At 37.5% G+C, this 57,671-nt stretch carries 67 protein-coding genes and 1 riboswitch; of the genes, 12 read left to right on the top strand and 55 right to left on the bottom strand.

All coding sequences use genetic code 11. The features are described from left to right. Positions 1-303 precede the first annotated feature (303 nt). The 3 genes from CRT24_RS06175 to CRT24_RS06165 form a co-directional block, all read right to left on the bottom strand. Positions 304-1,245, bottom strand: a complete 942-nt coding sequence (locus CRT24_RS06175) for a cell division protein ZapB (RefSeq protein WP_099370365.1) — start codon at positions 1,243-1,245, stop codon at positions 304-306. 109 nt (positions 1,246-1,354) lie between these two features. After that, a complete protein-coding gene (gene gmd, locus CRT24_RS06170; RefSeq protein WP_099370364.1) occupies positions 1,355-2,506 on the bottom strand; it encodes a GDP-mannose 4,6-dehydratase in 1,152 nt (383 codons plus the stop codon). A gap of 126 nt (positions 2,507-2,632) precedes the next feature. Next, positions 2,633-3,193 (bottom strand): lipocalin family protein, encoded by a 561-nt coding sequence (locus CRT24_RS06165; RefSeq protein WP_099370363.1) that lies wholly within the window; start codon positions 3,191-3,193, stop codon positions 2,633-2,635. A gap of 400 nt (positions 3,194-3,593) precedes the next feature. On the opposite strand from CRT24_RS06165, the gene CRT24_RS06155 reads away from it, so the two are divergent. From CRT24_RS06155 to CRT24_RS06140, 4 genes are all read left to right on the top strand, one after another. After that, a complete protein-coding gene (locus CRT24_RS06155; RefSeq protein ID WP_099370362.1) occupies positions 3,594-4,514 on the top strand; it encodes a lysylphosphatidylglycerol synthase transmembrane domain-containing protein in 921 nt (306 codons plus the stop codon). Further along, the gene (locus CRT24_RS06150; RefSeq protein WP_099370361.1) at positions 4,514-5,224 is read left to right on the top strand and encodes an SDR family oxidoreductase; all 711 of its coding nucleotides are present in this window, start codon (positions 4,514-4,516) and stop codon (positions 5,222-5,224) included. Before CRT24_RS06155 ends, CRT24_RS06150 begins: the two co-directional genes overlap by 1 nt. Positions 5,225-5,467: 243 nt before the next feature. Continuing rightward, on the top strand, positions 5,468-8,473 hold the full coding sequence (locus CRT24_RS06145) for a TonB-dependent receptor (RefSeq protein ID WP_099370360.1): 3,006 nt from the start codon (positions 5,468-5,470) through the stop codon (positions 8,471-8,473). Positions 8,474-8,491: 18 nt separating this feature from the next. Then, complete coding sequence (locus CRT24_RS06140) at positions 8,492-9,871, top strand: RagB/SusD family nutrient uptake outer membrane protein (RefSeq protein ID WP_099370359.1); 1,380 nt, start codon at positions 8,492-8,494, stop codon at positions 9,869-9,871. Between the two features lie 92 nt (positions 9,872-9,963). Here CRT24_RS06140 and CRT24_RS06135 read toward each other — a convergent pair whose 3' ends face one another. From CRT24_RS06135 to CRT24_RS06120, 4 genes are read right to left on the bottom strand one after another with little or no spacing between them, the layout of a single operon-like run. Beyond that, the gene (locus CRT24_RS06135; RefSeq protein ID WP_099370358.1) at positions 9,964-11,328 is read right to left on the bottom strand and encodes a S9 family peptidase; all 1,365 of its coding nucleotides are present in this window, start codon (positions 11,326-11,328) and stop codon (positions 9,964-9,966) included. 4 nt (positions 11,329-11,332) lie between these two features. Next, positions 11,333-11,932, bottom strand: coding sequence for a hypothetical protein (locus CRT24_RS06130; protein ID WP_099370357.1), 600 nt, complete (start codon positions 11,930-11,932; stop codon positions 11,333-11,335). After that, positions 11,922-12,386, bottom strand: a complete 465-nt coding sequence (locus CRT24_RS06125; protein ID WP_144034515.1) for a hypothetical protein — start codon at positions 12,384-12,386, stop codon at positions 11,922-11,924. The genes CRT24_RS06130 and CRT24_RS06125 overlap by 11 nt, the downstream gene beginning before the upstream one ends. A gap of 2 nt (positions 12,387-12,388) precedes the next feature. Next, on the bottom strand, positions 12,389-12,658 hold the full coding sequence (locus CRT24_RS06120) for a DUF2089 family protein (RefSeq protein WP_099370355.1): 270 nt from the start codon (positions 12,656-12,658) through the stop codon (positions 12,389-12,391). Between the two features lie 135 nt (positions 12,659-12,793). On the opposite strand from CRT24_RS06120, the gene CRT24_RS06115 reads away from it, so the two are divergent. Continuing rightward, positions 12,794-13,540 (top strand): 1-acyl-sn-glycerol-3-phosphate acyltransferase, encoded by a 747-nt coding sequence (locus tag CRT24_RS06115; protein WP_099370354.1) that lies wholly within the window; start codon positions 12,794-12,796, stop codon positions 13,538-13,540. A gap of 1 nt (position 13,541) precedes the next feature. Here the strand turns inward: CRT24_RS06115 and CRT24_RS06110 are convergent, their stop codons facing one another. Next, a complete protein-coding gene (locus CRT24_RS06110; protein WP_099370353.1) occupies positions 13,542-14,642 on the bottom strand; it encodes a glycosyltransferase in 1,101 nt (366 codons plus the stop codon). Between the two features lie 16 nt (positions 14,643-14,658). Continuing rightward, complete coding sequence (locus CRT24_RS06105; RefSeq protein WP_099370352.1) at positions 14,659-15,633, bottom strand: lysylphosphatidylglycerol synthase domain-containing protein; 975 nt, start codon at positions 15,631-15,633, stop codon at positions 14,659-14,661. A gap of 87 nt (positions 15,634-15,720) precedes the next feature. Between CRT24_RS06105 and ruvC the strand changes: the two genes are divergently transcribed. Beyond that, on the top strand, positions 15,721-16,284 hold the full coding sequence (ruvC, locus tag CRT24_RS06100) for a crossover junction endodeoxyribonuclease RuvC (RefSeq protein WP_093100364.1): 564 nt from the start codon (positions 15,721-15,723) through the stop codon (positions 16,282-16,284). On the opposite strand, the gene CRT24_RS06095 is transcribed toward ruvC, so the two are convergent. Then, positions 16,281-17,324, bottom strand: coding sequence for a hypothetical protein (locus CRT24_RS06095; protein WP_099370351.1), 1,044 nt, complete (start codon positions 17,322-17,324; stop codon positions 16,281-16,283). The two genes, ruvC and CRT24_RS06095, sit on opposite strands and share 4 nt — an antisense overlap. A gap of 379 nt (positions 17,325-17,703) precedes the next feature. On the opposite strand from CRT24_RS06095, the gene CRT24_RS06090 reads away from it, so the two are divergent. Then, entirely contained in the window at positions 17,704-18,174 is a 471-nt protein-coding gene (locus CRT24_RS06090) for an Lrp/AsnC ligand binding domain-containing protein (RefSeq protein WP_099370389.1), read from the top strand. A gap of 44 nt (positions 18,175-18,218) precedes the next feature. Here the strand turns inward: CRT24_RS06090 and CRT24_RS06085 are convergent, their stop codons facing one another. The 43 genes from CRT24_RS06085 to CRT24_RS05875 all read right to left on the bottom strand — a co-directional run bounded on the left by CRT24_RS06085 (position 18,219) and on the right by CRT24_RS05875 (position 48,707). After that, positions 18,219-19,283 (bottom strand): M20 family metallo-hydrolase, encoded by a 1,065-nt coding sequence (locus CRT24_RS06085; protein WP_099370350.1) that lies wholly within the window; start codon positions 19,281-19,283, stop codon positions 18,219-18,221. After that, positions 19,276-20,076 (bottom strand): pyrroline-5-carboxylate reductase, encoded by an 801-nt coding sequence (proC, locus tag CRT24_RS06080; protein ID WP_099370349.1) that lies wholly within the window; start codon positions 20,074-20,076, stop codon positions 19,276-19,278. The genes CRT24_RS06085 and proC overlap by 8 nt, the downstream gene beginning before the upstream one ends. 11 nt (positions 20,077-20,087) lie before the next feature. Beyond that, positions 20,088-20,876 carry an acetylglutamate kinase gene (argB, locus tag CRT24_RS06075; protein ID WP_099370348.1) on the bottom strand — a complete coding sequence of 263 codons (789 nt, stop codon included), beginning with the start codon at positions 20,874-20,876 and terminating at the stop codon, positions 20,088-20,090. A gap of 6 nt (positions 20,877-20,882) precedes the next feature. Next, positions 20,883-21,848, bottom strand: a complete 966-nt coding sequence (locus CRT24_RS06070; RefSeq protein ID WP_099370347.1) for an acetylornithine carbamoyltransferase — start codon at positions 21,846-21,848, stop codon at positions 20,883-20,885. A 17-nt stretch (positions 21,849-21,865) separates the two neighbouring features. Continuing rightward, positions 21,866-22,999, bottom strand: a complete 1,134-nt coding sequence (locus tag CRT24_RS06065; protein WP_099370346.1) for an aspartate aminotransferase family protein — start codon at positions 22,997-22,999, stop codon at positions 21,866-21,868. 135 nt (positions 23,000-23,134) lie between these two features. Beyond that, positions 23,135-23,866, bottom strand: a complete 732-nt coding sequence (gene rplQ / locus CRT24_RS21395) for a 50S ribosomal protein L17 (protein ID WP_099370345.1) — start codon at positions 23,864-23,866, stop codon at positions 23,135-23,137. Between the two features lie 94 nt (positions 23,867-23,960). Continuing rightward, positions 23,961-24,953: a DNA-directed RNA polymerase subunit alpha gene (locus CRT24_RS06055; RefSeq protein ID WP_093100377.1), complete on the bottom strand. Its 993-nt coding sequence runs from the start codon at positions 24,951-24,953 to the stop codon at positions 23,961-23,963. Positions 24,954-25,031: 78 nt separating this feature from the next. After that, positions 25,032-25,640, bottom strand: coding sequence for a 30S ribosomal protein S4 (gene rpsD / locus CRT24_RS06050; RefSeq protein WP_099370344.1), 609 nt, complete (start codon positions 25,638-25,640; stop codon positions 25,032-25,034). A gap of 67 nt (positions 25,641-25,707) precedes the next feature. Beyond that, positions 25,708-26,097 carry a 30S ribosomal protein S11 gene (gene rpsK / locus CRT24_RS06045; RefSeq protein WP_099370343.1) on the bottom strand — a complete coding sequence of 130 codons (390 nt, stop codon included), beginning with the start codon at positions 26,095-26,097 and terminating at the stop codon, positions 25,708-25,710. Between the two features lie 10 nt (positions 26,098-26,107). Then, positions 26,108-26,485 carry a 30S ribosomal protein S13 gene (rpsM, locus tag CRT24_RS06040; RefSeq protein ID WP_094257893.1) on the bottom strand — a complete coding sequence of 126 codons (378 nt, stop codon included), beginning with the start codon at positions 26,483-26,485 and terminating at the stop codon, positions 26,108-26,110. A gap of 27 nt (positions 26,486-26,512) precedes the next feature. After that, a complete protein-coding gene (ykgO, locus tag CRT24_RS06035; RefSeq protein ID WP_013665024.1) occupies positions 26,513-26,629 on the bottom strand; it encodes a type B 50S ribosomal protein L36 in 117 nt (38 codons plus the stop codon). A 42-nt stretch (positions 26,630-26,671) separates the two neighbouring features. Continuing rightward, positions 26,672-26,890, bottom strand: coding sequence for a translation initiation factor IF-1 (infA, locus tag CRT24_RS06030; RefSeq protein ID WP_021071231.1), 219 nt, complete (start codon positions 26,888-26,890; stop codon positions 26,672-26,674). Positions 26,891-26,964: 74 nt separating this feature from the next. Next, positions 26,965-27,747 carry a type I methionyl aminopeptidase gene (gene map / locus CRT24_RS06025; protein ID WP_099370342.1) on the bottom strand — a complete coding sequence of 261 codons (783 nt, stop codon included), beginning with the start codon at positions 27,745-27,747 and terminating at the stop codon, positions 26,965-26,967. 6 nt (positions 27,748-27,753) lie between these two features. Beyond that, complete coding sequence (gene secY, locus CRT24_RS06020; RefSeq protein ID WP_099370341.1) at positions 27,754-29,100, bottom strand: preprotein translocase subunit SecY; 1,347 nt, start codon at positions 29,098-29,100, stop codon at positions 27,754-27,756. Between the two features lie 6 nt (positions 29,101-29,106). Continuing rightward, a complete protein-coding gene (rplO, locus tag CRT24_RS06015; RefSeq protein WP_099370340.1) occupies positions 29,107-29,553 on the bottom strand; it encodes a 50S ribosomal protein L15 in 447 nt (148 codons plus the stop codon). Between the two features lie 110 nt (positions 29,554-29,663). Next, positions 29,664-29,843, bottom strand: a complete 180-nt coding sequence (gene rpmD / locus CRT24_RS06010; protein WP_021071227.1) for a 50S ribosomal protein L30 — start codon at positions 29,841-29,843, stop codon at positions 29,664-29,666. Positions 29,844-29,847: 4 nt separating this feature from the next. Beyond that, entirely contained in the window at positions 29,848-30,366 is a 519-nt protein-coding gene (gene rpsE, locus CRT24_RS06005; RefSeq protein WP_093100392.1) for a 30S ribosomal protein S5, read from the bottom strand. 13 nt (positions 30,367-30,379) lie between these two features. Next, on the bottom strand, positions 30,380-30,733 hold the full coding sequence (gene rplR / locus CRT24_RS06000; RefSeq protein ID WP_093100394.1) for a 50S ribosomal protein L18: 354 nt from the start codon (positions 30,731-30,733) through the stop codon (positions 30,380-30,382). 5 nt (positions 30,734-30,738) lie between these two features. Further along, on the bottom strand, positions 30,739-31,293 hold the full coding sequence (gene rplF, locus CRT24_RS05995; RefSeq protein WP_099370339.1) for a 50S ribosomal protein L6: 555 nt from the start codon (positions 31,291-31,293) through the stop codon (positions 30,739-30,741). A gap of 18 nt (positions 31,294-31,311) precedes the next feature. After that, positions 31,312-31,713: a 30S ribosomal protein S8 gene (gene rpsH, locus CRT24_RS05990; RefSeq protein ID WP_231596050.1), complete on the bottom strand. Its 402-nt coding sequence runs from the start codon at positions 31,711-31,713 to the stop codon at positions 31,312-31,314. 138 nt (positions 31,714-31,851) lie between these two features. Then, positions 31,852-32,121, bottom strand: coding sequence for a 30S ribosomal protein S14 (rpsN, locus tag CRT24_RS05985; protein ID WP_093100399.1), 270 nt, complete (start codon positions 32,119-32,121; stop codon positions 31,852-31,854). Next, the gene (rplE, locus tag CRT24_RS05980; RefSeq protein ID WP_099370338.1) at positions 32,114-32,683 is read right to left on the bottom strand and encodes a 50S ribosomal protein L5; all 570 of its coding nucleotides are present in this window, start codon (positions 32,681-32,683) and stop codon (positions 32,114-32,116) included. Before rplE ends, rpsN begins: the two co-directional genes overlap by 8 nt. Beyond that, positions 32,683-33,027, bottom strand: coding sequence for a 50S ribosomal protein L24 (rplX, locus tag CRT24_RS05975; RefSeq protein ID WP_099370337.1), 345 nt, complete (start codon positions 33,025-33,027; stop codon positions 32,683-32,685). Before rplX ends, rplE begins: the two co-directional genes overlap by 1 nt. 2 nt (positions 33,028-33,029) lie before the next feature. Next, a complete protein-coding gene (rplN, locus tag CRT24_RS05970; protein WP_037498951.1) occupies positions 33,030-33,398 on the bottom strand; it encodes a 50S ribosomal protein L14 in 369 nt (122 codons plus the stop codon). A gap of 1 nt (position 33,399) precedes the next feature. Beyond that, the gene (rpsQ, locus tag CRT24_RS05965; protein WP_099370336.1) at positions 33,400-33,654 is read right to left on the bottom strand and encodes a 30S ribosomal protein S17; all 255 of its coding nucleotides are present in this window, start codon (positions 33,652-33,654) and stop codon (positions 33,400-33,402) included. 13 nt (positions 33,655-33,667) lie between these two features. Continuing rightward, positions 33,668-33,886 carry a 50S ribosomal protein L29 gene (gene rpmC / locus CRT24_RS05960; RefSeq protein ID WP_099370335.1) on the bottom strand — a complete coding sequence of 73 codons (219 nt, stop codon included), beginning with the start codon at positions 33,884-33,886 and terminating at the stop codon, positions 33,668-33,670. Between the two features lie 91 nt (positions 33,887-33,977). Continuing rightward, positions 33,978-34,400 (bottom strand): 50S ribosomal protein L16, encoded by a 423-nt coding sequence (gene rplP, locus CRT24_RS05955; RefSeq protein WP_094257903.1) that lies wholly within the window; start codon positions 34,398-34,400, stop codon positions 33,978-33,980. Positions 34,401-34,451: 51 nt separating this feature from the next. Next, positions 34,452-35,237: a 30S ribosomal protein S3 gene (gene rpsC, locus CRT24_RS05950; protein WP_099370334.1), complete on the bottom strand. Its 786-nt coding sequence runs from the start codon at positions 35,235-35,237 to the stop codon at positions 34,452-34,454. Positions 35,238-35,248: 11 nt separating this feature from the next. Next, on the bottom strand, positions 35,249-35,680 hold the full coding sequence (gene rplV / locus CRT24_RS05945; protein ID WP_099370333.1) for a 50S ribosomal protein L22: 432 nt from the start codon (positions 35,678-35,680) through the stop codon (positions 35,249-35,251). Positions 35,681-35,686: 6 nt separating this feature from the next. After that, complete coding sequence (gene rpsS / locus CRT24_RS05940) at positions 35,687-35,953, bottom strand: 30S ribosomal protein S19 (protein WP_002997495.1); 267 nt, start codon at positions 35,951-35,953, stop codon at positions 35,687-35,689. Continuing rightward, positions 35,953-36,777, bottom strand: a complete 825-nt coding sequence (gene rplB, locus CRT24_RS05935; RefSeq protein ID WP_093100410.1) for a 50S ribosomal protein L2 — start codon at positions 36,775-36,777, stop codon at positions 35,953-35,955. The genes rpsS and rplB overlap by 1 nt, the downstream gene beginning before the upstream one ends. A 6-nt stretch (positions 36,778-36,783) precedes the next feature. Then, positions 36,784-37,074, bottom strand: a complete 291-nt coding sequence (rplW, locus tag CRT24_RS05930) for a 50S ribosomal protein L23 (protein ID WP_099370332.1) — start codon at positions 37,072-37,074, stop codon at positions 36,784-36,786. Position 37,075: 1 nt separating this feature from the next. Further along, the gene (gene rplD / locus CRT24_RS05925) at positions 37,076-37,705 is read right to left on the bottom strand and encodes a 50S ribosomal protein L4 (RefSeq protein ID WP_099370331.1); all 630 of its coding nucleotides are present in this window, start codon (positions 37,703-37,705) and stop codon (positions 37,076-37,078) included. Between the two features lie 5 nt (positions 37,706-37,710). Next, on the bottom strand, positions 37,711-38,328 hold the full coding sequence (gene rplC / locus CRT24_RS05920; protein WP_099370330.1) for a 50S ribosomal protein L3: 618 nt from the start codon (positions 38,326-38,328) through the stop codon (positions 37,711-37,713). 186 nt (positions 38,329-38,514) lie between these two features. Next, on the bottom strand, positions 38,515-39,747 hold the full coding sequence (locus tag CRT24_RS05915) for a glycoside hydrolase family 88 protein (RefSeq protein WP_099370329.1): 1,233 nt from the start codon (positions 39,745-39,747) through the stop codon (positions 38,515-38,517). Between the two features lie 138 nt (positions 39,748-39,885). Next, positions 39,886-40,245, bottom strand: coding sequence for a CoA-binding protein (locus CRT24_RS05910; RefSeq protein WP_099370328.1), 360 nt, complete (start codon positions 40,243-40,245; stop codon positions 39,886-39,888). 18 nt (positions 40,246-40,263) lie between these two features. Next, positions 40,264-41,466 carry a serine hydrolase gene (locus CRT24_RS05905; RefSeq protein WP_099370327.1) on the bottom strand — a complete coding sequence of 401 codons (1,203 nt, stop codon included), beginning with the start codon at positions 41,464-41,466 and terminating at the stop codon, positions 40,264-40,266. A gap of 287 nt (positions 41,467-41,753) precedes the next feature. Next, complete coding sequence (locus CRT24_RS05900) at positions 41,754-43,421, bottom strand: 2-oxo acid dehydrogenase subunit E2 (protein WP_099370326.1); 1,668 nt, start codon at positions 43,419-43,421, stop codon at positions 41,754-41,756. A gap of 42 nt (positions 43,422-43,463) precedes the next feature. Beyond that, a complete protein-coding gene (pdhA, locus tag CRT24_RS05895; RefSeq protein ID WP_099370325.1) occupies positions 43,464-44,459 on the bottom strand; it encodes a pyruvate dehydrogenase (acetyl-transferring) E1 component subunit alpha in 996 nt (331 codons plus the stop codon). 203 nt (positions 44,460-44,662) lie between these two features. After that, entirely contained in the window at positions 44,663-46,042 is a 1,380-nt protein-coding gene (gene hisS / locus CRT24_RS05890; protein WP_099370324.1) for a histidine--tRNA ligase, read from the bottom strand. A 328-nt stretch (positions 46,043-46,370) separates the two neighbouring features. Then, on the bottom strand, positions 46,371-47,108 hold the full coding sequence (gene rnc, locus CRT24_RS05885; protein ID WP_099370323.1) for a ribonuclease III: 738 nt from the start codon (positions 47,106-47,108) through the stop codon (positions 46,371-46,373). An 81-nt stretch (positions 47,109-47,189) separates the two neighbouring features. Then, positions 47,190-48,443 (bottom strand): beta-ketoacyl-ACP synthase II, encoded by a 1,254-nt coding sequence (gene fabF, locus CRT24_RS05880; RefSeq protein ID WP_099370322.1) that lies wholly within the window; start codon positions 48,441-48,443, stop codon positions 47,190-47,192. A 27-nt stretch (positions 48,444-48,470) separates the two neighbouring features. Beyond that, positions 48,471-48,707 (bottom strand): acyl carrier protein, encoded by a 237-nt coding sequence (locus CRT24_RS05875; protein WP_079643602.1) that lies wholly within the window; start codon positions 48,705-48,707, stop codon positions 48,471-48,473. 266 nt (positions 48,708-48,973) lie between these two features. On the opposite strand from CRT24_RS05875, the gene CRT24_RS05870 reads away from it, so the two are divergent. Both CRT24_RS05870 and pyk read left to right on the top strand, forming a co-directional pair. Next, positions 48,974-49,474 (top strand): IPExxxVDY family protein, encoded by a 501-nt coding sequence (locus tag CRT24_RS05870; protein WP_099370321.1) that lies wholly within the window; start codon positions 48,974-48,976, stop codon positions 49,472-49,474. A gap of 111 nt (positions 49,475-49,585) precedes the next feature. Next, a complete protein-coding gene (gene pyk / locus CRT24_RS05865; RefSeq protein ID WP_099370320.1) occupies positions 49,586-51,019 on the top strand; it encodes a pyruvate kinase in 1,434 nt (477 codons plus the stop codon). Between the two features lie 42 nt (positions 51,020-51,061). Here pyk and CRT24_RS05860 read toward each other — a convergent pair whose 3' ends face one another. Next, a complete protein-coding gene (locus CRT24_RS05860; RefSeq protein ID WP_099370319.1) occupies positions 51,062-51,475 on the bottom strand; it encodes a hypothetical protein in 414 nt (137 codons plus the stop codon). Between the two features lie 126 nt (positions 51,476-51,601). Here CRT24_RS05860 and CRT24_RS05855 point away from each other — a divergent pair, with 126 nt between their 5' ends. The 3 genes from CRT24_RS05855 (at position 51,602) to metE (ending at position 57,043) form a co-directional block, all read left to right on the top strand. Beyond that, entirely contained in the window at positions 51,602-53,473 is a 1,872-nt protein-coding gene (locus CRT24_RS05855; protein ID WP_099370318.1) for a sensor histidine kinase KdpD, read from the top strand. Positions 53,474-53,492: 19 nt separating this feature from the next. Next, positions 53,493-54,182, top strand: a complete 690-nt coding sequence (locus CRT24_RS05850; protein ID WP_093100433.1) for a response regulator transcription factor — start codon at positions 53,493-53,495, stop codon at positions 54,180-54,182. A 377-nt stretch (positions 54,183-54,559) separates the two neighbouring features. Next, a riboswitch (SAM riboswitch) is annotated at positions 54,560-54,659 on the top strand. A gap of 74 nt (positions 54,660-54,733) precedes the next feature. Then, positions 54,734-57,043, top strand: a complete 2,310-nt coding sequence (metE, locus tag CRT24_RS05845; protein ID WP_099370317.1) for a 5-methyltetrahydropteroyltriglutamate--homocysteine S-methyltransferase — start codon at positions 54,734-54,736, stop codon at positions 57,041-57,043. A 106-nt stretch (positions 57,044-57,149) separates the two neighbouring features. Here the strand turns inward: metE and CRT24_RS05840 are convergent. Further along, positions 57,150-57,671, bottom strand: a 522-nt coding sequence (locus tag CRT24_RS05840) for a transposase (RefSeq protein ID WP_180269073.1), incomplete at its 5' end; no start/stop codon positions are given.

Raw genomic sequence — 57,671 nt, 5'->3', positions numbered from 1 at the left:
AAAAACAATAGTGGTAGGTGCTTTCACCAACCACGGCGAATCACATCCAACACAACGCCATCAGCTTGGAATGTTTGTTTAACACGCTAAAATTAATGACATTGGTATATATGGGTATATTATCGGATGCCATTGAAATGTGTAAGGAATGCTCTTAGATCTTTTGCAAAGCATGCTCTTGATTGTGTCAATCTTACCTGGATCTAAAAATACTTTTAATAAATCATATTGTCCTTGAACTATGACAAAAAAAAGAGCTGGTACAATACCAGCTCCTTTTCATATGTTTAAAAAATAACCTTTCTATTTAAACACGACAGATGATCTACCCATAATGGCATCATCTGCGTACAATAATACGGTATATGCTCCCTTTTGGAATTTGTGGGTGTCATCCGACCACATGAATTGATATTCCTGTCCGTTATTATTGAACTCGATAGCTTCTTTAAAAGTGTATTGAAGCTTCTCACCATGCACTAAAAATAAATCTTCCGAATTAGCAATTAGATTTCCTTTAGGATTGATAATTCTTACGTAAACGTTCTTTTTTCCCATCGCAGCCAAAGGATTGTCTGCAATCGTAAAGTTGATCTGAAGTTTATCAATACGTTTTGCACGGTTTTCATTTTCCAATGACCCGTTTCTTTTTTCTTCGATTCCTACAATATGAACATTAGAAACCTTAACTGAGGATGCTTTGGCAATCTTATCGCTCAGAACATTGCGTTCATTCACCAAAGATGCTGTTTTCGCTTCATTTTCTTTGACCTTTTCATTAAGTTCATTATTGGTTTCAGCCAACAATTGATTCTTGATTTTCAAGGCTGTAAAATCGTCCTTCATTTTAGATACCTGATCCTTCAATTGAGAAACCTCTAATTTGGCAGCCTCAATTTGTGGACCGGATATTTCATTTTTTTCGAGCCCTTTTCGTAAATCCTCAATTTTCTGACGAGCGGATTGCTCGGCAGATACCAATGCTGCTGTACTAGAAATGCCTTCAGATTTTATATTATCTAATTCCGCCTCAATACGATCTATTTCTATCTGTAAATTTTCTTTCTGTAGGGTAACTGTATATAGTTTCTCGCCAGAGGACTTATATTTTACATAAAAATATATGTTTGTAGCAAGCAGGGCTGCAATTGCAATTACGAAAAAGTAGATCTTAGAATTATCCCGCTTAACGACCGGGGCCGCTTGCGCTTCTCTAGATTCTATCTTGTTTACGTCTGTTTTCATTTTCCACCATCTCCATTGAAATGAATAGCCGGTGATAGACTAAACATTTACAAAATGAATATTTAATAATTATTTAATTTTCGAAAGCAAATATTGTTCCAACTTCCTGTTATTCAAAATAATTTAGAATGTCAAAGCCACCTTTTTTAAGGTATTCTTCCCTCTTCATTAATTTCAGGTCAGATAGAACCATTTCATTAACCAACATTTCTAAGTTGTATTTGGGAATCCAACCTAGTTTTGAATTTGCTTTGCTAGGATCGCCTATCAATAGATCAACTTCCGTTGGTCTATAATAGCTTGGGTCCACTTTTACAATGGTTTGACCTAGCTTTATCTTATCGGGATCAAGTCCCAACTCTTTTACTCTTTCAATATCAACATCGATGATAACGCCCTTTTCAGCCTCCGCTTTCCCTGAAAACTCAACCGAAATACCTAGCTCTCCAAAAGCCATACGAACAAATTCACGAACTGTGGTCGTTACCCCAGTAGCTATGACAAAGTCCTCAGCCTTTTCTTGTTGCAATATTAACCACATAGCCTCCACATAATCCTTCGCATGCCCCCAATCACGCTGTGCTGACAAATTCCCTAAATAGAGCTTATCCTGTAAGCCCAACGCTATTTTAGCAGCAGCTCTCGTAATCTTACGAGTAACGAAAGTCTCCCCTCTAACTGGACTCTCATGGTTAAATAATATGCCGTTGCAAGCATACATATGATATGCTTCGCGATAATTCACCGTAATCCAATACCCATAAAGTTTTGCAACAGCATAAGGACTCCGAGGATAAAATGGAGTGGTTTCACTCTGTGGCACCTGTTGTACCAAGCCATATAGTTCTGATGTAGAAGCTTGATAGATTCTTGTATGCTCTGTTAACCCTAATAGTCTAACAGCTTCCAATATGCGTAATGTACCTAAACCATCAGCATTCGCAGTATATTCTGGAGTATCAAAACTTACTTTAACATGTGATTGAGCCGCAAGATTATAAATTTCGTGGGGTTTTGTTTCTTGGATAATACGAATGAGATTCGTGGAATCTGTTAAATCCCCATAATGTAGCACAAAATTGCGCCCCAATTCATGTGGATCTTGGTATAGGTGGTCTATACGGTCGGTATTGAACAATGAACTTCTTCTTTTCAACCCATGGACTATATATCCTTTTTTCAATAAAAATTCCGCTAAATATGCTCCATCCTGACCGGTTATCCCAGTAATAAGAGCAACTTTCTTGCTTTCCTGACTCATTCTAATTGTTATAACATGACAAATATAGAGATTTCAGACAAACGATTGAGAAAAACGTGCAGGAATCATCCACAAAAAAAGCCGTAGAAGATTCTACGGCTTAAATTCAAAAATTCTTCAGCTCAATTATTCTCCAGCTCTGCTGAACTTCAACACTAAGTTTCCTGTACCTTCATTCAATTCAACCGGCAAGCGCATCTCTAAGGAGTTTTCATCAGCATACGATAAATCTAAGCGGTATCCGCTAGTTACGTTCGATGCTTTGTCGCCAGCGTAGATTTTCTTGAATTGGAAAGATGGTTGGCCTCCAGTTTTACCTGGATTAAAGATCGACCAAACAATGGTACGAACAGTTCCACTTGCACATAAATTGCCATCAGCATTAAAGGTAATGCTTCCTCTTTGATTTCCCCCAGGCAAATCCCATCTTGATCCGATGAAACAGTCTACCGGAGCTTCATCAAACATATTTTTCACAGTATAGCTGCTAGGAATGTTTTCACGAGTCACCGAATTTAAAATCCATGTGCCTTTAACTCCAGAACGCCATTGAGATGCCGAAGGTCCCTGTGCAGATGTTGTACCTGAATCAGAACCGCCTGTAGTACCTTTCCTAGGTGCTCCACAACTACCTAATACTAACAATGCTGTTAATAAAGATAAAAACGAAATAATACGTTTATGCATATTACAAAGTTTAAAATAGTATAATAAATGTATATTAGTAAACAAAAAATTCAATTTTCATTGATGAACAACACTTCCAAAAATCATACCATAAGCAAAATTGTTGCAAAGGCCATACTGCGTTTGGTAATGATTATTTTAATCGTCGGTATTGCATTCTCCTTTAGCAAAGATGCTAATTTACTAGAAAATATCTCTTTAAATTTTCCAAACAAATGGGCTATATTTGCACCCATTTCCCTTTTCCTCATCTTTATCATTTTGATGTTCATGATGTTAAAGGAAAAATACAATAGAATAGACTACAATTGGTTATTTAGTTTATGTGGAGGATTCTTATTGGTTTACCTGATATTGTTTTACTCCAGAGTATACCCTTTGTTATAAGTAAATAGAGTAAATGGAAAAATCAAAAATCTGGGATATCCTCAAAAACATCCTGAAGGTGCTCATCACATTGGCAGCACTGTACTGGGTTTCTACTAAAATATCCCTAGGAGAACTTACAGAAGCGCTTAAAAATAGCAACTTTCTATATCTGTTCTTTGCTTTGCTGGCATATATATGTTCCATCCTGGTCGCATCATCGCGCCTTAACTCCTTCTTTGCTGCAATCGGATTAAAATTAACAGAACGATATAATTTCAGATTATACCAATTAGGGCTCCTCTATAATTTCTTTTTGCCCGGAGGTATTGGAGGGGACGGATACAAAATCTTCTTCTTGAAAAAGAATTTTCAGATCTCCAGAAGAAAAGTTCTTGGCGCAGTGTTTTTTGATAGACTTTCGGGGTTATGGGCATTGGCAATAATTATTGGTGCATTGGTTATTTTTATGCCGAGATTTGCTATCCCAAATTCAGTGACAATCGCCATATTAGCGGTCGGAACAATAAGCTATCTCTATGTCCTAAGGTTATTCTTCAAGCAGTTTCTCAAAAACTTTATTACCACACATTTTAAAGCGCTTTGTGTACAGGGATTCCAAACTTTGGCCGCAATTTTCATCCTCTATTCCATGAATTTTGACGGTAAGTTCTCGCCGTACCTATTGATATTTATGGTTTCCTCTTTAGTGGCTATTGTCCCATCTATCGGTGGAGCAATTGGACTTAGAGAAACCGTGATATTTACCTTGGCAACTTATTTAAAATTAGATCAGCATATCGCTGTGACAATTAGTTTAATATTTTATATCATTTCTCTATTGGTTGCTTCAAGTGGAGTTTATTATATCTTCAGACCGCAAAGACTAGGGGCTGATAAACTTCCTTCGGCAAAAGAAGTAGAAGAAGAAATTGACAAAGAAGAAGAAGAATAATGGCGAATATTGTTATTACAGGAGCAAGCAGTGGAATCGGTTTTGAAGCTGTATTGGATTTAACTGCAAATAAAGAACATAAGGTTATTGCTTTAGCAAGATCTGCAGATAAATTGAGAAAATTACATGAGATAGCATCCTCACTAAATCATGATGGCGGAACCCTCTATCCTGCTCAATTTGATATTGTGTTTGATAATTATCCTGAATCTTTGGTCCCTTTTATTAAATCAAAGTTTGATAAAGTGGATATACTGATCAATAATGCGGGAGCACTGATAAACAAACCTTTTATGGAAACAACCATGGAAGATGTATCGCAGATGTTTCAGTCCAATTTATTGGGACATATACAAATGATTCAGCATATTGTACCCTTGATGACTGAAGGTGGACATATTGTTAATATCAGTAGTATGGGTGGTTTTCAAGGATCATCAAAATTCCCGGGCCTGTCTGCTTATTCTTCAAGCAAAGGTGCTTTAGGTATTTTAACAGAATGTTTGGCCGAAGAATTTAAAGATAAAAACATACAGGTCAATTGCTTAGCTCTTGGATCTTCACAAACAGAAATGTTCGAAGCAGCCTTTCCAGGAATAGAAGCAGGTACATTAGCTTTTGAAATGGGTAGATATGTAGCCGAATTTGCCCAAAATGGCAACAAATTTTATAATGGAAAAATATTGCCCGTAGCAAACACAACACCCTAAAAAATAGAGACTTAAAGAATAAATAGCAAATGCCAGTAATTTAAAAATTACTGGCATTTGCTATTTATTAAGCATACGTTAAGTTACTTAATTAAATAATTGCTGTTTTTTCACCTTAAATTTTTAACAATAAAATAAATAAAAATTGATTTTTTTATATATTTATCATCATAAAAATACCTAATTAGGAGTTAGAATCGCTCCTTAAATGAAAACAATATTACTAACCGAAACAAACTATTTATGAAAAGCAAACTGTTATTTTTCATAACGTTTTGTCTGCTGCACTTCGTTGCTACAGCACAAGACCAAACAATCTCTGGGACAGTTACAGATGCTGTTACCAATCAGCCCATTGCCGGCGTGACAATCCGAGCCGTAGGCAGTAGTTCTGCTGCACAGTCGGACGCTAACGGAAACTATGAAATCGGGCTGAACTCTAACATTAAAGCCCTGTACTTTACCTTCGTAGGGTACACCACTCAACAAGTGAGTATAAACAACAGAAGTAAAATTGACATTCAACTTGTCTCTACGGCTTCGGATTTAGATGAAATCGTTGTTGTTGGTTACGGTACTCAGATGAAAAAGGACATGACCGGTTCTTTCTCTAACATTAAAATGTCAGAATTAGAAGATGTCCCATTACAAACTGTTGAGAGCGCCTTGCAAGGACGTGCACCAGGGGTATTTGTCAATACAAGTTCTGGAAAATTAGGACAAGCTCTTCAAATAAGAGTGAGAGGAATTTCCTCCATTACGGCTAGTTCTCAACCACTATACGTAATTGATGGTGTTCCAGTAATTTCAACTGCCATGGGAACTTATGATGAGCCTGACAACCCATTATCAGCAATCAGCCCTGATGATATTGAAACATTAGATGTTTTGAAAGATGCCGCAGCAACAGCAATTTATGGGGCACGTGGATCTAACGGAGTAGTCTTGATCACTACTAAAAAAGGTAAAGCAGGAAGAACAAAAATTGACCTTGGATATTTTAATGGCTTTAGTGATCCAACAAAAAAAGGAGAATTCTTAAATGCAAGCCAATATAAAGAATTGTTGACCGCAGCTGTAACAAATGCTGGATATATTGGAGTGAATGCAGATTATCCAAGCATGAGTGAATTTTGGGCGGACTGGACAGGTACAGAAGACTGGGACAAAAATTATAATTCAAATTGGGTTGATGAAGGGTTAAGAAGAGGAGGAAATCAGCAGGTCAGCCTTAGTATTTCCGGTGGTGATGCAAAAACAAGATTTGTAGCTTCTGGAAGCTATAACGATAATAAAGGTATTATTGTTGGAAACCGCTTCGTCAGAACCTCAGGAAGACTAGGTTTTGACCATTCTGCTAATTCTTGGTTAGACGTTGGTGGTACAATGAATATTAACAAAATTGACAACTACAGGGTAAGCAGTGATAACGCCTTCTCCAACCCATTGCAATTGAATGCTCTACCTCCTATCCAACCAATTAGGGATGAAAATGGTGAACTTTATAATTATACAGTTTATTACAACAATTTAATTGATCTTGAAAACGGTAAAAACTTATCTAATACTTACAGAACCTTTGCAACAGTATATGGAAATGCTAAAATTACCCCTGATTTAGTGTTCAGAACGGAGTACGGGATGGACTTCCAAAATTTGGAGGAAGAAATATATTTAGGATCTAGAACACAAGATGGTGGTGATGTGGGAGGATATTCATGGAATTACCAAGCAAGATCTATAAACTTCAACACTAACAATACTTTAACTTATACCAAAACCTTCAACGATATCCATAATATAACTGCAATGGCAGGTATGGCATACCAAGAAGGTCAATTCAGGTACAATATGGCGGAAGGAAAAAGCTTCCCTTCGGATTTGTTCACTAAAATAACGAGTGCTGCTATTAAATCTGACGCTAGCTCCTCGGAGTCGAGATTCTCATTTCTTTCCTATTTTGCCAGAGCAAATTATAAATTGAAAAACCGATACTTATTCGAAGCAACATTTAGAATTGATGGTTCGTCTAGGTTTGGTCGCGATTCTCAATACGGAACCTTCCCTGCAGCATCTGTGGGTTGGGTAGTATCGGAAGAAGAATTCTTAAAAGGAAACCCTACTCTTTCATTTTTGAAATTAAGAGCTAGTTATGGTAATACAGGTAATGCTGAAATTGGAAACTTTGCTTCTAGAACATTATATACTGGTGCTAACTATGCAGGTATTCCAGGCACTGTCCCTCTGAATCTAGGAGATGGAGAATTAACTTGGGAAAATACCGCCGCTAGCAACTATGGTATTGATTTCGGATTGTTCAATGACCGATTATCTGGTACAGTTGAAGCTTATTTCAAAAAGACCACAGATTTATTATTAAATGTGCCAATTGAATCTACAAGCGGATTCACTACCATTCTTACCAATGTCGGTGATATGTCCAATAAAGGAATGGAATTCACGTTGAACTCTAAAAATTTTGTAGGAGAATTTAAATGGAGTACATCATTTAACCTATCATTCAATAAAAACAAAATCCTTAAACTTGTTGATGGTCAACCAATTTATCCAGGAGGAAGGTATTTAGGAAGACTTGAGGAAGGTATGCCTTATGGATTTTTCTACGGCAAAGCTTACGCTGGTGTTGATACAGAAAATGGTGATGCCCTGTATTATCTTGATGATACAAAAACAACTACTACGAATTCATATTCAGAAGCCGCAGACCAATTTATTGGAGACCCTAATCCAAAATTCTATGGTGGCTTCGGCAATACATTCTCTTACAAAGCATTCGATCTAGCAATTCAGACACAATTTGTTTATGGAAATGATATTTACAATGCAGCAGGAGGATTCCAATCTACTAACGGAGATTATTTTGATAACCAAACTTTAGATCAAATGGATTATTGGAAGAACCCTGGAGATGTGACCATGATCCCTCAACCTAGGTTTGATGAAGCAAACGGAACTAGACCTTCTTCTAGATATGTTCAGGATGGATCGTATTTCCGTATTAAAAACGTAGTTCTTGGCTATAATCTACCAAATAGTATTGCGAGTAAAGCATACATGCAATCAGCCAGAGTTTATGTATCTGCGACAAATTTATTGACCTTCACCAAATACAATGGTTATGATCCAGAAATAAACACCACGTTTGCTGGAGCATATCAATTAGGAACAGATTTTTATACTGCTCCACAACCAAGAATGGTCACTTTTGGAATCAATATAGGTTTTTAATTTTCTAAGCGATTAATCATGAATTTAACAAAATATATAATTATCCCCGCAGTAGCAGTCGCACTGACAATGGGATCTTGTGGAAATAAATTAGATATAGAACCAGTTGATAATATATCTAGTGAAATAGCGCTGTCAACCCCTGCAGATATTAACAACGCATTAATAGGTGCTTATACTGTCATAGCCAATGGTGCCCTATATGGAAATAACCTGGTTTTGCTACCAGATATTTATGCGAGCCCGGGTTATGTAAACTGGACAGGAACTTTCTCAACTTTTCGAGACATATCTAACCAAAACATCATTGCTACAAATGAAGACGTCACTCGAACTTGGACAAATGCTTATAAAGCAATTAATATCGCAAACACTGTGTTGGAGTCTTTAGATATCATAACTGATGAAGCCCAAAAAGCAGAGATCGAAGGAAAAGCTTTGTTTATAAGAGGTATCATGTACTTTGAACTTGTGAGATTGTATGGCTTACCGTATGAAACGGGGAACGCGAATACAAACTTAGGGGTGCCAATTACAACCAAAGCTGTGAAAAAATTGGATGATATCATTAAAGGCATCACCAGAAACACCGTTGCTGAAACTTATACCCAAGCAGAAAATGACCTCTTAGCTTCAATCTCAAAATTAGGTGATCTACCTGGAGATCTTGCAGCTGCACAAGGAATGCTCGCAAGGCTATACTTACAACAAGGCAAATATGATAAAGCTAGAGATTTGGCTAATACAATCATTGAAAGTGGAGACTATGTTTTGGCAACCAATTTAGAAACTCCTTTCAGAACTCCTAATTCTTCAGAAGGTGTATTCGAAATTCAACAAAGCGAACAAAGTAACGCCGGCTCTTCAAATGATGGATTAGCAACATTTTACTCCAGCTATACCAATGCGACAGGTGGTAAAGTAGGTCGTGGGGATGTAAGCATTATTCCTGCATTCTATAACTCTTATGCGACCACTGACAAACGAAGAACTCAGATGATTTATGAAGGAAATGGAGCTAAAACTGGCCTGTTTACCAGGAAATGGTATAATTATTTCGACAATATTCCTGTCGTAAGATTGACAGAACTTTACCTGACTCGTGCTGAATGCAACTCACGGTTAGGAACAAGCACAGGTGACTCGCCATTAAATGACATAAATAAATTACGCACCCGAGCTGGGATTGATGCATTATCTTTTGTAACTTTGGCCGATATTTTGACAGAAAGGGATAAGGAATTAGCTTTTGAAGGCTATAAAATCCATGACCTGAAGAGAACAAAAAGAAATGTGGGAACGTATGCTTATAACGCTGACGAACTTGTATTCCCGATTCCTTACCGTGAAATCTCTGTAAACCCTGCCTTAAAACAAAATGAAGGCTATGGTCAATAGAATATTATCTAAGAGAATAATTCGCCAATCGGCAATTATCATATAAACAGCAAGCATGATCCGCTCCAATTAATTTGGAGCGGATTTTTTTATTACAATGTTTTGATCCAGCTAACGATATCCCTCATTACCTCTGGATTCACTGTTTCTTCGATTTCTGAATACTCACCCACTGCCCCTGTTTTAGCATGCTGAAACAAGTGATTAAAGGTTGGGTAAATCTTGGATTCAGCTTTTTTATTTTTTGGAAGGTTCTTCATCAGACTTTCCATGTTCTGAACTGCCGGAACCTGAACATCCTTGCCACCAAAAGCAGCAAATATCGGAATCTTAATTTTTTTGATAAATGGTATAGGATCAATTTTTATAAAATGACGGAACCATGGAGTAACCAATGCGCCGATTTGATCAGCACTCTCTAAATTCTGGCTACCTTTAACCGACTTCATATTCTCGCGGATAGCATCAAAAGCCTTAGCACTAGGAAGGTCTGAACCCATGATTTCATAGTTCTTCTTGATCATTGCCAATTCCTCTTTTGAAATTGATAACCCCTGCGATTTCATCACCGCTTCATTTTGCAATAACATCAAGGAATCCATTGGAATCATTGGACCTGCTAAAGTAACGATGAAGTTAAGTCCTGAAGCCTGCTGACCTGCTAATATCGTTGCTATCAATCCTCCCTCACTATGACCTATAATACCTACTTTCATAGGATCTACCTGTGGCTGTTTCCTTAGAAAATTTACAGCAGCCAAAGCATCTTTTCCAAAATCAGCAGTAGTACCCTTACTGAAATCGCCTGTAGATTTATTGATACCCCTATCATCATAGCGTAGAACTACAATATTGTTCTTTGTCAAATAATCAGCCAATACCTTAAATGGCTCATGCCCCATCAATGTCTCATTCCGATCCTGAGGACCACTCCCAGAAACTAACACCACTGCAGGATATTTACCAGCCTCTTTTGGTTTAGTAATAGTTCCCGCAAGCGTAACCTTATCAATCGTATTTTCAAAATTCACATCTACCGTATCATATGAATATGGAGGATTCACGCGTTGACTTCTTTTCATGGAAGAAGCTTTTTGAGCTTGTGCTTCAGTTAATTTGTTCAGTATCAAATCCACCTTGAGCCCTCCCTGTTGAAATTTTCCATCAATTGAATTTCTGTCTGCACTGATCTTGCCTGCATATTTAATCCCAAGGTTCTTCATCTCCAAAAAAATGGAATCACCTTCAGATACAATACTGGTCAATGGGAATTTATTCGTTGATTGTTTTGGACTTTGCATTGTCCCTTCCCATTCACCATTATATTTGAGCCCAAATATTAAGGGCATTTCCATACCTGAAACTTTCAAATCTCCTTTCCAATTTCCTTCAAAGGATTGAGTAAACCCCATGGTGCATGAACACAATAATATTAATGCTAAAAAATAACTCTTCATAAACTTATAAATAAGGATAAATAATCTTAAAAACCATATCTAAAACCAATGTCAATAAAACGATGGCAATAGTATGAACTAACCTTTTACTGTTAATGGCAATTTTCATTCCTACCACCAATAAGTGAAAGAAATAATACAATAATAAAATACCCAATAAACCACTAATCGTAAGAATAATCAGGTTTCTGGTATCCATCTTAATATTCTTGATATTTCCATTTTCGAGCTCTTTTACCATAGAATTACTAACTTCCATCGTAAATGGATTCATGGTTATCAAAACCACTATGATCAGCGCTAACTGAGCAATCAGAACAGCAATCAATACATCTATAAATCTGGTTTTTGAGTAAACAATTTTGCCATAGGCGAACATACACACTGTCAAGCCTGCCGTATTAATGGAGCCATTCAATAAGCACCTCCAATATTCTTTCGGTTCTGATAAATGCAACTGAATAATTCCATCATTGATAAAGTGTAGAGAATAACTCAACACACTCATCAAGGAAAAACCTATAATGCCAATGATTAACAATTTTTCGCTGGTAACATCCTCAAATGGATTTAAAAGGACATTCATAAAATCTCTAGAACTCATCTTTATATGGTTTATATTGGTTTATAATCTTTTGGACCTCTTCAGGTTTTTGTGTTCCAATCAATATTTTGCTGCTATCTTTTAGAACCAATTGTAGACCTTGATTTCCTTTTGCAGTCATTGCTCTTCCATCCTTGCCAAACCGATAACCCCAGCCACCAAAATCTGAAATACTATACGTTCTTACATAAGCATATGAAACTGTATCCCAAGGTATAAACTTTTTCCAAACGAAAGGTATAAACACAATATAAATACCTTCTGATGTATAATTAGTCTTCAGCCGTAATAACATTAAACCAATTAAAACAATTCCAGTAATAATAATCCCAGGATTTTTAAGTATCCCAATAGGATTGTTTATATCTTGATAAACCTGATAACCAAAAATAGGCAGGATGATCAACAATAGCCATACGGCAAACATATTCTGAGACTCTCTAAAACTTGTCATGTTTAAGTAGTTTGAAGTGATTTAACTTTATGGATTAGATCATCTAATTTATTGCGCACTGTAGGATAACTCTTACCCATCTTGCTGGCCATCTCTTTCAAACTTCCAGAATTCAAAAGAAATTCAATGATGAATTCTTGCTCTTCGGGATCCAGTCGCATCAAAAGTGGAAAATTAAACTTTCCAGCAACCTCGGTTTCACAGCTATCGCAACGTAATTTAATAACCGTCAATTCATTATTACATGCTGGACATTGAATTGGAAACTTCATATTATAAAATATTATATTAATAAAATTAAACAATACTTTAATAATATTAAAATTATTATCAATATTTATTAGGAAAGGAATTGTTGAATACTAAGAAATATTCTTATTTGTATATTTGCACAATTTAATTAAGAAATGAGAAAGATATTAGGATTTATCCTTACCCCCATATTTTATATTTGCTTTGTATTATCATTGTTGATTTTTCATCCTATTCAATGGTTATGCCTAAAAATTGGAGGTTATTCTGCACACAAGAAAAGTGTGGATATTTTAAACGGATTTTTGGTTGCCTGTAATTACATTCTTTTCAATAGAACACAATTTATTGACAATAAAAATATCCCTGTTGGAAAACCTATCGTATTTATTGCCAATCACCAAAGCACATATGATATTCCACCGTTAATCTACTTTCTAAGAAGATTCCATGGAAAATTTATTTCCAAAATTGAATTGATGACTGCAAATATTCCAAGTATTTCATTTAATCTAAAGCATGGAGGTGCTGCTAATATTGACAGGAAGGATCCAAAGCAATCGATCGCTGAAATTCTAACATTAGCAAACAACATGAAGAAAAACAATTGGTCAGCTTTTATCTTCCCGGAAGGGACTAGAACGAAAACTGGCAAAATGAAAGCATTTTCAGTTGGAGGAATTGCAACGCTGTTAAAGAAAAATCCCGATGCGCTAGTTGTCCCAATCGCGATAAATGGTTCTTATAAAATGGTACAATGGGGAGTGTTTCCTTTAAGACCCTTCACTCATATGTCCTGGGAAGTTTTGGACCCTATCGATACTAATGGCTTGAATGCCGAAGAAATTGTGAAAAAAGCGGAAGATCTAATCCGTCAAAAAGTTAAAGAAGAAAACTTCTAGTTTATTTGACAGTCCTTCCCTTCCAGTCATATTTCCCAATGTTTCCAATTATTCCAATGTAAACTAGATACAGCGAATGGATTACCGACAAGAAAGGTAAATTCCATAACAATTCGCGACGTCCTACAAAAGAAACAATCGGATATAAAAAGGCAAGCTCTACCCCTATCTTCATTAATAAGGAGATAATTACCAATTCGCTGGCTTCAAAGATTCCAAACAATAAGAAAATAAGACTCAATAATAAAGACAGGTTGAACAACCAGATACAAACTCCCAGCACAACGACCTTTTTGTCCTTGTATTTGGTACTTTTGGATGCCCAACGTTTTCTCTGGCTCAGGAAAGATTTAAGATTTTCTTTTGCATCTGTATAGACAACTGCTTCTCTAGACTTACAGAAACCAATACGGTCGGCATATTTTTCAGCAACTTTATGCAGCAATAATTCATCATCCCCCGACGCCAATTCATCAATACCGTTAAACCCTCCCATCTCAAAAAACAAGGATTTCCTATAAGCTAGGTTTGCTCCATTGCATGTTGTTGGGTTCCCGTTACCAATACCAGCAGCACCCAAGCCTATAAGATATAAGAATTCTAAGGTCTGTAATTTCTCAAAATAGGACTTCTCCTCATCATAGCACACGGGTGACGATACCATCAATTTATTGTGGAGTTCCATATATTGAATGATACTGAGCAACCATTTTGATCCCATCCGACAATCTGCATCTGTAGTGACAATAATTTCTCCCGAGGACTCATTAATCGCACGATTGATAGCAAATTTCTTATAAGAATTGAGTTTGTTGCCCTCATCCAAGGTGATTAATTTCACTCCTTTACCTGCATAGCCTTCTACAATCTCTCCAGTTCTGTCAGTAGAATGGTCATCAACAACAATAATCTCCAATAGTTCCTTAGGATATTGCTGAGCAACAATATTATCCAACGTTTTCCCGATATTATGTTCCTCATTTCTTGCAGCAATAATCACTGTAACCTTAGAAATAGGCATCTTGGAATGATTAGTAAAATATGGCAATTTCATCCAACCATTGCGCATATAAAGTACCAAGACCACATAGACCATGGTCATGATAAACAGAAAAAAACTAAGATTTATTATCACTGATGTAATTCACGTTAAAAACAAAAAATGCTCCTATGATTGCAGGGAATATCAAATTAACAAACCAAACACAGGACACAATCGCCATTACTGCAATTTCTTGCGTAGTAATATAAGCATACAAATTGCTAGCCACAAAACTACGAACACTAAAGTCAAAAATATCTAAAGAAGGTACGGCAGATTGAATAAAAAACATAATAAATATCATTAATACCATAGAAACAATTGGCAAGTCCGGCAAAATGACCAGCATCAAAATGATATATTGTGAGGTAAAAATCGCAAAACGAAATGCTGACAAGAATAGAACGTATGCTAACTCCCTAACAGAAAAGTCCTCCAATACCGCAAAAAACGGCTTTATTTTCTGTAAGAACTTAACCTTGCCAACTAAATAATCAACCCAAGAAACATTGAAATATAGGATTACAAAAGCTAGAGCATAAATCACGGCAATAATCCATATACCAAAATCGACGGAGGACGGAGTATCAATAAACGTAGTGACAAACCAAGCGATGCTCAAAGAACCAAACACACTGGTAAGCACTAATTGAGCAAACAACCCAACTCCCATCGCAACAGCACCAGTAGCCCTGTTTTCCGGTTTCAACAGCATCACCCTACCTCCATATTCACCGATACGGTTTGGTGTGAATATAGCCCAAGTAAGTCCGCAAAAAACAGATTTAGTAGCCTTCCAAATGCTTAGTTTCTCGATCCTGCGACTCAAGAACCGCCATTTGATGACTTCCAAAAACCAATTCACGAACATCAGCAGTACTACAGCAAATAAGATCAATCGAATCGTCAACGGATCGATTTGATGAATTAAATGTTCAAATTCTATCAAATTCTTCTGATTGTTAACCTTTGTAACAACAAACCACATTGCTAATGCAACGATGGCTATTTTTATCAGTAGATTGAGATATTTACGCTGTGTCTGTGTCAACTTTATTTATGAAAGCACAATTTTAACAATTTTTTAATAAATAACCGTTTTTAGTGGGCAATGTTTAGAAAATCGTATTATTGCACTATGCAAAAGGAACCAGCAAAAGAGCGGATAATATTGGGGATAGACCCCGGCACAGTGGTTTTAGGATATGGTATCCTAAAAGAAGTGAACAAAAAAATCTCGCTGATCACGCTGGGAGTTATAAAAATGGGGCATTTGGACGATCATGGCCTTAAGCTTCAACGCATATTCAAAAAAACGAGCGCTCTGATTGCTGAGTATAACCCTGATTGCGTCGCTTTGGAAGCCCCTTTCTACGGCAAAAACATTCAAGTGATGCTAAAACTCGGACGTGCACAGGGTGTTGCAATGGCCGCCGCGCTAAACGCAGACATCCCAATCTTTGAATACTCTCCGAGAAAAATAAAACAGTCAGTTACCGGTAATGGGAACGCCAGCAAAGAACAGGTCGCAGCCATGTTACAAACGCTGCTCTCATTTAAAGAAACACCCGAGTTCCTGGACGCAACAGATGGCTTGGCCGTAGCAGTATGCCATGCATTCCAACAAAATCAATCAACAGGTGGAAAAAACTACTCCGGTTGGGAAGCATTCGTAAAAGATAACCAAAAAAGAATCCGTTAAAGCTGAACCTGCCGGATTACATTTTTGACATTGAGCTCAATTATATCCGTCATCGAATGGCAATGGTAGTATTTTTCATTATTATAGTATTTTGCATAGCCATCACGAAGTCTCTCGATATTCTCCTTGGTGGATAATATCTGGGTCTTGGAAGCATCTCGAAGGTCCTTGATACGGTGCCTTTCACTTCGAACCCTATGAACAATCGAAGAACGCTCTTCTTGTTGATATTGCAAGACGGTCTTCTCATTCAAATGCTCCATAGATAGTTTCACGTAAGGTAGATTTTCCTTGAAGAATTGAGGCATATAAACTTTGATATTACCTTCATAAAACTGTTGGTCGAAATCAATTGCCCTAATCCGAAACTGAAAATCGTCAAAATCAGGAGTAATCTGCATAACAAAATTATAAGCCCGCATATCTCCCAACATCGATATAATGCATCGCTCATTGAACTTTACAAATTCCTTAGCAATCCTGGTTTGATTATAATCCGGAGTTTCCATACGGGTTTTGGCAAAGGTATCTCCAGGTATGCCGACAATATGCTCCTCTACAAGGGTATCCTTATCATATATATAATTGACTTGATTTGGAGAAACAATCTCTTCGAGCTCCAATCCATATATCCGAGAAGCATCTGCCTGTTTGATATAAAAATAATCATAAACGTCATTCAGTCGATTGACAATCTTGACACGAAAAGGATGGGTATTTCCAAAAGCACAGAATTCAATTTTCTCAATAACCTTATGCTGGACTATTCTGGTATTACCGGAAGCTTTTAATTGGGCATAGACAATTTTCAATTGATCGTAGAGCACATCTTGGATATGTGGCGGATATAAGGGAATTTCCCAAAGCGTATCATTTCCAAATTTATCCAATGAAGGGATGGTTTCTTGGAAACTCAGCAAATCAAAGTAAGATAACGGAAGCTTAGCATCTCGCTGATAAGCTTTTAGGTATTTCAACAAGCCTGGTCCAACTGGAAAAATTGGTTTTTTCCTTGAAATCTTTACATCATCTTCTTTCATAACACTCCAATGTGATTAAAAACTAAAGTACGAAAAATAGTTGTTGTATACAGCAATGTAAAAATGTTAAAAAAAATGACATAAATTTACAATTGATTATTATAATCACAATAATTGTTATTATTTTTGAAAAAATTAGAAAATAAGAATTATTATTTGAAAGGCTTATAAATGGAAGAAGCTCCCCGGGCGAGGAGCTTCTACGCTAACCAATTATAAACCTATGTTATTTTGAGGGAAGTAACATGCAAACATTGTAATGTTTTAACATGTTTGTTGATACAAATTTAATTTTTATACCAAATAAATTAAAATTTATTTGATTTTTTTAGATATTTTTAAAAAACATAAGACAAATAAACAGATAAATACCATTTTTATGGAAAAAAACTATTCAAATTACGATTTAGACAACCTAGATGTTCAAATTTTATCCATTTTAATGGAAGATGCCTCAATTCCCTATACTGAAATTGCTAAAAAACTAATAGTTTCTGGTGGAACTATCCATGTTCGCATGAAAAAAATGGAAGAATTGGGAATAATTAGAGGATCAAACTTAATTATCAACCCTCAAAAGGTTGGATTTGACATCACAGCCTTCTTAGGAATCTATTTAGAGAAAGGTTCTCAGTATTCTGATGCCGTAGAACAGCTAAGACAAGTAAAAGAAGTGGTAGAATTACACTATTGTACAGGTCAATACAGTATGTTCGCTAAGATTATCTGCAAAGATACCTCACACTTACGTAAGGTATTGAACGAAGATATTCAAGGTTTGAAAGGAATTCAGCGTACAGAAACCATAATTTCCTTAGAAGAGAGCATCAAAAGACAAATCACACTATAAAAAAAGCGGGCAATGCCCGCTTTTTTTTCTTATTATCTATTTTTTTAGATTATTCCTCCCAAAAGATCGATATAATATCGAATTCCTGCTCCAATTTCATCCACATATATAAATTCATCTGCAGAATGGGACCTCGCAGAGTCGCCAGGGCCAGTTTTTATAGATGGAATCGATAAAATCGCTTGATCACTCATCGTCGGACTACCATACAATTCTTTACCCAAAGAAATGCCTGACAAAACTATCGGATGATCGATAGAAATAGATGATGGATTCAAACGAGTAGAACGTGCTTCCACATTCGATCTCACATTTTCTTTAATAATATCCAATACCTCGAGATTGGTATAAACATCGGTAGTCCTTACATCAACAACAAACTTACAACTGGCAGGCACAACATTGTGCTGAGAACCCGCTTCTATCATCGTAACGCTCATCTTAACCGGACCTAAAAATTCTGATTTCTTCGGAAACTCAAAAGTATTGAACCAATTGATATCCTTAATTGCTTTATAAATAGCATTATCACCCTCTTCCCTGGCAGCATGGCCCGATACTCCAATTGCTTCGCAGTCCAATACCATCAATCCTTTCTCAGCGACAGCCAAGTTCAGAAGTGTTGGCTCACCAATAATGGCAAATTCGCATGGCTTGACATGCTTATATGCCTCTTCCAATCCTCCCTTGCCAGAAACCTCTTCTTCAGCAGATGCTATCAAACACAAATTGAAAGGCAAGTCCTCTCGATCGTAATAATACCGAAAACAAGCAATTAGGGAAACTAGACAGCCTCCAGCATCATTACTCCCTAAGCCATATAGCTTACCATCTTCAATTACTGGAAAATACGGATCCTTTAGATACCCTGGATTAGGTTTCACCGTATCATGATGTGAGTTCAAAAGAATAAATGGCTTAGCATCATCAACAAACTTATTGTAGGCTATCACATTATTCCCAACCCTCTCGGTTCTGATTCCTTTTGAACTTAGGAATTCCTCTAATATCTGAGCTGTTTGATCTTCTTCTCTACTGAAAGATTGAATCGTAATCAATCGTTTCAGAAGAACTGTACTATCATCAATTAAATGCTCAATATTAGTCATTGTATAAACCTCCTGCTTTTTTTGCAGACAATTTAATTCCCTTGATAAATGCAGAACTGAAACCATTGTGTTCCATTTCGTTCAGTCCAGCAATTGTACATCCTTTTGGAGATGTCACCTTATCAATTTCACTTTCAGGATGACTTTCCATTTGGAGCAATAGATCTGCAGCTCCCTTAGCGGTCTGTATTGCCATCTTTAAAGCATCATGTGCATGAAATCCAATTTCTACACCACCTTGTGAGGCAGCACGAATACTGCGCAAGAAAAAGGCAATTCCACAGGCACACAAAGCCGTAGCTGAAGTCATTAGGTCCTCATTGATAACTACTACAGAGCCTACGGATTCGAAGATTTTTGAAACTTCGTTTACCTTTTCCTCTGCTGCACTGTCCGTAGCAATACAGGTCATGGACTGGCCAATAGCAATGGCCGTATTTGGCATTGCCCTGACCACAATTTTATCTTGACCCAATACTTCTTTGATATCATGGCAGGTAACGCCAGAAACCACCGAAATAATGGTCTGTGAAGATGACAATACCGGAGCCAACTCATCCATTACCTTACGAATCTGCTGAGGCAAAATCGCTAGAACGATGAATTCTGCTTCTTTTATAGCCTCCGCATTTGAATCACTAACATTATAACCCTGCTCTTTTTCTTGAGAAAGGGATGCAAGGGTTCTTCTTGTAATGGTAATTTCACCAGCTTTGCAATAATTTGACTTGACCAGGCCTTTTGCCAAGGATAATCCAATATTACCGCCTCCAATAATTGTTATCTTATTCATTTTATTTAGGTTTATGCAATCAAGCAAGTACCAAATTTCCTTTGCTGGAACAAATGCAGATTATTGGCATTACCAATATAGACATTGCTCACTCCTTTAGATATAGCATCAAATGCATTGAATAACTTAGGGATCATTCCATCATGGATAGTCTTGCTTTCTTTAAGTCTTTCAAATTCTCCTGAACGTATAGTTTCGATGACAGAGTTTTCATTATCGATATCCAATAATACTCCATTTTTGTCAAAACAATAAATTAAAGATACTTCATATAATTTTGAAAGTGCGACTGCCAGCGAAGAAGCTATCGTATCAGCATTCGTATTCAGCAGTTGACCATTTCCATTGTGCGTAATAGCTGAAAAAACAGGAATAAATTCTGCTTCCAACAATTTTTTAATGGCTAAAGAATCTATAGAATCCGCTAGAATATCGCCAACAAAACCATAATCAATTTCTTTTACAGGTCTTTTGACTGCTTTAATCACGTTTGCATCTGCACCACATAAACCAATGGCATTGCAATTATATTTCTGCAAAGATGCTACTATGTTTTTATTGGTCAGTCCCGCATACACCATGGTTACAACATCTAACATGGCAGCGTCCGTAATACGACGTCCTTCTACCAATTTGGCTTCAATGCCCATATCTGTTGCTATGCGTGTTGCAATCTTGCCCCCACCATGAACCAAAATCTTACGTCCTGGCAAAGCTGAGAACTTCTCAAGAAAAGTTTGTAATTGATCAGGATTGTCTATGACATTTCCGCCAATCTTAATAATATTTAATACCGACATTATCGTTTAAGCCTTCAAATCTTCTAACATTCTTTTCAACACCACCTGTGCTGCCCAAACCCTATTACTAGCTTCTTTGACAACTAATGAATTAGGTCCATCTAATATCTCCGAGGAAAGCTCTAAATCCCTTCTTACAGGCAGACAATGCATCACTTTAGCATCATTGGTCAGCTTAAGTTTATCATTGTCCAAAAGCCAGTTTTCATTAACAGGATAAACTTCTCCATATTCTTTGAATGAAGACCAGTTCTTTACATAAACAAAATCAGCTCCATCCAATGCTTGGTCAAGATCTGTTGTTATGTTTGCACCATTTGTAAAATCTTCAGACAATTCATATCCTGCAGGTTGAGCAATTGTAAAGTCTACCAACCCTTCTTCTTGTGCACGGCACATCCATTCTGAAAACGAATTAGGTACCGCCTGAGGCAAAGCCTTTACATGTGGTGCCCAAGCCAAGACAACTTTCGGCTTATCGGTCTTTTTATACTCCGTAATGGTAATTAGATCCGTCAAACTCTGTAGCGGGTGTCTCGTTGCGCTTTCAAGTGAAACTACTGGCACGCCACAATATTTAATGAACTTGTTGAATAGATCTTCCGAATAATCGGCTTCTTTGTCCTTCAATGTCGGAAAAGATCGAAGGCCTAAAATATCACAATATTCCCCCATTACGGCTGCTGCCTCACGGATATGCTCTACAGTAGTACCGTTCATGATAACTCCATCACGAGTTTCCAATGCCCAGCCATCTTTGTCCATATTCATCACCATCACATTCATCCCTAAATTCATCCCTGCTTTCTGGGTACTCAAGCGAGTCCTTAAACTCGGATTAAGAAATACAAGACCCAACATCTTGTGCTTACCCAAATTCTCATCAGCATAAGGCTTGGATTTAATCTCTAACGCTTCAGAAACGATGTTCTTCAGATTATCTACGTCTGCAACGGAAAAAAACTTCTTCATTTAATCTTTATACTGTTTTATGCTTTTAATCTTTCGTCAAAAGCAGTTAAAAATTGATCTGCAATCTCATTTGTAATGTTCAGTGCAGGCAATAACCTGATCACATTCGGTTTTGCTTCGCCTGTGAATATACGATTCTTAAGCAAAAGATCTTTCTTTACATGAGCCAACTCAGCTGGCAATTCAATACCAATCATTAAACCTCTACCTCTCACTTCTAAAACCTTATCGAATTTCTTAAGCTCATCAATCAAATATTGACCAACCTTGGACGCGTTTTCCATGAGGTTATCTTTTTTGATAATGTCAAGAACAGAAATTGCTGCCGCACATGCCAAATGGTTACCTCCGAATGTAGTACCCAACAAACCAAATGAAGCTTTGAATTTTGGGGAAATAGAAATACCGCCAATTGGGAAACCATTGCCCATCCCTTTTGCCATAGAATATATATCTGCGTCTACTCCTGCATAATCATGAGAATAGAAGTTACCGGTCCGTCCATAACCACATTGAACTGAATCTGCGATAAACACAGAACCATATTGATCACATAAACTTCTGATCAATTTCAAGAACGGTATAGAAGCCTCACGGATACCACCCACACCCTGAATACCTTCAATAATAACAGCTGCAATTTCTTCACCATATTCATTGAAAGCTTTTTCCAAAGCTTCCTCATCATTAAATGGAAGGAATACGACATTGTCAGTCTCATTTACTGGAGCAACAATATTTGGGTTATCAGTAGCTGCAACAGCTAATGATGTACGGCCATGGAAAGATTTATTGAAAGCGATAATTTTCTTCCTTCCAGTATGGAATGAAGCTAATTTAAGAGCATTTTCGTTGGCTTCAGCACCGGAATTACACAAAAACAGAGTATAATCTTGTCGTCCTGAAACTTCGCCCAAATGCTTTGCTAATTGTTGTTGAATAGGAATCAATACAGAATTGGAATAAAATCCGATTTTGTTTAATTGATCAGTTAGGCTTTTTACATAATGTGGATGAGTATGTCCGATGGAAATTACAGCATGTCCACCGTATAGATCCAAATACTCATTGCCCTGTTCGTCCCATACTGTTGAGCCTAATGCTTTGACAATATTGATAGGGGTAACAGGATATACGTTAAATAGTTCCATGAAATGAAAAAAAATATGCTAAAGTTTAGTAATAGTCAAATGTACAAATAAATATATAGCTGAACTTACTTAAAAAGTGTATAAAATAAAAAAGTCCTCTTGATTAAGAGGACTTTTCTATGATTCGTTTAAAGATTATTCATCAACTTTTTTACCACCGTCTAATTCGGCTTTAAGTTTTTCTAATTCTTCGAATTTACCATCAGCAGCTAGTTGCGCTTGTTCAGCCCAAGTAGTTGGATCTGCAGTGTTAAAGTTAGAACCAGCTTCAGTTAAGATTTCTTTAACTTTCTCAGCATCAGTTTTAGCTAATTCAGCGTAAGTTGCGATACCAGCAGTTGCTAATACTTCTGCAATCTTAGGACCGATACCTTCAACGATTGTTAAATCATCGCCAGCTTTGTCAGCTTTTGCCTCTTTAGATTCAGCAGTTGAAGTAGCTTTCTTTTTAGAAGAACCGCGACGACGAGTAGTTTTCTTCTCAGCTTGAACAGTTTTACCGTAGATTTCGTTGTAATCAACTAATTCGATAAATGCCATCTCAGCGTTGTCACCTAAACGGTTTTCTAATTTAATGATACGAGTGTAACCTCCTGGACGAGATGCTACTTTTTCAGAAATCTCGCGGAACAAGATTGAAACTGCATCTTTGTCTTTCAAGTAAGCGAATACCGTACGACGTGAGTGAGTAGTGTCGTTTTTAGATTTTGTAATCAAAGGCTCAACATACGTACGTAATGCTTTAGCTTTAGCTAGAGTAGTTGTAATACGTTTGTGTTTGATCAATGAAGTCGCCATATTAGCTAACATCGCCTTACGGTGACTGTCAGTGCGGCCTAAGTGATTTACTTTTTTTCCGTGTCTCATTTTAGTTTTGATTTTGTGCGTACCGTTCTTTCTTTATGGAGTATTCCATATTCAAGAGGAATTACGCAACAGGTCGCTTATATTATTTTAATTATTATTCTTCGTCCAATTTGTATTTAGACAGGTTCATACCGAAAGATAAACCTTTAGATTTCACTAATTCTTGGATTTCGCTCAACGATTTTTTACCGAAGTTGCGGAATTTCAACATATCAGCTACGTCATAAGTTACTAATTCAGCCAAAGTGCGGATATCAGCAGCTTTCAAACAGTTCAAAGCACGAACTGAAAGATCAAGATCCACTAATTCAGTTTTCAAGATTTTACGCATGTGTAAAATTTCCTCGTCTACTACTTTAGTTTCTTCTTTAGTTTGAGATTCTAACAACATGTTTTCGTCAGAGAACAACATGAAGTGTTGAATCAAGATTTTAGCTGCTTCTTTCAAAGCGTCTTCAGGGTGAATAGAACCATCTGTAGAAATATCTAACAACAATTTCTCGTAGTCAGTTTTTTGTTCTACACGGTAGTTTTCAATGGTATATTTTACATTCTTAATTGGAGTGTAGATTGAATCAATCGCAATAACTCCAACAGGACCGTCAACCACTTTATTTTCTTCTGCATTAACGTATCCACGGCCTTTTGCAACTGACAATTCAACTTCTACAGTTACTGAACTATCCATGTTACAGATGACCAAATCAGGATTCAATACAGTAAAATTATTGGAAAACTTCGTAATATCACCAGCTGTAAATTGATCTTGACCATTGATAACCACAAAGATTTTTTCGTTATCGCCCTGTTCACCACTTTTTTTGAAACGTACTTGTTTCAAGTTCAAGATGATCTCAGTAACGTCTTCTACTACACCTTTAATGGTAGAGAATTCGTGCGACACGCCTGAAAATCTTACCGACGTAATTGCATATCCTTCTAAAGAGGACAATAAAATACGGCGTAAAGCATTACCAATAGTAACTCCAAAACCTGGCTCTAGTGGACGAAATTCAAAGGTACCATCAAAATCAGTTGATTTCTGCATGATAACTTTATCCGGTCTTTGAAATGCTAAAATTGCCATTTATGTTCTTTTAAGTTTATTTACTATTTATGAAAACAACAACATGCTCTTTTAGAAAAGGCATGTTGTTATTAATTATTATTTAGAGTACAACTCTACAATTAAGTTCTCTTTAATGTTTTCTGGAATATCAGCTCTTTCAGGGAAGTTAACAAACGTTCCTTGTAATTTGTCTGCATCCCAATCCAACCAGCTGAATTTGTTGATTTTTCTTCCAGCTACTGAAGTTACGATTGCCTCTAATGATTGAGAACGTTCGCGAACTGCAATAACATCACCTGGGCGGATACTGTATGATGGAATGTTAACAACTTGACCGTTAACAGTAATGTGCTTGTGCGAAACTAATTGACGAGCAGATGAACGTGTAGGAGCGATTCCTAAACGGTATACGATGTTATCTAAACGTGCTTCTAATAATTTCAAGAAGTTCTCACCAGTAACACCTTGTTTTGCTGCTGCCTTAGCAAATAAGTTAGCGAATTGACGCTCTAATACACCGTAAGTATATTTTGCTTTTTGCTTTTCTAACAACTGAATTGCGTATTCAGATTGTTTACCTCTTCTTTTCGATGGTCCGTGTTGACCAGGAGGGTAATTCTTTTTTTCTAATGCCTTATCTGGGCCGAAAATTGGCTCTCTAAATTTACGAGCTATTTTGGACTTAGGTCCTGTATATCTTGCCATTTCTTATTCTGTTTGAAGTATCTATCAGCCTTTAACTGACGAATCTTATCTTAAACAAATCTGTTTATTAAACTCTTCTGCGTTTTGGAGGACGACAACCGTTGTGAGGAAGTGGAGTGATATCCTTGATTGTTGTTACGTCGATACCAATTGTTTGCAATGAACGGATTGCAGACTCACGTCCTGCACCCGGACCTTTAACGAAAACTTCAACTTTACGCAATCCTAAATCGTGTGCAACTTTACCACAGTCATTAGCAGCTTGAGATGCGGCATACGGAGTGTTCTTTTTAGAACCTTTGAAGCCCATTTTACCAGCTGATGACCATGAAATTGTTTGACCTTGATTGTTAGTCAAAGTTACGATAATGTTGTTAAAAGTAGCGTTGATATGAGCTTGTCCAACAGGCTCGATAACTACGATACGTTTTTTAGTAACTTTTTTACTTTTAGCCATTTCTTACTTATTATTTAGTAGCTTTTTTCTTGTTTGCAACTGTCTTACGTTTACCTTTTCTGGTACGCGAGTTATTTTTAGTACGTTGTCCACGAACAGGAAGGTGTTTACGGTGACGTAATCCACGGTAACATCCAATATCCATTAAGCGTTTAATGTTCAATTGAACCTCTGAACGTAAAGCTCCTTCTACCTTAATCTCATCGTTGATGATAGTACGGATAGCTGCTAATTGATCATCATTCCATTCTTGAACTTTAACATCTTGACTGATGCCTGCTTTCTCTAGGATATAAGCAGCAGTAGAACGACCAATACCGAAAATATAGGTAAGGCCAATGATGCCTCTTTTGTTTTTAGGTAAATCTATACCTGAGATCCTTGCCATATAATATTTTAAGCGATTATTTTAAAATTAACCCTGACGTTGTTTGAACTTAGGGTTCTTTTTATTGATTACAAATACTTTTCCTTTACGACGGATAATTTTACAATCCGCACTACGTTTTTTTATTGATGCTCTAACTTTCATTACAGTATATTTTTAAAAGCTATTTATTGAAGAAACTTACGTTTATTTATAGCGGTATGTAATTCTTCCTTTTGTTAAATCATATGGTGACATTTCCAATTTAACCTTGTCACCTGGTAATATTTTGATATAATGCATGCGCATTTTTCCAGAAATATGAGCGATGATCTCATGCCCATTCTCTAATTCAACGCGAAACATCGCATTTGAAAGCGCTTCTTTGATTATGCCGTCTTGTTCAATCGAGGCTTGTTTAGCCATATAATCTATTATTTAAAATTATGATAAACCCGCAAACAGGAGTGCAAAGATAAATAAAAATAATTGAATACCAACTACTTTTTATTTAAAACTTTCTCTATTGCTTCAAAATTCAAAAGCACGTCTGGACTGCCCTTTCTTATCGCTACCATCTGTTCAAAATGTGCAGAAAGCTTTCCATCAACTGTACTAACTGTCCAACCATCGTCCCAAAACTTGACCCCTGCTTTTCCAGCATTGATCATCGGTTCGATACAGATAATAAGACCTTCCTCTAACTTTGGTCCCGAACCACGCTTGCCGTAATTTGGTACCTCTGGTTTTTCGTGCAAATGAAAACCTACTCCATGACCAACTAATTCGCGAACGATACCATATTTATATGGTGTTACATATTCTTGAACTGCTGCGGAAATATCTCCTACACGTTTACCTGCGATTGCTTGTTCGATTCCTGCTTGAAGCGAAGCTTTTGTTACATCTAACAATTGTTGCGCTTCTTCAGAGATCTCACCTACAGCAAAAGTATATGCAGAATCGCTGATGAACCCGTTCAAATTAACACCGCCATCCACTGTCACGATATCACCTTCTTTCAGAACATAGTCACTTGGGAATCCATGAACAACTTGATCGTTCACAGAAATACACAGTGAGTACGGAAATCCTTGGTAATTCAAAAACGCTGGAGTTCCTTTATGGTCTTTGATAAAGTCGAAGGCGAATTTATCAAGTGAAAGCGTTGTAATTCCTGGTTTAACTAACCCTGCAATTTCAGCAAGTAATTGCGAGAGTACATTTGCTGACTCTCGCACTTGCTCAATTTCATCTGCTGTTTTATAATATACTTTAGACATTCAAACTTATAATGCGGATTGATCATAGCCTTCAACAGTAGTCGCAGTGCTTCTACCTTTTACGCGGCCAGTTTTCATCAATCCATCATAATGACGCATTAACAAATGACTTTCAATTTGCTGAATCGTATCCAATACTACCCCTACTAGAATAAGTAAAGAAGTACCACCATAGAAATGTGCAAATTGATTGTTTACTCCAAATAATGTTGCAATTGCTGGCAAGATCGCGATGATCGCCACAAATACAGCACCAGGGAAGGTAATATGTGATATTACGTTGTCGATGAACAAATTGGTTTCATACCCTGGTTTGATTCCTGGGATAAAACCACCGTTTTTCTTCATGTCCTCTGACATCTGTTGTGGGTTAACCATAATCGCCGTATAGAAGAAAGTAAATGCAATGATCAACAAAGCAAATACGACGTTATACGTAACGGAAGTATAGTTACTCAACGAATTCAAGAAGTCTGATTGGACATTCGGGAAGAACTGAGTCAAGGACATCGGTAAAAACATAATCGCCTGAGCGAAAATGATTGGCATTACACCCGCCGCATTTACCTTTAAAGGAATGTATTGACGCACACCACCAATCTGTTTGTTACCTACAATTTTCTTTGCGTATTGTACAGGGATCTTACGAACACCTTGTACAACTAGAATCGTAAAGATTACGACAAAGAACAGAGCAACAAACTCCAATAACAATGGAATAGGACCACCACCACTTGGGCTCATCCTAGATGCCCATTCTGCAGTAATACCTGCAGGAAGCTGAGCAATAATACCAGCCATAATGATTAATGAAATACCATTACCAATTCCTTTATCGGTAATCTTTTCACCTAGCCACATCACAAACAATGTACCTGCAGTCAATACGATAGCTGAAAGAATAGAGAACATTGGGTCCGCAATAGTCTTAGCTTCAGGTCCGATTTGGGTCTTCACATAAGCTACGGCTTGAACTAATGTAATCGCTACTGTTAGGTAACGAGTGATATTGTTCATTTTCTTACGGCCAGATTCACCTTCTTTCTGCATCTTTTGAAACGCAGGAACAGCAATCCCCAATAGCTGAACTACGATAGATGCTGAGATGTATGGCATTACACCAAGCGCGAAAATAGCTGCACGAGAGAAAGACCCCCCTGCGAACATATTAATCAGGTTCATGATGTCATTACCACCTTCTCTATTTACTACCAATGCCTCTGGATTGACACCTGGTAAAACCACGTGACAACCAATTCGGTATATTAAAAGAAAAAGTAACGTATTAAGAATACGATTACGTAATTCTTCTATCTTCCATATATTGGTTAAGGTTGTGATTAGTTTCTTCATGTATTATTACAATTTAACGATAGAACCACCTGCTGCTTCGATAGCTTTTTGAGCTGAAGCTGAAAATGCATGGGCCTTTACTTCTACTTTAGCGGTTAATTCACCACGACCTAAGATTTTGATTAAGTCATTTTTAGAAACTAATCCGTGTTCTTTTAAAGTATCGAAATCAACAGTTGTTAGGTTATATTTCTCAACGATAGTTTGAAGTACGTCAAGGTTTACACCTACGTATTCTACACGGTTAATGTTTTTAAAACCAAATTTAGGTACGCGACGTTGAAGAGGCATTTGACCACCTTCGAAACCGATCTTAGTAGAGTTACCTGAACGAGATCCTGCTCCTTTGTGACCACGAGTTGATGTACCACCACGGCCAGATCCTTGTCCACGACCAATACGTTTTTTAGTTTTAATTGAACCAGCTGCTGGTTTAAGATTACTTAAGTTCATTTTTAATCAAATTGTGCTACGCCTTCGCTCTCACTAAACAGGCCTTAGCATTCCATAAATTTATTAACAAAGAATGGAAAGGAAGTGAGTATCCTTTCCATCTATTCTTATTAAATAGTTTCGATAGCTACTAGGTGGTTCACTTTACGAACCATTCCAATGATTGCTGGTGTAGCTTCAACTTCTACCGAGTGGTTGATTTTTTTCAGACCTAATGCTTCGATAGTTTTCTTTTGGCGCTCGCTTCTGTCGATAACGCTCTTTATCTGGGTGATTTTAATTTTTGCCATGATATTAACCGTTAAATACTTTGTTTAAATCGACACCACGTGTTTGTGCTACTGTATAAGCGTCACGCATATTAGCTAATGCATCGATAGTTGCTTTCACCACGTTGTGTGGGTTTGAGGAACCTAATGATTTTGCTAATACGTCAGTAATGCCTGCAGATTCCAATACCGCACGCATTGCACCACCTGCTAATACTCCGGTACCACTTACAGCTGGTTTGATTAAAACCGAACCACCTGAATATTTACCGTATTGTTCATGAGGTACAGTACCTTTGATAATAGGAACTTTTACTAAGTTTTTCTTTGCATCATCGATACCTTTAGTGATAGCTTCAGTAACCTCTTTAGCTTTTCCTAATCCGTATCCTACGATTCCGTTTTCATCTCCTACTACCACAATAGCAGAGAAGCTGAAAGTACGACCACCTTTGGTCACCTTGGCTACGCGTTGGATGCTTACTAAGCGATCTTTTAATTCGATTTCGCTTGATTTTACTCTTTTAATATTGCTTAATGCCATTTTCTTTCTTTAATTAAAAGTCTAAACCGCCTTCGCGAGCACCTTCAGCCAATGATTTGATACGGCCATGGTATAAGTACCCATTACGGTCAAAAACTACTTTGCTAATTCCTGCTGCAACCGCTTTTTCAGCAACTAATTTACCTACTTCTTTCGATTGATCAACTTTGTTACCTGATCCAGCAAATTCTTTTGACAAAGTAGATGCTGAAGCGATTGTTTTACCAGTTGTATCGTCGATGATCTGAGCGTAGATTCCTTTGTTACTTCTAAAAACCGTCAAACGAGGACGTTCAGTTGATCCAGCCAGGTGTTTTCTAATTCCTTTTTTGATTCGCTCTCTGCGAGTTGATTTAATTCCTGCCATGGTTATTATTTTTTAGCTGATTTACCTGCTTTTCTTCTTAATACTTCACCTGCAAACTTGATACCTTTACCTTTGTATGGTTCTGGTTTACGGAAGCTACGGATTTTAGCCGCTACTTGACCGATCAATTGTTTGTCGATAGATTCCAAAGTGATAGTAGGGTTTTTACCTTTATCAGCAGTTGTTGTTACTTTAATTTCCTGTGGCAATACGAATACAATCTGGTGAGAGAAACCTAAGGTTAACTCTAGCGTATTACCGTTGTTAGCAGCACGGTAACCCACACCAACTAATTCTTGGGTAGTTTTGTATCCCTCAGTCACACCTACTACCATATTGTTCAATAGGGCGCGGTATAGACCATGTAATGCTTTGTGCTTTTTTTGTTCAGTAGGACGAGTCACGACGATGTTACCATCTTCTTCTTTAACGGTGATGTCGCGGTCTACTTGTTGTGTTAATTCACCTTTAGGGCCTTTAACAGTCACCAGATTCTTATCTGAAACTGTAATCGAAACACCCGAAGGTATTGCGATAGGCGCTTTTCCAATTCTTGACATTCTGTGCTTTTTCCTAGATTAATAAATGTAACATAAAACTTCACCACCAACGTTTTGTACGGCAGCTTCTTTGTCTGACATTACTCCTTTAGAAGTAGACAAAATCGCAATTCCTAAACCGTTTAATACACGAGGTAAGTTGTCAACACTTGCATACTTTCTTAAACCAGGTTTACTCACACGTGTCAAAGTGCGAATAGCCGGTACTTTGCTAATTGGGTGGTATTTCAAGGCGATTTTGATTGAGCCTTGAGGACCTTCTTCGATAAATTTGTAATTAGCAATGTAACCTTTGTCGAAAAGAACTTTTGTGATTTCTTTTTTAAGGTTCGATGCAGGAATTTCAACAACCCTGTGGTTGGCCTTGATGGCATTCCTTACTCGGGTAAGGTAATCCGCTATTGGATCTGTATTCATTATATATAAAAGTTGTGATAATGGTTTCCGTGACTAACCGAAGCCACCGACCTTTTATCGGTTAAAATATTGCAATGCAAAAAAAACCCGATAAACCACTGTTCGTGGTTTATCCGGGCAAAAGTAATTATATTTTTTTGATTACCAAGAAGCTTTTTTCACTCCCGGGATTTTTCCGTCTAATGCCATCTCACGGAAAGTTACACGTGAGATACCGAATTGACGCATATATCCTTTAGGACGACCAGTTAATTTACAACGGTTGTGTAATCTTACTGGTGATGCATTTTTTGGTAATTTATCTAGTGCAGCGTAGTCACCAGCAGCTTTTAATGCTGCGCGTTTCTCCGCGAATTTTGCAACTAATTTTTGACGCTTAACTTCGCGTGCTTTTAATCCTTCTTTAGCCATTGTTATTCGAATTTTGGTTTTTGAATGGTAAACCGAATTGTTTCAATAATTCTAAAGCTTCGATATCATTCTTAGCTGAAGTTACGAAAGTGATATCCATACCTTGGATCTTGTTGATTTTGTCAATGTTGATCTCAGGGAAGATGATTTGCTCGGTAATACCTAAGTTATAGTTACCATGTCCGTCAAATCCTTTGTCGTTGATTCCACGGAAATCACGAATACGTGGTAAAGAAACCGCGATTAAACGATCTAAGAATTCGTACATATTGTTGTCACGTAAAGTTACGCGAGCACCAATAGGCATACCTTTACGCAATTTGAAGTTTGAGATATCTTTTTTAGATTTCGTAGGCACTGCTTGTTGACCAGTAATTGTTGTTAACTCAGTGATAGAGTTATCGATTAATTTTTTGTCAGCAGTTGCTGCTCCGATACCTTGCGATACTACGATTTTCTCCAGTTTAGGAACTTGCATAACGCTTTTATACTGGAATTTTTCTTTAAGCGCTGTACGGATTTCCTCCGCATATTTCGCTTTTAATCTTGGTACGTAAGTCATTATTTAATTTCCTCCCCTGATTTTTTTGCGTAACGAACTATTTTTCCATCTGCATTAACTTTACGTCCCACACGGGTAGGGTTACCTGTCTTAGGATCGATAAGAGCTAAGTTTGAGATGTTGATTGCAGCTTCCTTTTCGATGATTCCACCGTTCGGGTTTGCTGCGCTAGGTTTAGTGTGTTTCTTCACAATGTTAGCGCCTTCAACTACTGCTCTGTTAGTATCAATAATAACTTGTAAAACTTTACCTTGAACACCTTTAGAGTTACCAGCGATAACTTTCACTAAATCTCCTTTTTTGATTTTGATTTTGTGAGTAGTTTTGTTTGTCTTGTATGCCATAATTATAAAACCTCCGGTGCTAGTGATACAATTTTCATGAACTGTTTTTCACGCAACTCTCTAGCTACAGGGCCAAAGATACGTGTTCCACGTGGTTCATCGTTATTATTTAATAATACAGCAGCGTTGTCGTCGAAACGAATGTAAGAACCATCTTTACGACGGATTTCTTTTTTCGTACGTACTACTACTGCTTTAGAAACTGATCCTTTTTTAACGTTTCCTGAAGGAATAGCGCTCTTAACGGTAACAACGATTTTATCACCGATAGATGCATAACGCTTACGCGTTCCGCCCAATACACGGATTACTAAAACTTCTTTAGCACCGCTATTGTCAGCTACATTTAGTCTTGATTCTTGTTGTACCATGTTATTTAGCCCTTTCTAAAATTTCTACTAATCTCCAGTTCTTAGTTTTACTCAGCGGACGCGTTTCCATAATTAATACCGTATCGCCGATACCGCAGGTATTTGTTTCGTCATGAGCTTTAAATTTAGTAGTTTTCTTAACGAATTTACCGTAAATAGGGTGTTTCACTTTACGCTCAACAGCTACTACGATAGATTTGTCCATCTTGTTGCTAACTACTAAGCCGATTCTTGTTTTTCTTAAATTTCTTTCCATTTCGACTTAAATTTTATGCCTCAGCGGCTGTTTCAGATTTTGCTGCATTATTACGCTTAGAGATCTCAGTAGAGATACGAGCGATATTTTTGCGAGCTGCTTTGATCACGTTAGGGTTTTCAATAGCAGAAACAGCATGTGCAAATTTCAATTTGTTCAAGGCAGCTTTCTCTTCAGCGAGACGAGCTGTTAAATCCTCAGTTGATAATTCTACGATTTCTGAATTTTTCATTTTTCAATTTGTTGTGCCGGGTTATCTTGAGTTAAAAACCGCCTTACTGGTAACGGCAGTAAGGCTAAACTCTTGACATTACCGACGATTATTATGCTTCAACGTAGTCTCTACGAATCACAAATTTCGTTTGTACCGGTAATTTTTGAGCAGCTAAGCGCAATGCTTCTTTCGCGATTTCCAAAGGAACTCCTTCTGCTTCAAATAACATACGGCCTGGGCGCACTACAGCTACCCAATATTCTGGCGCACCCTTACCTTTACCCATACGTACCTCTGCAGGTTTTTTGGTAACTGGTTTATCAGGGAAAATGCGGATCCAAACTTGACCTTCACGCTTCATATAACGTGTTACCGCAATACGAGCTGCCTCAATCTGACGGCTTGTGATCCATGCTGGTTCCATTGATTTGATACCGAAAGATCCGAAAGCTAATTCCGCTCCACGAGTGGCATTACCTTTCATGCGGCCTTTCTGCATCTTTCTGAACTTCGTTCTTTTTGGCTGTAACATGTTCGTATTTTTTTAAGTCTGCTTTACAGACAATCTTAATCTTGTTGTTAATTAATCTCTTTTACCACCACGGTTGTTATCACGACGGGTTCCGCCACGGTTTCCACCGCGACCACCACGGTTGTCACGACGGTTGTTGTTGTCACCACCTTCGTTTCCACCACGTGATTTTACTCCTGATGCTTGACCAATGTTTGGAGATAAATCTCTTTTTCCGTAAACTTCACCTTTACAGATCCAAACTTTTACGCCAATTTTACCGTATGTAGTCAATGCTTCTGCTAATGCATAGTCGATATCAGCGCGCAATGTGTGTAGAGGAGTTCTTCCTTCTTTGTACTGTTCAGTACGTGCCATTTCAGCACCACCTAAACGGCCAGAACACATTACTTTGATACCTTCAGCACCCATACGCATTGTAGATGCGATTGCAGTTTTCATTGCACGACGGAATGAAATACGTGCTTCTAGTTGTTTAGCAATACCTTCTGCTACTAGTTTCGCGTCTAATTCAGGGCGTTTGATTTCAAAAATGTTGATTTGTACATCTTTCTTAGTCAATTTCTTTAACTCTTCTTTGATTTTATCAACTTCTTGACCGCCTTTACCAATTACGATACCTGGACGTGCAGTGTGGATTGTAACCGTGATACGTTTAAGAGTTCTCTCAATAACAACTTTAGCTACACCGCCTTTAGCGATACGTACAGAAAGATATTTTCTGATTTTTTCGTCCTCAACTAACTTATCAGAATAGTTGTTGCCTCCGAACCAATTAGAATCCCATCCTTTGATGATTCCTAATCTGCTACCTATTGGATTTGCTTTTTGTCCCATTCTTAATATAATTAGTTGTTTACGTTATTAATGCTATCTACTACCAAAGTTACATGGTTTGAACGCTTACGGATTCTGTAACCACGACCTTGTGGAGCTGGGCGCAATCTTTTCAATTGGCGACCGCCACCTACAGATACTTCTTTCACAAACAGTCCACCGTCTTCTACAGAAGCGCCTTCGTTTTTAGCTTCCCAATTCTTGATTGCTGACAATAACAATTTCTCAACACGAATTGAAGCTTCTTTACCTGAATGTTTAAGGATGTAAAGAGCGTTTTCTACTTTCTGCCCGCGGATAAGATCCACTACTAGACGCATTTTGCGCGGTGAAGTAGGGCAATTCAATAACTTGGCAGTAGAAGCTCCTCCTACTTGAGCTTTTTCCTGCTCTTTGCGCTGTTTAACTAAAACAGACTTTTTGAGTTTTTTTGTTGCTTCCATTACCTATTATTTTTTCTTTTCTGCGTGGCCTCTGAAAGTACGCGTAGGCGCAAATTCACCAAGCTTGTGACCAACCATATTTTCTGTTACATAAACAGGGATAAATTTATTCCCGTTGTGCACTGCGAAGGTATGGCCAACAAAATCAGGTGAGATCATTGATCTACGAGACCAAGTCTTGATTACTGACTTCTTGTTTGTTTCATTCATAGAAAGAACTTTTCTTTCTAAGTTGTGATCGATATAAGGACCTTTTTTAATTGAACGAGCCATTATTTTTTCCTTCTCTCAATGATGTAACGATTCGATGTTTTCTTCTTGTAGCGTGTTTTATAGCCTTTAGCTAATACACCTGTGCGTGAGCGTGGGTGACCTCCTGATGAACGTCCTTCACCACCACCCATAGGGTGATCAACCGGGTTCATTGCAACACCACGTACTCTAGGACGACGACCTAACCAACGTTTACGACCTGCTTTACCTAATACTTGGTTCGCTTTTTCAGCATTTGAAACTGAACCAATTGTAGCCACACAAGTCAATAAGATCATACGAGTCTCGCCTGAAGGCAATTTAATAATAGCATACTTGCCATCACGTGCAGACAATTGTGCATAAGTACCTGCTGAACGTGCGATTGACCCACCTTGACCAGGATTCAATTCAATGTTGTGAATGATTGAACCCAAAGGGATGTTAGCCAATGGCATAGTATTACCTACTTCTGGGGCTACTGATTCGCCTGCGATCACTGTTTGACCTACTGTTAGACCAGCAGGAGCAATGATGTAACGTTTTTCACCATCCGCGTAATGCAATAAAGCAATACGTGCTGTACGATTAGGATCGTACTCGATAGTTGCAACTTTTGCAGGGATATCTTTTTTATCGCGTTTGAAATCTATTAATCGGTATGATTTTTTGTGTCCCCCACCGATGTAACGCATAGTCATTTTACCGGAGTTATTACGACCACCTGACTTCTTGATGCTAACTACTAATGATTTCTCAGGAACGTTAGTTGTAACGTCTGAATAATCAGCACCTACTCTGAAGCGAGTACCAGGGGTAACCGGTTTGAATCTTTTAACTGCCATTTCTTATTATAGTGTACTGTAAAAGTCAATAGTTTCACCATCTTTAACTGTAATGATGGCCTTTTTATATTTAGGGCTTCTTCCTGAAACAAATCCTGCTTTAGTGTAGCGGCTTTTAGCTTTACCTGCAACTACTGCTGTGTTCACAGCTACTACAGTCACACCAAACATTTGCTCTACAGCAGCTTTGATTTGAATCTTGTTTGCTCTATGATCTACTTTGAAAGCATAACGGTTTAATTTCTCCGTTAAAATCGAAGCTTTCTCAGTCAAAATAGGTTTTTTAATAATTTCCATATTATTTAGCGAATGCTTCCTCCAAAGTTTTAACAGAATCTGCAGTTAACAATAATTTAGTAGCGTTCAATACATCATATGTATTTAAATCAGATGCTACGATAACTTTTGCTTTCTTCAAGTTTCTGCTTGATAAATAAACATTGTTATTGTATGCTGGCAATACTAATAAAGTTTTTTCGTCAGCAATGTTCAATGCATTAACTAGAGCTACATAGTTTTTAGTTTTGATTGTATCGAAGTTTACTTCGTCCAATACTAAAACGTTGTTTTCCTGAGCTTTGTAAGATAATGCTGATTTACGTGCTAATTGCTTTAATTTTTTGTTCAATTTGAAGCTATAGTCACGAGGTTGAGGACCGAATACACGACCACCACCATTAAACAATGGAGATTTGATAGAGCCCGCACGAGCACCACCAGTACCTTTTTGTTTGTGTAATTTACGAGTTGAACCCGCGATTTCATTACGTTGTTTTGATTTGTGAGTTCCTTGGCGTTGGTTTGCTAAGTACTGTTTCACATCCAAATAGATCGCGTGGTCGCTTGGTGTAACACCGAATACTGACTCAGGAAGTTGCACCTTGGCACCTGTTTCTTTTCCTGATAAATTTAATACTTTAACTTCCATCTCTACTATTTGTCTACGATTACATATGAACCTTTAGCTCCAGGTACGGAACCACTAACAACGATTAGGTTTTGCTCAGGGTAAACTTTCAATACTTGTAAGTTTTGAACTTTTACTCTTTCACCACCTGTACGACCAGCCATGCGCATTCCTTTGAATACTCTTGACGGCCATGATGAAGCTCCCAATGAACCTGGTGCACGTAGTCTGTTGTGCTGACCGTGAGTCGCACCACCTACACCACCAAATCCGTGACGCTTCATTACACCTTGAAATCCTTTACCTTTAGAAGTACCAACTACATCTACGTACTCACCTTCTTCAAATAAAGTAACATCAACGATGTCTCCTAGTTGTTTCTCATCTGTAAAAGTTTTGAATTCAACTAGTTTACGCTTAGGACTAACCCCTGCCTTTGCAAAGTGTCCTTTCAAAGGATCTGTCGTGTTCTTTTCCTTGGCATCATCGAAACCAAGTTGAACTGCCGAATAACCATCCTTCTCTTCCGTACGTATCTGCGTTACCACGCACGGCCCAGCCTCGATTACTGTACAAGGGATATTCTTCCCTTCAGCATTGAACAGGCTGGTCATTCCTACTTTTTTACCAATAATTCCTGACATGTTATAAATTAATTAATTAAACGTCCATCGAAGCAGTAGGGCTTCGCTCAAGACACAATTCTCCCATTAAGGGATTGCAAAAGTACAAACAATTTTATAACTATCAAATAGTTAGTCAATTATTTTTCAAAAAAACATGCCATGCAAATTTTTGCATGGCATGTAGATTTATTCGAAGGCCAAAATTTATATCTTGATCATCGGCTCACCATCTAATATTCTCTTGTAGCGGATCAAAGCTTCAACATAATAATAATCAGCATACGTCAAAGGCACATCTACCTCAGAATCCAAAGGCAATGCACCAACACTATGCTTTAATAAGTAACCTCCATTCTCACCTACATTAGCAAAATACCCTTTCGATGAAAGTGTTTTAAGAATGCTCTCAGCCTTTGATAAATATAATTCAGCTTTTTTCCCTTTGGTATATTGCGATAATTCCAATAATGCTGAGGCAATAATTGCTGCAGCCGAAGCATCTCTTAGATCCTTTCTAGAATAAGTTTTATTGTCTGAAGGTATTTTATCCTTGTCAAAATCCCAGTATGGAATCAGGTCCGCGGGTAAACTTTTACTGTTAAGAATATAGTTAGCAATATTTTCGGCCTGTTGCAAGTAAGTTTTATCCTTAGTTTCTCTATACATCATGGTATAGCCATATAGCCCCCAAGCCTGTCCCCTAGCCCAAGCAGATTCATCAAATGCACCCTGAGCAGTCTGTTTAGCCAGCACTTCGCCATTTTCTGGATTATAATCAATCACATGGTATGAGCTGTTGTCTTTTCGGAAATGATTTTTCAAAGTTGTATTGGCATGGGTCCTTGCAATCTCTTCATATTTTTTGTTTCCGGTAGTTTTTGCCGCTTGCATTAAAAACTCCAAATTCATCATGTTGTCAATGATAACTGGAAACTTCCAAGTGTTATGGTTCCATGAACGAATAGTTTTTGTGTAAGGATTATATCTGGAAATAAGTGATTCGGCTCCTGTTTCCAGTATAGGTTGATAAGCCGCGCTATCTCCTGTTAATCTCAGAGCATTTCCAAAACTACAGAAAAGCATAAATCCGAGGTCATGGGTTCCTTTATTATATTGTTCTTTTTCGAGATCCTTTAACTTATCCAAAGCTGTTTTCTCAAGTCCTGCATTTCCAGTTCCTTCAGAAAGGTACAATAATGTCCCTGGGTAGAAACCAGAACACCACCATGATGAATTTGAGAATTCTTGTTTCCCGTTATCGAATGTTTTGGGGAACTTACCATTAGGTACTTCTGCTACCAACTTACTGTATTGTTCAGCAGAAGCCATCAATTGTCCATTTATAAATTCAGATGAAAGCTTGAGGTTTTGTTTTTGTGAACTAGCAAATTGCAAAAAGCAAAGACAAAAGGTAAGGGATAAAACAAAGGTCTTCATAGATTATGATTTAAATAAAAATTAGGTTTAATACAAAATAGAAATATATACAGACATTTCTATAAAATATTTACTATAACGTTTTCATAAAAAAAAGGGCAATGTTTCCATCGCCCTTAAAATATTTTCAGTGTTTACTTAAAACTGACCGGTATTCAGCATGACCAAAGTACATGCTTCTACTACTTCTATTCCGTTCTCTCTTGCCTTGTCTGCCAATTCAGCATTTTCGGCTCCTGGGTTAAAGATTATGCGCTTAGGCTTAGTCTTTAAGATATAGTCATAGTATTGAGGTTGATTTTGCGGACCGACATACAGTGTCATGGTATCGATATCGGTATGAATTTCCTCAGCAGGCTCGATTTCAACACCAGCCACTTTTCCAGTCTTGCGTCCAACATTTACGATTGGATGCCCTTTTCTTGCCAGTTTATTGGCTACCAAATACGAATATCTCGCCGGATTAGTACTCGCACCTAAAATCAAGGTCTTTTTCATGTGTTGCTATTAGGTTTATTAATTTACAAATTCTCCATTTGCATTATATGCATTTTGTCTCAAAATAGGTATTTCTAATATTTTATACAAATCATCCAGATGATTCAAGCTCCCATTTGCCATATTTGTTAACAAAACAATCGTAACATCGTTTTTAAGGTCACGTACATATAGGCTTTTAAATCCATGCCACCAACCAGTATGATAAACCATCGGTTCATTAGGCGGGCTGAAAGTTCTCCAACCATACCCATAACTGAACAAGCTTCTCTTAGCATCGCTTCTAGGCATATACATAGAATCTAAAGTTGCTTCGTTCACAATTCTTCCTTCCCGAACAGCTCTATCCAACAGGTACATATCTTGTACAGTACTATATATTCCTTTATCACCTACAGGACCATCCAAGTAATTTCTTACCACCGATCTTCTCCAAACTTTATCATGTCCCATGACATTGGACGGAGTTTTCTCATATACAGCGGTTGAATATACTGCCGTATTCTTCATGCCTGCAGGATCAAAAATATTTTCCTTCATGTAGACTGCGAAATCTTGACCTGTTACCTTTTCAACGATGGCTGCTAGTACCATATAGTTGGAATTATTATAATGAAACCTTCCATCAGGTGCACCATAACGATTAGGATGTTTTTCGATCAACAAATTCATGGCATCCTGATTTGTCATTGGCTTTTTACGATCTGGCCATGCTTCTTCAGCGAAATAGACATAGTTAGGCAAACCAGATCTATGTGACAACAATTGAGCAATGGTAATTCCAGGATATGGAAAATTAGGGTAAAAATCATTTACGGTATTGTCCAACTTTAATTTGCCATTTTGGACAAGTTTCATTACTCCTAAAGCAGTAATGGGTTTTGATGCAGAAGCCAACTCAAATTGGGAGTTAATATTCAAACTGTCCTTTAACAGATAATCTGCCCAACCGAAAGAATTCTGATAAAGGATCTTTCCTTTTTTGGCGACCAAAACATTCCCATTAAATGCTGAATTTTTATGGAGTTTCTGCATAAAAGCATCAATCTGCTGATCTGCTTTCGAGGAATCATATATCAGGGCTATACTGTCTTTTTTCCCTTGATCTACTTTGATTTCTCTTTGTTTTGCTTCTGGCGAAGAACATGAGAACATCGTAAATGTCCCCAACCCCAATACTAATAATAAATTTTTTATAGACACGCTCCTAAACTGAATCATTAATCCTTTTAATCATAATTGACTATGCAGACAAATTACTACATATTGTGACAAATTACAATAAATTTTAGCTTTCTTTTGATAAAAGTGTAGTTACAAATTCCCATATCATCGATACGCTAATTTTTAACATAATCATATTCAAAACGATTGATAATCCAACTTATTGCAATACAATAAATATTTGAGGAATTATTTATTTATTCATTGATTATAATATTTTGTAGAAATAAAAAAGCCGGGTAAATCAAGATTTACCCGGCTTTCAAAATTTTATGTGATTGCTCTTATGCCAATAAACGGATAGGAGCTTCGATCAATCCTTTTAATGTTTGAAGGAATTGTGCACCCGATGCACCATCCACTACACGGTGGTCACATCCTAATGTCAATTTCATCACATTACCTGGGACAACAGCGCCATTTTTAACAACTGGCACTTGTTGGATTGCACCTACAGAAAGGATAGCTCCATCTGGAGAGTTGATAATTGATGTAAATTCATCAATTCCAAACATACCCAAGTTAGATACAGTAAATGTTGAACCTTCCCAATCAGATGGTTGTAGTTTCTTAGACTTAGCTTTTTGCGCAAAGTCTTTTACCTCTGCAGAGATGTGAGATAATGATTTTCCATCAGCAAAACGTACAACAGGAACTAATAATCCATCTTCAACTGCGATTGCAACACCAATGTTTGAATGCTCGTTGTAACGGATCTTATCTCCTTGCCAAGATGAGTTTACGTTAGGATGTTGTTTCAAGGCAACAGCTACTGCTTTGATTACGATATCATTGAATGAAACTTTCACTGGCGCAACCTCATTAATTTGAGCACGAGCTGCCATTGCATTATCCATATCAATGCTGATTGTTAAATAGAAGTGTGGAGCTGTAAATAAAGATTCAGATAATCTGCGTGCAATAGTTTTACGCATTTGATTTACTGGTTTTTCTGTAAAACGCTCTTCACCTACAAACTGAGGTAAGCTGATTGTCTTAGCTTCACCTTCTGCGGCAGGTTTAGCTGCAGCAGCTGCAGCAGGAGCTGCTTCTGGCTTGAAGTTTTCAACATCTTTTCTTACGATACGTCCATTTTCTGCAGATCCTTTCACTTGGGTCAAGTCAATTCCTTTTTCTTTAGCGATTTTCTTTGCCAAAGGAGAAGCTTTTACTCTTGAATCCGAGGAAGTTGATGCTGCAACAGGAGCATCAGATTTGCTTTCTTGAACAACTGGTTTTTCTTCTTCTTTTTTAGTTTCTTTTTTAGAATCTGAAGAAGGTTTTTGATTTAATAATGGAGTAACGTCAGTTCCAGCAGGACCTACTATAGCAATAATATCATTTACTTTAGCAGCTTGTCCAGCCTCTACACCAACATACAACAATGTTCCATCTGCATATGCAGTTACTTCCATAGTTGCTTTATCAGTTTCTACGTCAGCAATTGCATCATCAGATTTGATGGTATCACCTACTTTGAAGTTCCATTGAGCGATTACACCTTCTGTCATCGTATCACTTAACAGAGGCATAGTAATCACAGTAACTCCTAAGTCTTCAGCAGTAACGTTGCTTCCAGCGTCGTCAGAAGATTTTTCTTCAGATTTCTCTTCAGCTTTTTCTTCTTTGTTTTCTGATTTTTGTTCTGCTTTATTATCTTCTTTTTTGTCTGTGCTTGCAGAATCACCTTTTAACAAGGCTTCGTAATCTTCACCTTCTTCACCCAACACCGCGATTACAGCATCAACAGGAACAGCTTCACCCTCTTTGGGGCCAATATATAACAATGTACCATCTTGATAAGATTCAAAGTCCATTGTTGCTTTATCAGTTTCAACCTCTGCAATAAGGTCACCTGAATTAACTTTATCACCAACTTTTTTGTGCCATTTTGCGATTACACCTTCAGTCATGGTGTCGCTCATTTTAGGCATTTTTACTACTTCAGCCATCGTTTAGGAATGTTCTATTTTAGTTAAAGTAATTATCATTAATTAATCCATGACAAAAGGGTAGTCCTCTTGCACATAAATATCTTTGTAGATTTCTGATGCATCTGGGTACGGAGATTCTTCAGCAAATTTCACTGATTCATCAACGATTTTCTTAACCTTAGCTTCTACCTCATCAAACCAAGCTTGATCAGCATATTTATTCTCAACAATAGCATGTTTTACAGCGATAATTGGATCTCTTTCTTTGTATTCTTCCAATTCTTCTTTCGTACGATATTTTGCCGGATCTGACATGGAGTGTCCTTTGTAGCGGTATGTACGGATTTCCAAGAATGTAGGTCCTTCACCAGCACGAGCACGTTGAACGGCTTCATCCATAGCATTGTGAACAGCTACGACATCCATTCCATCTACTGGAGCACTTGGCATATCAAAGCCAAGACCCATTTTGTAGATATCTTGCATGTTAGTAGTACGTTTTACAGAAGTACCCATTGCATAACCATTGTTTTCACAAACAAAGATTACAGGCAATTTCCATAACATCGCCATGTTCAAAGTTTCATTGAAAGCACCTTGACGTACGGCTCCATCACCCATGTAACAGATGTTAACATTGTCAGTACCCAAATATTTCTCAGCAAATGCAATACCTGCACCCAATGGAATTTGACCACCAACAATACCATGTCCTCCCATGAACTTATGTTCCTTAGAGAAAAAGTGCATTGATCCACCTTTACCTTTTGAACATCCTGTAACTTTACCAAACAATTCTGCCATACATGCATCAGCAGACACACCTTTAGCCAAGGCATGTGCGTGGTCACGGTAAGCAGTTATTAATGAATCCTCAGGTTTGATCACAGACATCGTTCCAGCAACTACTGCTTCTTGTCCGATGTACAAGTGACAAAATCCACGGATTTTTTGCTGTCCATAAAGCTGTCCAGATTTCTCTTCAAATTTGCGCATGAGCAGCATGGATTCATACCACTCTAGGTAGGTTTCTTTTGTTATAGGTGTTGAACTCATTTCTAAGTATTGAATTTCTTTACTAAACTGACCACAAATTTAATTAATATTAACGAGATTTTTGATAAATTTTACCTTACATTTCACTGATTTATGCGGATTATGTCAAATTATTACCATAATCTCCGTCAAACATCAGCTTATTACATTAAGACATCTACTTTTGATAACAACTAGAAAACGACCCCAAAGGGCCGTTTATTTTATTTTAGTTTTTCTATTAATTCCTCGATCGAAACTTTTTGCTGTTCTCCAGTCTTCATATCTTTCAACGACAACTGCCCTGATTCAACTTCCTCTTCCCCTACCAATAACACAAATGGTATTCCCTTCGAATCTGCATAACCCATCTGCTTCTTCAACTTAACAGCGCTAGGATACAATTCTACAGCTATGCCTGCCTCTCTGATTTGATATAGCAATGGCAATGTGTATGATTCTAGGTTTGAATCAAAATTTACGATCAACAGTTTAGTTCGCGCTGAACCTTCTGTTGGGAAAAGATTTAATTCCTCCAAAACATCAAAAATACGGTCGGCTCCAAAGGACACCCCTACACCAGTCAAGTCTTTCAAACCAAACATTCCGGTCAAATCATCATAGCGACCACCACCACCTATACTTCCCATCTGTACTTCATTTGTTTTTACTTCAAAAATACATCCGGTATAATAATTCAATCCCCTAGCCAATGTGATATCAACCTCTACGATTTTCTCCAACAAATCTCCTCTGCCAAATTTTCTCACATAGTCGAATACTTCCTCAATTTCAGCAATCCCTTTCATCCCTATTTCAGAATTCGAAAGCACCTCCCGCATAGAACTTAATTTCTCTTCATTTGATCCACTCAATTCAATAATTGGCTTCAAAACTTCTAAATCATCTTGCGTAAATCCTCTTTCGAGCAATTCTTTATTGACGCCTTCAAGTCCGATTTTATCTAGTTTATCGATTGCAACGGTCATATCCACAATCAAGTCCGGTTTTCCTACTACTTCCGCTATTCCTGAAAGTACTTTGCGATTGTTAAGTTTGATGTTGAAATCTTTTAATCCCAATTCGACCAATGCTTCATTGTAGATCAAGATAAACTCAGCTTCATTTAACAAGGAAGCAGAACCGACCACATCTACATCGCATTGATAAAATTCACGGTATCTTCCTCTTTGAGGTCGGTCAGCACGCCATACCGGTTGTATCTGAAATCTTTTGAATGGAAGAGCAATGTCATTTTGATGCATCACCACATAGCGGGCAAAGGGAACAGTTAGATCATACCTCAGAGCTTTCTCGGAAATATGAGAAATCAGTGAAGTTGAATTCTTGCTGCCAAGCAAATCTTCAGGCGCTTTACTCAAGTAATCTCCAGAGTTCAATATTTTAAATATTAACTTATCGCCTTCATCACCATACTTCCCAGTTAAAGTACTCAGGTTTTCGAATGACGGAGTCTGAATCTCAGCATATCCGAATTTTCTGAATATTGTCTTTAATGTATTGTAGATATGGTTACGTTTGTCCATTTCCACAGGAGAAAAATCCCGTGTACCTTTAGCTAATGATGGTTTAATTGATGCCATAGGCGCAAATATAGAAAAGAGATGTGAGATGTGAGATATGAGATGTGAGATAGTGGAAAGGAATTGAAGGGGAAATTGTGATTAGACAATAGACATAAGACAAAAGACATTAGAACTTTTATGTGAGATAGTGGAAAGAAATTGAAGAGGAAAAGAAAAGTTGAAAGAAATTGAAGAATAAACGTAGAAAGGAAAAGTGGAAAGGAATTGAAGGGAAACGTAAAAAGGAAAAGTGGAAATGAATTGAAGAGGAAATTGGAAAGGAAAGGTGGAAAGGAATTGAAGAGGGAGTGGAAGAGGAAAAGTTGAGGGGATAGTTAAGGGTAAATTATTCTTCGAAAATCTTGAGGTATTCGCATGCTCTTTCTGCGGCGATTTTTTCAGCGCTTTTTTTATTGAAGTCGCGGCCAAGTCCGCATTCTTCACCATCAACCACAGCTACTACGGAGAACATTTTATTAGATTCACCTTCTGGGTTTTCCACTTGCACAAAACTAATTTCTTTGTTATTGTGCTGACACCATTCAATCAATCTACTTTTGAAATTAGTTTCAGTTACTTCTAAGGTTTGAATATCAACATGTGGCTTGATGATTCTGGTCAACAAAAACTCCCTAGTGAAAGTATATCCTTTATCTAAATATACTGCACCTACCAACGCTTCGAATGCATCACCAAGAAGAGAGCCCTGTTTGTTAGGATAACTGATCATTCTAGCATCGAACTCGATCATTTCATTGAATCCTAATTTTCGGGAAAGTTGGTTTAGGTTTGCTCGGGAAACGATCTTTGATCGCATTTCTGTCAAGAAGCCTTCATCCTTATATGGATAAAGTTTGAAAAGTAATTCAGCCACTACAGATCCCAAAACCGCATCACCCAGAAATTCGAGTCTTTCGTTACTGTTTTTTACTCCATCTTTGATGAGTACAGCGACCGATTTATGTCTGAAAGCCATTTGATAAAGGCGCACATTACCCGGCACGAAACCAAGTAAGTTCTTTAGTTTTCGAACATAAGTACGATTTGGTGACAGATAAAGATTATAAACCTGTGTGATAGGCATGATTACTCTAAATAACAAATAGGTAGTTGTGATATCCAACTACCTATTCAAAATGTTTAGCATGGAAAAAATGAATTCATCTTAACCATTATACTTTTTCACAATTATTGTTGCATTGTGACCACCAAAACCGAAGGTGTTGCTCAATGCTGCATTAACAACTCTTTTTTGCGCAGTATTGAACGTAAAGTTCAATTTACTGTCAATTTCAGGGTCATCTGTGAAATGATTGATCGTTGGAGGAACAATATCATTTTTAACTGCCAATATGGAGGCAATTGCTTCTACCGCACCAGCAGCACCTAGAAGGTGACCCGTCATGGATTTAGTAGAACTGATATTTAATTTGTATGCATGTTCACCAAAAAGGTCAACGATAGCTTTAGTTTCACTTACATCTCCTACTGGAGTTGATGTTCCATGTACATTGATGTAATCAATGTCTGAGAAATCCATTCCAGCATCTTTAATAGCCATTGTCATGGCCAATTTTGCTCCTAATCCTTCAGGGTGAGAAGCTGTGATATGATATGCATCAGCACTCATACCCCCTCCTACTACCTCAGCATAGATTTTGGCACCACGCGCAAGAGCATGTTCTAGGCTTTCCAAAACAATTGCACCAGATCCTTCACCTGACACGAAGCCGTCACGATCTTTGTCGAAAGGGCGCGATGCAGTTTTAGGGTCATCGTTTCTAGTAGACAGGGCATGCATAGCATTGAATCCTCCGATTCCGGCTTCATTGATAGTAGCTTCGGAACCACCGGTAATGATAACATCTGATCTACCTGAACGAATGTAGGTGAATGCATCTATCATTGCATTTGTTGCAGATGCACAAGCTGATACTGATGAGAAGTTAGGACCTTGTAATCCGTGACGCATTGAAATATGGCCAGGAGCCAAGTCAATAAGCATCTTAGGAATAAAGAACGGATTGAATCGAGGAGTACCATCACCTTTAGAAAATTGCGCAACTTCCTCAGTGAATGTGGTCAAACCACCGATTCCAGAACCCCAAATTACTCCGATTCGAGTTCTGTCTAAATTATCAAAATCTAGTCCTGCGTCTTTAATGGCTTCGTCTGTTGATGCAATGGCATATTGCACAAAGGGGTCCATTTTACGAGCCTCCTTGCGGTCCATATACACGTGTGGATCAAAACCTTTTACCTCGCAGGCAAATTGTGTCTTGAATTTTGACGCATCAAAATGCGTGATAGGAGCGGCTCCACTTACACCGTTGACCAATCCGTCCCAGTATTCTGCAACGGTATTTCCGATCGGTGTAAGTGCGCCTAATCCTGTTACAACTACTCTCTTAAGCTCCATTTATGATGTTTGGCCTAATAAAATTAGTTAGTTAACGTTTTTTTCTAAGTAAGCGATTGCTTGACCTACAGTACTGATGTTTTCAGCTTGGTCATCAGGAATTGCAACGTTGAATTCTTTCTCGAATTCCATGATCAACTCAACTGTATCAAGTGAGTCTGCACCTAAATCATTCGTGAAAGAAGCCTCAGGTGTTACTTCATTTTCGTCCACACCTAACTTTTCTACGATAATTGCTTTTACTCTTGATGCGATATCTGACATGATTTTCTAGTTTAATTGTTTAATAAATCTGTGCAAAGAAAAAATAAATATTCCCAAAAATCAAATCTTTTTGACTTTTGGAATTAAATAAAGAACAAAGTTAGCCTAAATAAAGTTTTCAATACCTTATTAATTAACGTTATTCAATAATACTAAAACAAATAAAGTTTTACAAACTTAATGCATAATTAATGATATTTTTACGTAATCTTCAAACTTAAACAATCAAAAAACGTAATTTTGTATATCATTAAAATAAAATTGGCTTGAGCAAAATCACCTTTAAACTCGAAACTGACTTTGACCTTGAACTGGATTTTATCCTTATTGGGATTAGTTCTGTGCTCAGAGATTACAGACTCTGCCATTTCATCAATAAACATACAGGACTGCAGTTTGTCTATGGAAAGGAAGACTATCTCGACCATAATGGCAATACCAAGGAAAAGCCAAAGGACGAACTCGATTATCATATTATTTACGAATCAAAAAAAAATAAACCCTCCATTCAAAATCATTTTAATATTTTCAGATATCATAACCCAACCTTCGAATTTGAATTCTATTTGCTGAGCAATAGATCCGTCGAAGGGGCCGCTCTGATACCTGAAATAAGCAGTTTTGATTATTTTTTATTGGTTAAACACTATATTGACGACGAAGACTTAGATGCACTTTTGGAAAACATAAAGTCTATTCCAGAAGTATTGTTAGTAAAAGAAATAGATCCAACAATATTGAAATCTAAAGAAAATCTGATATTTTAGCGAATTATTTACATAGTGTATATATTACACATAAACCTAACCTTCGGCTTTAAGGGGAGAATAAAGCTGATAGAAACACGAAAAAGAATATAAATTTAAAATTTAATTTAAATGGATAAACTAAAAAAGCGGACCAAAATCGTAGCCACTCTTGGTCCGGCTTCTTCAAAAAAAGACGTTTTAACCCGTATGATCGCTAAAGGTGTCGATGTATGCCGCCTTAACTTTTCTCACGGATCACAAGATGACCACCTTAAGGTTATCAACACCATCAACGAAATCAACCAAGAACACCCTTTCAGTGTAGGTATTTTAGCGGATTTGCAAGGTCCGAAAATCCGTATTGGTAAAATGAAAGAAGGAGGAGCCATCCTTGTGAATGGCAGCACCGTTGAAATAACTACTCACGAACAAATAGGTGATGAAAACAAGATTTACATCACATATGAAAACTTCCCTAATGATGTAAAAGAAAATGAAATCATTCTTTTGGATGACGGAAAACTTCAATTACGCGTTCTTAAAACAAACCATTTAGACACGGTTACTTGTGAAGTTGTACACGGTGGTATTTTAACTTCTAGAAAAGGAGTTAATCTTCCTAACACAAAAGTTTCTATTCCTTCATTGACAGAAGAAGATTTAGACAATTTGAATTTTGCACTTGATCATGGTGCAGATTGGATTGCTATGTCTTTTGTTCGTTCTGCGGAGGACATCAAACAATGTAAAGAGATTATCAAGCAGAAAGGTTCTCATGCAAAAGTTATTGCAAAAATCGAGAAGCCTGAAGCTATTGACAATATCGACAGTATCATTGAAGCTACTGACGCTGTGATGGTTGCTCGCGGAGACTTAGGTGTTGAATTGCCGATGGAAGAAGTTCCAGGACTTCAAAAAATCATAGCACAAAAATGCCGTAACTTGTCGAAGCCTGTTATTATTGCTACTCAAATGCTTGAGAGCATGATCACTACCCCACGCCCAACACGTGCGGAGGTGAACGACGTAGCTAACTCAGTAATTGATGGTGCAGATGCAGTAATGCTTAGTGGTGAGACCTCAGTTGGTGAATTCCCTGAGATTGTTATTGAAACAATGGCTAAGGTTATCACACATGTTGAAGCAACTTCTTACCCATATTATGCCCAAAAAGAACAATTAGGCACAGTTCCAGTAACACGTATCCCTGATGCAATTTGTAGTTCATCCATCTTCTTGGCTGAAAAAACTCATGCGTCAGCGATTGCTGTAATGACATCTTCTGGATATACAGCAATGGAAATTTCTAGTTACCGTCCGGATGCTGATATTTACGTATTTACAGGTAATAAAACATTATTGCGCACACTTAGCTTATGCTGGGGTGTAAAAGCATTTATCTACGAAAAGTACGAGTCAACAGACGGTACTATCCAAGATGTAAACGGATTATTGAAAGAGCGTCATTTGGTTGAACCAGGACAAATTGTAATCAATACTTCTTCAACTCCATTACATGAAAAAGGTAGAACAAATACCATTCGTGTTTCGGAAGTAAAATAATACTCCATTAAAAAAGCCTCAATCACATGAGGCTTTTTTAATTTATTTATTTTTGGATTGATTTGACTTCTTAGGTTGAATCAACTTTATATTTTTTACTGTATCTACCTGCAGATTGAGATTATTTGAGTCCAATTTTTCCGTTCCTGGCATAATTACACTTTCCTTACCACTCAAATACTTTTCTCTAATCACGGTATCATCTTTCTGTTCCAATCCTTTTATCAAGTTATCTCCTTTTCCTTTATAGGCATTTGGAATTTCAACATTTATATTAGATGATTTATTTAAGGAATCCATTTTTGATTGAAACTTAGCAGCATTGTCCATTTTGTCAATTGGCTGAATTGGCGCTTGGAACAAGCTTTCCTTTTTCGGAATTTTTTCTGTAATTTGAGAAAAAGAAGGTATGCACCAACCCAACAGCAAAATAGCGATCGTTAATATGTGTTTCATAATTAGTTTATTTAGAGTATTTAATTTACCAAAACAAAGTCTATTTTGCTAAAAAAGCTAAAAAAGCGCTGTTAAATAGTGTTAAATGAGAAAATTAGCTGTTTTCCCTTATTATTTTTGTAACAAATGAAGAAAAGAAGTATTGCATTGATTATATGGCTGATGTCTATTGCTCTGATTGGAGTGATGGCTATGCAATATTACTTTGTGAGGGAATCCTTTATAAAAGAATCAAAGTTATTTGATGAGGAAGTCAAGGCTTCCTTATCTGCTGTAGCCAATAAGATCGAGCGCCAGGAAATCTATGATTTTGCTAGAGAGCAAGAGCGTCAGAATCAGGAGAAATTTAGAATTGATCAGGAACGCATACAAAAGAACGAAAAGATCCTTGCCCTTCAGGTTCAGTATCAGGACAGTATAAAAACCCTGCAAAGGATAGCCTTTCAGCATACCACTAATTTCAACAAACTTGAAACTAATCTAAACCAGCAATTCCCGGCGGTTTTTATCAACAACGAATTTTTTGAAACTTATCTTAGGAGGAAAGAATATAAGCACCTGGTCAGAATTACATTAGAACAAGGTCTTACAGCTGACAATACCATTGGTGAATTTACCAGAATAGATGCTATTAAGGTTATACCTCCGGTCAAGCCAAAGGACGACAGCACAAGATATATTATTCCTGTGTTTGCTCCACCTGCGACCAATGCTATTGCATATCAAATAAGGACATTACCGCCCAAGATTGATTACAGAACACTTGCCAAAATCGAAGCATTGGAGATTAAGCTTCACAACCTGAGGAACCAAAAACTAACGGATGCTGCAACATTGTTTGATACTATTGCGATTCTTGGGGGAAAGAAAAGTTCAGTGATTGCGGATGTAGCCATGGGCATGGAATTATCGAAAAGACCTTTGGCAGAGCGTATAAATGGAAAAAGAACGGTTGACCTTTTAATTCATGAACTGCATGAACGCGGCATTAAGTCGTCATTTGTCATGGAGATAAAAGATTTCAATAAAATACCCGTTTTTCAAGGTTTTTACCAATTTAACAATGAGCAATTAGAAGAGGTTAAAAATCCGCTGATCTATACTGCTAGGTTATTTCAAGGTGACCGCGGTAATGCACCAGGCGAATTAAGCATCCACTTTCCTAACAAGGGTGGTATTATTGCCGAAACGATGGGCTATTGGTTATTCCCTACTATCTTGGCTTTATTGGCACTCTTAATTGGCTGTTTCGCATACACCCTGAGTATCATATTTAAACAGAAAAAGATGTCTGAGATGAAGACAGACTTTATCAATAATATGACGCATGAATTCAAGACACCGGTTGCCACAATTATGATTGCCAGCGAATCACTTCGTGATCCTGAAATATCCTCTGATGGCAAAAGAGTCAATAAGCTTGCGAACATAATTTATGATGAAAATGTTCGATTGGGCTCTCATATTGAAAGGGTTTTGAACATAGCTAGGTTAGAGAAAGAAAACTTAAAGATCGAGCGCGTCAATGTTCATATCAATTCACTAGCAAATGCTGTTTTGGAAAGCATGCGGCTACAAATGGATAAGGCTGAAGGAACCTTAAACATTGATATTGCTGCTGATAATGATTTGGTTGTTGGAGATGAATTGCACTTGTCCAATGTGATGTTTAATTTGGTTGATAATGCGATTAAGTATTCCAAAGGAAAACCAGAAATCACTTTTAGGACTTTTAATAGAGGAAACAACATTGTAATCTCTGTTGCTGACAAAGGAATGGGGATGACCAAGGACCAACAAGAAAAGATCTTCGACCAATTCTACCGTATCCCAACAGGGAACATTCATAACGTGAAAGGATTTGGTTTAGGACTTAGTTATGTAAACGATATTGTCAAACGCTTGAACGGTAAAATCACCGTTAAGAGTGAAAAAGATAAAGGCACACAATTTGAAGTAACTCTTCCTTTGAAGAATGCATCCAAGGAAGTTGCATAATCATTAGATAAAGAAAAGTATGAATCAAAAGATATTATTAGCAGAAGATGATCCTAATTTGGGTGAATTACTAAAGGATTATCTAGAATTAAAAGGAAAATTTGACGTGGTACTTTGTACCGATGGTCAGGAAGGCATGGATGCTTTTCGCAAAGAGGAGTTTGATCTATGCATCTTGGATGTCATGATGCCCAAGAAAGATGGTTTTTCATTGGGGAAAGATATCCGCAAGATCAATCAAACGGTTCCAATTATCTATGCGACTGCCAAGGGAATGATGGAAGATAAAACTCAGGCCTTTGAATTGGGCGGAGATGATTATATCACAAAACCATTCCGTGTTGAGGAGTTATTGCTTCGCATCAATGCGCTTCTTAAAAGAGCTTCAAAAGATAAGGAGGAAGAAGTTTCTGATAAATTTGAAATCGGAGATTATTTCTTTGATTACACCAGTCAAATTATTTCATACAAGGGTCAGCAACAGAAGCTTTCCACGAAGGAAGCCGAATTATTGCGCTTACTTTGTTTAAAGAAAAATGATGTCTTGACTCGTGAGGAAGCCTTAATCAAGATTTGGCATGACGACAATTATTTTACCGGCCGTAGTATGGATGTTTTCTTGAGCAAGCTTAGAAAATACCTTAAGGAGGACCCTAATGTTGAAATAGTTAATGTCCACGGTAAAGGATATAAGTTGTTGGTGAGCTAATATTAGATATGGGATGTGAGATGTGAGACGTGAGATAGAAAGGCGGATATTGGGATTTAGATATGGGATGTGAGATATGAGATATGGGATATGGGAAATGAGATATTAAGGCGCATATTGGATGAAAGATGTGCTCGTATTAAATGGGTAACAAATGTTTTTGTGACCCATTTATTATTTGAATTCGGTTTTGCACAAATTTTATTTAAACCAATAACTAAATATTACGGTTAATATCTCAATACTCATATCTCACATCTCATATCTGATTCACTTTTTTTTTGCACGGTTAATATCTCAATACTCATATCTCACATCTCAAATCTGATTAACATCTTTTTTTTGCATATTAAAAATCTAATTCCTAACTTAGCCCCCGCTTATAGAGAAAGGCAGAGGGACTAGACCCGATGAAGCCTTAGCAACCTGTCCCTTGACAAGGTGCTACATTCTACCCCTGATTGGGAAAGATAAGCTGGTTACAGACATCCTTGGTAGCCTTCTCTTAGCAAAAAGATTTATTGAAATATATTTAATTTAGTAGAGAAAATATGCTATTAACAAACAATTTAGGTTACCCACGTGTGGGCGCATTCCGCGAGTTGAAGAAAGCTAATGAAGCTTACTGGGCGAAGAAGATTAGCGCGGAAGAATTATTGCAGGCTGGACTGAAAATCCGTGAAAGCAATTGGAAGACTCAAAAGGATGCTGGAATCGAGTTGATCCCATCTAATGACTTCGCATTCTATGATCAAGTTTTAGACTTGTCATTAACTGTAGGAGCTATCCCTGCTCGTTACAATTCCTTATTAAACAAAATCGATCGCCAATATAATCTTGATTTATATTTCGCGATGGCACGTGGTTTCCAAGAAGGTGGCGTAGATGTTACTGCTATGGAAATGACTAAGTGGTTTGATACTAACTATCACTATATCGTTCCTGAATTCGTAAAAAACCAAGAATTCAAACTTACTTCAGAGAAATTCTTAAGTGAATACAATGAAGCAAAACAATTGGGTATTGAAACAAAGCCTGTTTTAATTGGTCCAATTACTTACCTATTATTGGGTAAAGAAAAAGAAGCAGATTTCAACCGCATCGATCTTATCGACAAATTACTTCCTGTTTATGAAGAGATTTTAGGCAAGCTTGCTGATGCTGGGGCGAAATATGTTCAGATTGACGAGCCTTTCTTGGCTTTAGACATTGATGATGCTACCAAAGCTCTGTATGGCAAAGTATTTGAAAAATTAGCTGCTGCAGCCAAAGGCATCAAATTAATCGTTGCTACTTATTTCGAGGCATTAGGAAATAACGAGGATATCGCTGTTAATCTTCCTGTGCATGCTTTACACCTTGACTTAGTTCGTGGTGAAAACCAACTTGACACTATATTATCAAAAGTTCCTGCAAACTTAACTCTTTCATTAGGGGTTGTTGAAGGCCGTAATATTTGGAAAAATGATTACGAAAATTCATTGAAAAAAATCAAACAAGCAGTTGATGCGTTAGGAAAAGACCGTGTTTGGGTTGCTCCTTCTTCATCTTTATTGCATGTTCCTTTTGATTTGGACAATGAAAACAATGAAGAATCATTACCTGCAGAAGTTAAAAACTGGTTAGCATTTGCAAAACAAAAACTTTCTGAGGTTAAAGACCTTGCTGTATTGGCTGAAGGTGAAGTTGATGCTGAGACTCAGAAACGCTTTGAAGCAAACAAAGAAGCTGCTGAGAGCCGCCGTACTTCTCCATTGATTCACAAACCAGAAGTTAAAAACCGTGTAAGCAACATCACTGATGAAGATGCAAAACGTACTTCACCATTTGATGCTCGTAAAGCTGCACAACAAGCTAAATTCAATCTTCCTGGCTTTGCTACTACAACAATCGGTTCATTCCCACAAACAAAAGATGTACGTAAGTGGAGAGCTGACTTGAAAAAAGGAGCTATTTCTCAAGAGGAATACGACAAAGAAATTGCTGCTGAAACTGAAAGAACAATCAGATTACAAGAAGATTTGGACATCGATGTATTAGTTCACGGTGAATTCGAACGTAATGACATGGTTGAGTACTTCGGTGAGCAATTAGCAGGATATGCATTCACACAAAACGGTTGGGTTCAATCATACGGTTCTCGTTGTGTTAAACCTCCGATTATTTTTGGTGATGTGTACCGTCCAGAAGACATGACAGTACGTTGGTCAGCATATGCTCAGTCATTGACTAACCGTCCTGTAAAAGGAATGTTGACAGGTCCTGTAACGATTTTACAATGGTCATTTGTACGTAACGACCAACCACGTTCAACCACAACATACCAAATCGCTTTGGCTATTTTAGATGAGGTTCAAGCTTTAGAAAAAGCAGGAATCAAGATCATCCAAATCGATGAGCCAGCTATCCGTGAGGGTCTTCCATTACGTAAAGCAGATCAACAAGAATACTTGGATTGGGCTGTTCGTGCATTCCGTGTTTCTTCATCAAATGTTGATGATGATACGCAGATCCACACACACATGTGTTACTCGGAATTCAATGATATTATCCAGGACATCGCTGCAATGGATGCTGACGTAATTACTATTGAAACTTCACGTTCACAAATGGAATTATTAGATGCATTTGCTGACTTCAAATATCCTAATGATATTGGTCCAGGTGTATACGACATTCACTCACCACGTGTTCCTAGCACTGAGGAAATGGTAAACCTACTTCGCAAAGCAAAAGCTGTAGTTCCTTCAGAGCAATTATGGGTTAACCCTGACTGTGGATTGAAAACTCGTGCTTGGCCAGAGACTAAGGCTGCCTTAGAATCAATGGTTGAAGCTGCAAAAATCCTTAGAGCAGAATAATCAAAAATTAGTATTATAAAATATATTAGTTCAAGAAGGTGTCTAAAAAGGCACCTTCTTCTGCTTTATAGCTTTCTGGAGCTCCCTTATAATTTCATGAGCAATATTAGGCTGCAAGTCGATGTTTTGTGCTTTTCAGCATGTTGATGGCTTGATTTATCGCAAATAGGGAGTTTTTGCCAACTGGTTTACCGATAAAAGCTTTGTCTTTCCACTTTTTTGCCCATTTTCTGAGGTTATGGGCAATGGCCATCAAACCGAATTCCACAGCGACCTTCTCCAGWCCTTTCATTGTGAACCGGGTAAACCTGTTGTTGCTTTTCATCTGRCCGAAAACGGCTTCCACTTCTATGGGTCGCTTGCTCCGATGGTACATTCCCTCTTCCGACAGCAGTCTTTCCCGGGCTTTAGCCTTGAGCTTATTGAGCCTGTGGTTCACTTCAATGAGCCGATCGCCTGTAGCTTTATGGCACCCACTCCGCATCGGGCAGCCTTCGCATCGCCGAGCCTGGTAACAGCTGACCCGGGCAGTGTATCCGTTGGCACTGACTCTGGTTGCATGACCGATAAAGCTGAGCTTCTGTCCGGCCGGACATACATAATAGTCATCCTGCTGGTTGTAATATAG

This window comes from Sphingobacterium sp. 1.A.5 (genome assembly GCF_002734235.1).
Classification (GTDB): domain Bacteria; phylum Bacteroidota; class Bacteroidia; order Sphingobacteriales; family Sphingobacteriaceae; genus Sphingobacterium; species Sphingobacterium daejeonense.
This window is presented reverse-complemented; position numbering and strand designations above follow the sequence as displayed.

Coding starts and splice junctions, on each gene's coding strand:
- CRT24_RS06175 (WP_099370365.1), bottom strand. CDS start 1,245: ATGAAAACAGACGTAAACAAGATAGAATCTAGAGAAGCGCAAGCGGCC.
- gmd (WP_099370364.1), bottom strand. CDS start 2,506: ATGAGTCAGGAAAGCAAGAAAGTTGCTCTTATTACTGGGATAACCGGT.
- CRT24_RS06165 (WP_099370363.1), bottom strand. CDS start 3,193: ATGCATAAACGTATTATTTCGTTTTTATCTTTATTAACAGCATTGTTA.
- CRT24_RS06155 (WP_099370362.1), top strand. CDS start 3,594: ATGGAAAAATCAAAAATCTGGGATATCCTCAAAAACATCCTGAAGGTG.
- CRT24_RS06150 (WP_099370361.1), top strand. CDS start 4,514: ATGGCGAATATTGTTATTACAGGAGCAAGCAGTGGAATCGGTTTTGAA.
- CRT24_RS06145 (WP_099370360.1), top strand. CDS start 5,468: ATGAAAAGCAAACTGTTATTTTTCATAACGTTTTGTCTGCTGCACTTC.
- CRT24_RS06140 (WP_099370359.1), top strand. CDS start 8,492: ATGAATTTAACAAAATATATAATTATCCCCGCAGTAGCAGTCGCACTG.
- CRT24_RS06135 (WP_099370358.1), bottom strand. CDS start 11,328: ATGAAGAGTTATTTTTTAGCATTAATATTATTGTGTTCATGCACCATG.
- CRT24_RS06130 (WP_099370357.1), bottom strand. CDS start 11,932: ATGAGTTCTAGAGATTTTATGAATGTCCTTTTAAATCCATTTGAGGAT.
- CRT24_RS06125 (WP_144034515.1), bottom strand. CDS start 12,386: ATGACAAGTTTTAGAGAGTCTCAGAATATGTTTGCCGTATGGCTATTG.
- CRT24_RS06120 (WP_099370355.1), bottom strand. CDS start 12,658: ATGAAGTTTCCAATTCAATGTCCAGCATGTAATAATGAATTGACGGTT.
- CRT24_RS06115 (WP_099370354.1), top strand. CDS start 12,794: ATGAGAAAGATATTAGGATTTATCCTTACCCCCATATTTTATATTTGC.
- CRT24_RS06110 (WP_099370353.1), bottom strand. CDS start 14,642: ATGACCATGGTCTATGTGGTCTTGGTACTTTATATGCGCAATGGTTGG.
- ruvC (WP_093100364.1), top strand. CDS start 15,721: ATGCAAAAGGAACCAGCAAAAGAGCGGATAATATTGGGGATAGACCCC.
- CRT24_RS06095 (WP_099370351.1), bottom strand. CDS start 17,324: ATGAAAGAAGATGATGTAAAGATTTCAAGGAAAAAACCAATTTTTCCA.
- CRT24_RS06090 (WP_099370389.1), top strand. CDS start 17,704: ATGGAAAAAAACTATTCAAATTACGATTTAGACAACCTAGATGTTCAA.
- CRT24_RS06085 (WP_099370350.1), bottom strand. CDS start 19,283: ATGACTAATATTGAGCATTTAATTGATGATAGTACAGTTCTTCTGAAA.
- proC (WP_099370349.1), bottom strand. CDS start 20,076: ATGAATAAGATAACAATTATTGGAGGCGGTAATATTGGATTATCCTTG.
- argB (WP_099370348.1), bottom strand. CDS start 20,876: ATGTCGGTATTAAATATTATTAAGATTGGCGGAAATGTCATAGACAAT.
- CRT24_RS06070 (WP_099370347.1), bottom strand. CDS start 21,848: ATGAAGAAGTTTTTTTCCGTTGCAGACGTAGATAATCTGAAGAACATC.
- CRT24_RS06065 (WP_099370346.1), bottom strand. CDS start 22,999: ATGGAACTATTTAACGTATATCCTGTTACCCCTATCAATATTGTCAAA.
- rplQ (WP_099370345.1), bottom strand. CDS start 23,866: ATGAGACACGGAAAAAAAGTAAATCACTTAGGCCGCACTGACAGTCAC.
- CRT24_RS06055 (WP_093100377.1), bottom strand. CDS start 24,953: ATGGCAATTTTAGCATTTCAAAGACCGGATAAAGTTATCATGCAGAAA.
- rpsD (WP_099370344.1), bottom strand. CDS start 25,640: ATGGCAAGATATACAGGACCTAAGTCCAAAATAGCTCGTAAATTTAGA.
- rpsK (WP_099370343.1), bottom strand. CDS start 26,097: ATGGCTAAAAGTAAAAAAGTTACTAAAAAACGTATCGTAGTTATCGAG.
- rpsM (WP_094257893.1), bottom strand. CDS start 26,485: ATGGCAAGGATCTCAGGTATAGATTTACCTAAAAACAAAAGAGGCATC.
- ykgO (WP_013665024.1), bottom strand. CDS start 26,629: ATGAAAGTTAGAGCATCAATAAAAAAACGTAGTGCGGATTGTAAAATT.
- infA (WP_021071231.1), bottom strand. CDS start 26,890: ATGGCTAAACAAGCCTCGATTGAACAAGACGGCATAATCAAAGAAGCG.
- map (WP_099370342.1), bottom strand. CDS start 27,747: ATGTCTAAAGTATATTATAAAACAGCAGATGAAATTGAGCAAGTGCGA.
- secY (WP_099370341.1), bottom strand. CDS start 29,100: ATGAAGAAACTAATCACAACCTTAACCAATATATGGAAGATAGAAGAA.
- rplO (WP_099370340.1), bottom strand. CDS start 29,553: ATGAACTTAAGTAATCTTAAACCAGCAGCTGGTTCAATTAAAACTAAA.
- rpmD (WP_021071227.1), bottom strand. CDS start 29,843: ATGGCAAAAATTAAAATCACCCAGATAAAGAGCGTTATCGACAGAAGC.
- rpsE (WP_093100392.1), bottom strand. CDS start 30,366: ATGGCATTAAGCAATATTAAAAGAGTAAAATCAAGCGAAATCGAATTA.
- rplR (WP_093100394.1), bottom strand. CDS start 30,733: ATGGCAGGAATTAAATCAACTCGCAGAGAGCGAATCAAAAAAGGAATT.
- rplF (WP_099370339.1), bottom strand. CDS start 31,293: ATGTCAAGAATTGGAAAAGCGCCTATCGCAATACCTTCGGGTGTTTCG.
- rpsN (WP_093100399.1), bottom strand. CDS start 32,121: ATGGCTAAAGAAGGATTAAAAGCACGCGAAGTTAAGCGTCAAAAATTA.
- rplE (WP_099370338.1), bottom strand. CDS start 32,683: ATGACTTACGTACCAAGATTAAAAGCGAAATATGCGGAGGAAATCCGT.
- rplX (WP_099370337.1), bottom strand. CDS start 33,027: ATGGCATACAAGACAAACAAAACTACTCACAAAATCAAAATCAAAAAA.
- rplN (WP_037498951.1), bottom strand. CDS start 33,398: ATGGTACAACAAGAATCAAGACTAAATGTAGCTGACAATAGCGGTGCT.
- rpsQ (WP_099370336.1), bottom strand. CDS start 33,654: ATGGAAAGAAATTTAAGAAAAACAAGAATCGGCTTAGTAGTTAGCAAC.
- rpmC (WP_099370335.1), bottom strand. CDS start 33,886: ATGAAAAATTCAGAAATCGTAGAATTATCAACTGAGGATTTAACAGCT.
- rplP (WP_094257903.1), bottom strand. CDS start 34,400: ATGTTACAGCCAAAAAGAACGAAGTTCAGAAAGATGCAGAAAGGCCGC.
- rpsC (WP_099370334.1), bottom strand. CDS start 35,237: ATGGGACAAAAAGCAAATCCAATAGGTAGCAGATTAGGAATCATCAAA.
- rplV (WP_099370333.1), bottom strand. CDS start 35,680: ATGGAAGCAACAAAAAAACTCAAAAAGTCTGTTTTAGTTAAACAGCGC.
- rpsS (WP_002997495.1), bottom strand. CDS start 35,953: ATGGCTCGTTCAATTAAAAAAGGTCCTTATATCGATCACAACTTAGAA.
- rplB (WP_093100410.1), bottom strand. CDS start 36,777: ATGGCAGTTAAAAGATTCAAACCGGTTACCCCTGGTACTCGCTTCAGA.
- rplW (WP_099370332.1), bottom strand. CDS start 37,074: ATGGAAATTATTAAAAAACCTATTTTGACTGAGAAAGCTTCGATTTTA.
- rplD (WP_099370331.1), bottom strand. CDS start 37,705: ATGGAAGTTAAAGTATTAAATTTATCAGGAAAAGAAACAGGTGCCAAG.
- rplC (WP_099370330.1), bottom strand. CDS start 38,328: ATGTCAGGAATTATTGGTAAAAAAGTAGGAATGACCAGCCTGTTCAAT.
- CRT24_RS05915 (WP_099370329.1), bottom strand. CDS start 39,747: ATGAAGACCTTTGTTTTATCCCTTACCTTTTGTCTTTGCTTTTTGCAA.
- CRT24_RS05910 (WP_099370328.1), bottom strand. CDS start 40,245: ATGAAAAAGACCTTGATTTTAGGTGCGAGTACTAATCCGGCGAGATAT.
- CRT24_RS05905 (WP_099370327.1), bottom strand. CDS start 41,466: ATGATTCAGTTTAGGAGCGTGTCTATAAAAAATTTATTATTAGTATTG.
- CRT24_RS05900 (WP_099370326.1), bottom strand. CDS start 43,421: ATGGCTGAAGTAGTAAAAATGCCTAAAATGAGCGACACCATGACTGAA.
- pdhA (WP_099370325.1), bottom strand. CDS start 44,459: ATGAGTTCAACACCTATAACAAAAGAAACCTACCTAGAGTGGTATGAA.
- hisS (WP_099370324.1), bottom strand. CDS start 46,042: ATGGCATCAATTAAACCATCATTAGCTAAAGGTACACGGGATTTTTCT.
- rnc (WP_099370323.1), bottom strand. CDS start 47,108: ATGCCTATCACACAGGTTTATAATCTTTATCTGTCACCAAATCGTACT.
- fabF (WP_099370322.1), bottom strand. CDS start 48,443: ATGGAGCTTAAGAGAGTAGTTGTAACAGGATTAGGCGCACTTACACCG.
- CRT24_RS05875 (WP_079643602.1), bottom strand. CDS start 48,707: ATGTCAGATATCGCATCAAGAGTAAAAGCAATTATCGTAGAAAAGTTA.
- pyk (WP_099370320.1), top strand. CDS start 49,586: ATGGATAAACTAAAAAAGCGGACCAAAATCGTAGCCACTCTTGGTCCG.
- CRT24_RS05860 (WP_099370319.1), bottom strand. CDS start 51,475: ATGAAACACATATTAACGATCGCTATTTTGCTGTTGGGTTGGTGCATA.
- CRT24_RS05855 (WP_099370318.1), top strand. CDS start 51,602: ATGAAGAAAAGAAGTATTGCATTGATTATATGGCTGATGTCTATTGCT.
- CRT24_RS05850 (WP_093100433.1), top strand. CDS start 53,493: ATGAATCAAAAGATATTATTAGCAGAAGATGATCCTAATTTGGGTGAA.
- metE (WP_099370317.1), top strand. CDS start 54,734: ATGCTATTAACAAACAATTTAGGTTACCCACGTGTGGGCGCATTCCGC.